Raw genomic sequence first — 54,293 nt, 5'->3', positions numbered from 1 at the left:
CTGCCCGAGGGCATCCCGCTCACCGAGGCCGCCCTGCTCGGCTGCGCGGTCCTCACCGGCTACGGCGCCGTCCACCACTCGGCCAAGGTGCGCGAGGGCGAGACGGTGGCCGTGTTCGGCGTCGGCGGCGTGGGCCTGGCCACGCTCCAGTCGGCCCGGATCGCGGGTGCCTCGCGCATCGTCGCGGTCGATGCCTCCCCGGCGAAGGAGGAGCTGGCGCGGCGGGCGGGCGCCACCGACTTCGTCGTCGCCTCGGAGACGACCGCCAAGGACGTCCGCAAGCTGACCGGCGGCAACGGGGTGGACGTGGCCGTGGAGTGCGTCGGCCGCGCGGTGACCATCCGTACCGCCTGGGAGTCCACCCGGCGCGGCGGCCGCACCACGGTCGTCGGCATCGGCGGCAAGGACCAGCAGGTCTCCTTCAACGCCCTGGAGATCTTCCACTGGGGCCGTACGCTCTCCGGCTGTGTCTACGGCAACAGCGACCCGGCGCGCGACCTGCCGGTGCTGGCCGAGCACGTCCGGGCCGGGCGCCTCGACCTGGGCGCGCTGGTGTCGGAGCGGATCGGGCTGGACGGGATCCCGGCCGCGTTCGACAACATGCTCGCGGGCAAGGGCGGCCGGGCCCTGGTGGTCTTCTAGCGGCTCCCGCCCGCGGTCTCCGGCTCAGGCTCCGCCGCCACCGTGACGCTCGCGCCCACCGGTTCCGTACGTTCCGTACGGCGCCGGGGGCGGGAGCGGGAGACCCCCACGCCCGCGAGGCACAGGGCGCCGCCGACCAGGGTGAGCCATGCCGGGACCTCGTCCAGGACCAGCCAGGACATCAGCACCACGAGGGCGGGCACCACATAGGTGGTCGCGCCCATCCGGCCCGCCGTCGTACGGGCCAGGGCGTACGCCCAGGTCGTGAAGGCCAGCGCGGTCGGGAAGACGCCCAGATAGACCATGTTCAGGGTGGCCGGGGCCGGTGCGTCGGCGGCGTCCGAGAGCAGCTGCCCGCTGAACGGGAGACAGGCCACCGCACCCACCAGGCAGCCGAAGAAGGTCACTTGGAGCGCGCTGCCGTGGGCCAGCGCGGGCTTCTGGGCCACGACACCGGCCGCGTACGTCACCGCCGCGAGCAGGCACAGCCCCACCCCGAGGACATTGGCGCCGCCGTCGCCGGACATCGACAGGCCGACGGCCACCGCGCCCGCGAACGAGACGCCCATGCCCGCCACCAGCCGGGGCGGCAGGCGCTCCCCGAGGAAACGGGCGCCGAGCAGCGCGATGAGGATCGGCCCGATGTTGACGACCATCGCGGCCGTCCCCGCGTCGACCTGCTGCTCGCCCCAGTTGAGCACCACCATGTAGAGGCCGAACCAGAGCAGTCCGGAGAGCGCTATGCCCCGCCAGGCCGCGCGCGGCGGCAGCCCTTCGCGCCGGACGGCCATGAGCACGCCGAGCACGGCGGTGCCCGCGAGCAGCCGGCCGAGGGCCAGCGCCCCGGGGGAGTAGGCGTCTCCGGCGCTGCGGATCGACACGAAGGCCGAGGCCCACAGCACCACGGAGACCGCGGCGGCGGCGAGGGCGAGTCCTTCGGAACCGCGCCGGATGTGCGAGGAGTTGGTCATGCGCCGACGGTACGGCCGAAACTGTTCGGCGCTCACCGAATTATCCGCCGCCCCAGCCGCCCGGGCCACCGCTCACCGCAGGCTCGCCTTCTCCATCCCGAGGAGCTCGGACAGCGCCTCCTCGCCCGCCGGGGTCACCCGGACCGCCCGCTCGGAGCCGATCCGTACGCACCACTCGGCCTCCAGCGCGTGCGCGCACAGCACGGCTCCGGCCACCCCGGCCAGATGGGGGCGGCGCTCGGTCCAGTCCAGGCACGAGCGCACCAGCGGGCGCTTGCCCTTGTGGTCGAGAGCGAGCCCCAACTCCCCGTACCAGCGCACCCCTTCGCGCGTCAGCGCGAACCCGGCTTCCTGGGTGAGCAGACCCCGCAGGGTCATCGCGTCGGTGACGGCGATGCCGAGGCGCCCGGCCAGATGGTCGTAGCAGGTGCGGCCGCGGGCCATCGCGCTGCCCGCGGACGCGGCCCGCAGGGTGCGCGGCCGGGCGGGCGCGGTGCGGGCCGCCAGCTCCTCGACGAGGTGGGCGACCCCGGCGTCGGCCAGGCGCACATACCGGTGCCGCCCCTGCCGCTCCTCGAAGAGCAGCCCGCCCGCCACCAGCTTGCCCAGGTGCTCACTGGCCGTGGAGGGGGCGACCTTCGCATACCGCGCGAGCTCCCCGGACGTCCAGGCCCGCCCGTCGAGCAGGGCCAGACAGAAGGCCGCCCGGGTCTCGTCGGCGAGCAGCGCGGCGAACGCGGCGAGTCCCGATCCCGCTGTGGTTGTCATACCTCCAGCATGCCGCCGTCATCGTTCGGCCGGGGCCGAACCGTGGGCGGCGGACCGGCGGGGGTGGCCGGGCAGGGCGTCGTACTGCGTCTGGAGCCCGTCCAGGAGCGCCCGCAGCCCGGTCTCGAAGGCGCCCTCGTCGATCTCCTCCTGGCGCTCGGCCAGCAGATGGGCCTGGCCGAGGTGGGGGTAGTCGGCCGGGTCGTACGCCGTCTCGTCGGCCACGAAGCCGCGGGCGAAGGAGCCCAGTGCCGAGCCCATCACGAAGTACCGCATCAGCGCGCCGATACGGGTGGCCTGCGCGGGCGGCCAGCCCGCCGCGACCATCCCGCCGAACACCGCGTCCGCGAGCCGCAGGCCCGCCGGGCGGCGGCCGGGGCCCTGGGCGAGCACCGGGACGATGTGGGGGTGGCGGGTGAGGACCGCGCGGTAGGCGACGGCCCAGTCGTGCAGCGCGGTGCGCCAGCCACGGCCGTCGGCCGCCTCGAACATCGACAGGTCGACCTGCGCGGAGGTCGCGTCCGCCACCGCCTCCAGGATCTCGTCCTTGGTGCGGAAGTGGTTGTAGAGGGAGGGGCCGCTCACCCCCAGTTCGGCGGCGAGGCGGCGGGTGGAGACGGCCGCGAGCCCCTCGGTGTCCACGAGCGCGCTCGCCGCCGCGACGATGCGGTCGTGGCTGAGGAGGGGCTTGCGCGGTCGGGCCATGCGGCACATAGTAGGCCTGCGCATGAAAAACTAGCAGTGGTAATTAAATGGCGGCCGAGCGGACTACCTGGGGTGCGAGCGAGATGAACCTGGAGCTGAGCGAGGAGCAGGCCGCGGTGCGGCGGCTCGCCGAGGACTTCGTCGCCCGCGAGGTCACCCCGTACGCCATCGCCTGGGACCGCGCCGAGAGCGTCGACCGGGGCATCGTGAAGAAGCTGGGCGCGCTCGGCTTCCTCGGGCTCACCATCCCCGAGGAGTACGGCGGTTCGGGCGGCGACCACCTCGCGTACTGCCTGGTCACCGAGGAGCTCGGGCGCGGCGACTCCTCGGTGCGCGGCATCGTCTCCGTCTCGCTGGGCCTGGTCGCCAAGACGGTCGCGCACTGGGGCAGCGAGGAGCAGAAGCGGACCTGGCTGCCCCGGCTCGCCTCCGGCGAGGCCCTCGGCTGCTTCGGGCTCACCGAGCCCGGCACCGGTTCGGACGCCGGGAACCTGGCGACCAGGGCGGTCCGGGACGGCGACGAGTACGTGGTCAACGGCTCCAAGATGTTCATCACCAACGGCACCTGGGCCGATGTGGTGCTGCTCTTCGCCCGCACCAACGACACCCCCGGGCACCGGGGCGTCTCCGCCTTCCTGGTGCCGGCCGACGCCCCCGGCCTCAGCCGCCGCCCCATCCACGGCAAGCTCGGCCTGCGCGGCCAGGCGACCGCGGAGGTGGTCCTCCAGGACGTGCGGCTGCCCGCGGACGCGCTGCTCGGGCCGGAGGGCAAGGGCTTCTCGATCGCCATGTCCGCGCTGGCCAAGGGGCGGATGTCGGTGGCGGCGGGCTGTGTGGGCATCGCGCGGGCGGCGCTGGACGCGGCGGTCGGGTACGCCGGGCAGCGCGAGCAGTTCGGCCGGTCCATCGCGCACTACCAGCTGGTCCAGGAGCTGATCAGCGACATCTCCGTGGACGTGGACGCGGCCCGGCTGCTGACCTGGCGGGTCGCCGATCTCATCGACCGGGGCGAGGAGTTCGCCACCGAGGCCTCCAAGGCCAAGCTCTTCGCCTCCGAGGCCGCCGTGCGCGCGGCCAACAACGCCCTCCAGGTGTACGGGGGTTACGGCTACATCGACGAGTACCCGGTCGGCAAGCTGCTGCGCGACGCGCGCGTGATGACGCTCTACGAGGGCACCAGCCAGATCCAGAAGCTGATCATCGGCCGGGCGGAGACCGGGGTCTCGGCGTTCTGAGTACGCCCTGAGTACGCGAGCGGATGTGGCACCGGCCACATCCGCTCCATGCTGTGCCCATGAGTGAGACACCGGTCAAGCAGCAGAACACGGCCGCGTACTACGGACAGGCCGTCGCGTCCTTCGCCGTCGCCATCGCGGCCACGGCCATCGGCATCACCAGGCTCCAGGCCGACGCCTGGGTGCGCGCCTTCCTGGGGATAGCCGTCCTCTACCTCGTCACCTCCGCCTTCACGCTCGCCAAGGTCGTCCGCGACCGCCAGGAGGCCGGGCAGATCGTCTCCCGGGTCGACCAGGCCCGCCTGGAGAAGCTGCTCGCCGAGCACGACCCGTTCCAGAAGCTGTAGCGCATCCTCTAAGCGCTTGCTCACCTTCGGGGTATGGTGTTCGTCCGAAGAAAGAAGGAGCAGGCGATGGGTGCGGCTGACGAGATGGCGGGCGGCGAGGACAGGCCCTGGGGCGAGGTCACGCCCGAGGCCGCCCGGAGGCTGCTCGTCGCCGCCGTGGAGGCCTTCGCCGAGCGCGGCTACCACGCCACGACGACCCGTGACATCGCGGGCCGCGCGGGCATGAGCCCGGCCGCGCTCTACATCCACTACAAGACCAAGGAAGAGCTGCTCCACCGGATCAGCCGCATCGGCCACGACAAGGCCCTGGAGATCCTGGAGACGGCGGCGGACGCCGGGGGCACCGCCGCCGACCGGCTCGCCGGCGCCGTGCGCTCCTTCGTACGGTGGCACGCCGGGCACCATATGACCGCCCGCGTGGTCCAGTACGAGCTCGACGCGCTCGGCGACGAGCACCGCACCGAGATCGTGGGGCTGCGCCGCCGCAGCGACGCCGCCGTGCGGCGCATCCTCAACGAGGGCGTGGCGGCGGGCGAGTTCGACGTACCGGACGTGCCCGGGACCACGCTCGCGGTGCTGTCGCTCTGCATCGACGTGGCGCGCTGGTTCAACACGGAGGGGCGGCGCACGCCCGACGAGGTCGGCGCGCTCTACGCCGACCTCGTGCTGCGGATGGTGGCGGCGCAGCCGAAGTAGCCGGCTCCGCCCAGAAGAACCTCAGAAGAAGTACCGCGACACCGACTCCGCCACGCACACCGGCTTCTCGCCGCCCTCGCGCTCGACCGTGACCTTCGCGGTCACCTGTACGCCGCCGCCGGCCTCGGTCACGTCGGTGAGGAGCGCCGTGGCCCGCAGCCGCGAGCCGACCGGCACCGGGGCGGGGAAACGGACCTTCTCGGTGCCGTAGTTGATCCCCATCTTCATCCCCTCGACGCGCAGCACCTGCGGTACGAGGGCGGGCAGCAGCGAGAGCGTCAGATAGCCGTGCGCGATGGTCGTCCCGAACGGCCCGGCCGCGGCCCGCGCCGGGTCGACGTGGATCCACTGGTGGTCGCCGGTGGCGTCGGCGAACAGGTCGATGCGGTGCTGGTCGATCTCCAGCCAGTCGCTGTACCCGAGCGGCTCGCCCACTCCGGCCTTCAGCTCGTCGGCGGAGGTGAAGATCCTCGGCTCTGCCATGCCCGGTTCCTGCCTCTCTCGCATGCTTCGACTGCCTTTGCGCCTCTACTGTCCAAGCGCTTGCTCAGCATGCTGGGGGCGCTGCCCGCTGTCAACGGTGATCGCACCCGAGCAGTAGGGTTCGGGGAGTGCCGCAGATTCCAGAGAAGGTCCATGAGCTCACGGTCGGCCAGCTGTCGGCCCGCAGCGGGGCCGCCGTGTCCGCCCTGCACTTCTACGAGTCCAAGGGTCTGATCAGCAGCCGCCGCACCTCGGGCAACCAGCGCCGCTACAGCCGTGATGTGCTGCGCCGGGTCGCCTTCGTGCGGGCCGCCCAGCGGGTGGGCATCCCCCTCGCGACGATCCGGGACGCCCTCGCCGAACTCCCCGAGGAGCGCACCCCGAACCGTGAGGACTGGGCGCGGCTCTCCGAGACCTGGCGCTCCGAACTCGACGAGCGCATCAAGCAGCTGAACCGGCTGCGCAACCATCTGACGGACTGCATCGGCTGCGGATGCCTGTCGCTGGAGACCTGTGTCCTGTCCAACCCGGACGACATCTCCGGCGACCACCTCACCGGTTCGCGGCTGCTGCCCGAGCGCAAGAAGAAGCGGGCCGTGCCCGACGCGGCCTCGTGCGAGACCTGTTAGCCCTACGGCGGCGCACACCGTCCGGACGGCGCGGGGGCGGCCCGAGGCGGCCCCCGGCCGCGTCCGCCCCCGCGCGTCTCATGCCACCGATGCCAGCTCTCGGCGCCGGACCAACTTGGCGCGCACCAGCGCCTCGGCGGTCAGCACCGGCTGCGGCACCAGGATTCCGCAGGCGGCGCAGACCGGGCCGCACCACGGGTCGTGGGCCAGGTCCCGCTGCCACACCAGCCGCTGCTCCTCGCACACCGGGCAGCCCGCGCCCGGCACCGTCCGCAGCGCCGCGATGATCCGGCCGAGCACCTCGGCCAGCGGCCGCTCCGGATGCACCGACGGGTCCTCGCACCAGGCCACCCCGAAACCGCCCCAGGTGCGCCGGTGCCAGTCGTCGAAGGAGCCGGGGATCCGCAGGCCGGCGTGCTTCTCACGCTTCCTGCGGGCCGCGAACTCCGCTTCGTATCCGAGCCAGACGGCCCGCGCCGCCTCAAGCTCGTCGAGCGCGGCCACCAGCCGCGCCGGATCGGGCGCCCGGTCCTCGGGCCCGATGCCATGCCCCGCACACAGATGGTCCCAGGTCGCCCGGTGTCCATAAGGGGCGAACCGCTCAAGGCACTTGCGCAGCGAATACCGGCGCAGTGCGAGATCGTTCCCTGGGTCGCGCACCTGTCTCGCAAGGCTGCGGAAACCAGCCATGGCCCTGCCACCTCCGTCGCTCAATACTTCGGCGAATGCTCGGCGTCGAGGAATGGACGTACGGCTACCCGATCCGGCTCCATCGAAAATCCGATGGGCCCCATCAGGCAGCGCTGACCGGAATCCGTCGCACGCCCCCCGGAGTGCTCCGAGCGCCCCACTCCATCGCCCTGTGGTGATTCGGGAAAGGTCACGCACGTTCGGGAAAGGTGACGTGTGTTCATCTTCCCTCCGGCGGTACCCCTCAGTAACCTCCGCCGCATCGGTCCTCACTAGGAGCACGCATGCGACGACCCACCGCACGGCTCAGAACCGCCACCGCCGCCACCTTGATCGCCCTCTCGGCGGCCCTGCTCGCCCCCCTCAGCCAGGCCGGCGCGGCCGAACCACCCAACAGCGACTACTGCCTCGGGCGGTGCGGCGACATCCTGCCGCCCGGTGAGAACGGCAACGCCACCCTCATCGAGATCCTCGGCAACAAGGCCTTCGGCACCCATCCCGCGCACAGTGACGACCAGCTCGGCAAGTACGACGCACTCGTCGCCGGCCAGTCCTCGCTCACCGACGACAAGCTCAACTCCTTCTTCAACGACGCCTCGTTCGGGGTGCCCAGCGGCCAGGTGGCCTCCACCAGCTCACCGCGCCCCGATGTCACCATCACCCGCGACAAGGCCACCGGAGTCCCGCACATCAAGGGCACCACCCGGTACGGAACCGAGTACGGCGCCGGATACGCGGCGGGCCAGGACCGGCTCTGGCTGATGGACCTGTTCCGGCACATCGGGCGCGGCGAGCTCACCTCGTTCGCGGGCGGCGCGCTCTCCAACCAGGGCCTGGAGCAGGAGTTCTGGCCGCAGGCCCCGTACACCGAGGCCGACCTCCAGGCGCAGGTCGACCGGATCCGCACCACCAACGGCCCGCGCGGCGAACAGGCCATGGCCGACGCGCAGGCGTATGTGGACGGCATCAACGCCTACGCCAAGCAGTCCAAGGACGGCCGGTACTTCCCCGGTGAGTACGTGCTCACCGGCAAGATCGACGCCATCACCAACATCGGGGAGATCCAGCCGTTCAAGCTCACCGACCTGATCGCGCTCGCCTCCGTCGTCGGCGGGCTCTTCGGCGGGGGCGGCGGCGGCGAGGTGCAGGCCGCGCTCTCGCTCCAGGCCGCCCAGGCCAAGTACGGCGTCGCCGAGGGCACCAAGGTGTGGGAGTCGTTCCGCGAGCGCAACGACCCCGAGGCCGCGCTCACCGTCCACGACGGCACCAGCTTCCCGTACGCCACCAAGCCCGCGAACGCGCAGGGCACCGCGATGCCCGACCCCGGCACGGTCGTCCCCGAGCAGCTCGTCTACGACCGCACCGGCTCGGCGCTCACCAAGGCGAAGGCCGATGTGCGCGTACCGGAGCGCCTCAAGCCGCTGAAGGGCATCTTCAACGACGGCGCCCTGCCGGGCTTCGACATCGGCAAGCCGCGCGGGATGTCCAACGCGCTCCTCGTCTCCGGCAGCCGCACCGCGAGCGGCAACCCGGTCGCCGTCTTCGGCCCGCAGACCGGCTACTTCGCGCCACAGCTGCTGATGCTCCAGGAGATCCAGGGCCCGGGCATCAGCGCCCGGGGCGCCTCCTTCGCCGGCGTCGGCATGTACGTCCAGCTCGGCCGGGGCCAGGACTACGCCTGGTCGGCCACCTCCGCCGGACAGGACATCACCGACACCTACACCGTCGAGCTCTGCCAGGACGCGGCCCACTACCTCTACCGGGGTGTGTGCACCCCGATGGAGAAGCTGGAGAAGACCAACGCCTGGAAGCCGACCACCGCCGACAACACGGCCGCCGGCTCCTACCGGATGCAGATCTGGCGCACCAACTACGGCATCGTCAGCGCCCGTGCCAAGGTCGGCGGCAAGCAGGTCGCGTACACCTCGCTGCGCTCGACCTACCGCCACGAGGCCGACTCGATCATCGGCTTCCAGATGTTCAACGACCCGACGTACGTGAAGGACGCGGCGACCTTCCAGCAGGCCGCCCAGCACGTCGACTACGCCTTCAACTGGTTCTACGCGGACTCCCGCACCGCCGCCTACTACAACAGCGGCAAGAACCCGGTCCGCAACCCCGCCGTCGACCCGTCGCTGCCGATCGCGGCCGACCGCGCCTACGAGTGGCAGGGCTACGACCCGGCGTACAACACCGCCGAGTACACCCCGCCCGCCCAGCACCCGCAGTCCGTCGGGCAGGACTACTACATCTCCTGGAACAACAAGCAGGCCAAGGACTACACCTCCGCCGGGTTCGGCAACGGCTCGGTGCACCGGGGCAACCTCCTCGACGACCGGGTCGAGGCACTGGTCGCCCAGGGCGGGGTGACCCGCGCCGCGCTCACCCGGGCCATGGCGCAGGCCGCCGTCACCGACCTGCGGGGCGAGGACGTGCTGCCCGAGCTCCTGAAGGTGATCCGCAGCGCTCCCGTCACCGATCCCCAACTGGCCGGCGCTGTACAGCAGCTGGAGTCGTGGAAGGCGGACGGGACCCAGCGCCGGGAGACCGCGCAGGGCTCGCACACCTACACCCACCCCGAGGCCGTGCGGCTGATGGACGCCTGGTGGCCGCTGATGGTCGAGGCGGAGTTCCGGCCGGGGCTCGGGGACGGGCTGTACTCGGCGCTCACCTCCAACCTGTCCACCGACGAGGCACCGTCGGCCGGGCACGGCCCGACCGGGGCGCACGCCGGGTCCGCCTTCCAGTACGGCTGGTGGAGCTATGCGGACAAGGATCTGCGGTCGGTGCTCGGCGAGCCCGTGCAGGGGGCGCTGGCCCGTAAGTACTGCGGCGACGGGAGCCTCTCCGCCTGCCGTGACGCCCTCCTCGCCACGCTGAAGCAGGCGGCGGCCAAGACGCCCGCGCAGGTGTATCCCGGTGACGCGGGGTGCTCCGCCGGGGATCAGTGGTGTGCCGACTCGATCGTCCAGCGGCCGCTGGGCGGGATCAGCCAGAACGCGGTCAACTGGCAGAACCGGCCCACGTATCAGCAGGTCGTGGAGTTCGCCTCGCACCGGTAGGGCTGTCGTTCGGCCGCGGGCCGTGTGCGGCCGGTCGCGCGCATCCCCGCGCCCCTCGCGGGAACGGGGCGCGGGGACGCGCGTCAGGTGCGGCCAATGCGGCCTGCCGCCAGAACCACCCTCGCAAGTTCCGGGTGGCAGATGTCGGAGTGGGCGCCCGAGGGCGGGCCGCCCGCTCGGACCACCGACTCGGCGTTGACGCTCACGCAGCCCGAGTCGGGCACCCCGTCCCGCAGCACCTCCGCCAGGGTGAGTTCGGTGCACGGGGACACCGACTGGATGCCGTCGTGGCCGATCGCCCACCAGCGCCGGTCGAGCTCCAGCAAGCCCTGGTAGTCGCCGGCCAGCTTGGACGCCAGCGGGTAGATCACCCCGAGGGCGGTGTCGAAGCGCGAGTAGCAGGAGACCACCGGGCCGTCCACCCGGCGCTGGAGCGCCGCGAGCGCGCCCGTACCGCCGAGCCCGGACGGCAGCCGCTCGGCGAACGCGTAGTGCGAGAAGGCCCCTTCGAGCAGGGTCACCGACTTGACGTTGCGCGCCCCCTCCGGCAGGCCCTTCAGCGCGAAGGCGACCAGCCGCCCGCCCTGGCTGTGCCCGACCAGATGGATCCGCATCGCGGGTCTGGTCCGGGCGAGCTCACCGAGCAGCGGTCCGAGCCCGAGCTGGCCGACCTTGCCGGACCGGCGCTTCATCTCGTAGTACGTGGTCTGGCGCAGCACCTCCTTGGCGCCGTCCCACAGGTGCTTGAGCGAGCGGCCGATCGAGAACGAGGGGCCGGGCGGGCCCGCCTCGACCCGCATACCGGTGTCGGACAGGGCGAGCGTGAACTCCCGGTACAGCCCGAGGGTGTCGTCGCTCAGGAGCACCGCGCCGCCCGCGCCGTCGTCCACGGTGTCGGCCGTGAAGCCAGACGATTCCGCGTCATCCGCCACCAACTCCCGGGTGAGAAGGCCGAACTGGCGGAATGCCTCCTCCGCGTCCGGCCGTTCGTCGAGCAGCCGGGCCAGCGCGTCGACGGTCACCTCGTGCCCGGGGAAGGCCCGTTTGAGGGCGTCCACGGTCGCTGGGTCCAGGCCCGCGCACGGCTCCGTGGCCAGGGCGGCGTGCGGGAAGTCGGGGATGTGCTCGTCGGCGAAGCGGATGGAGGGCCAGACGATGCCCGCGTACCCGAGGCGCACCCCCGATCCGGCCGCGCCCGCCTCGGCCAGCAGGCCGGGGAAGGGGGCGAAGAAGCGGCGGTACAGGGCCGTTGCGACCGAGCGGGTGTTGTTCCAGCCGTGCGAGAACATCACCAGATCGGTGACGTCCAGATCCGCGAGGGCCCTGCGCTCCGCGGGAGCGGCGTCGCCGTCCGCGTCGAAGGTGATCTCCCGATACGGCTCGACTCCGATGTCCGCCATGGCGTGGCCCTCCGGTCCGTTCGCTGACGATGGGGCGGGGCTGAGGCCTCACATCGTCCCGCCGGACCGGAGGGCTGACCATACGCAGGACATCGCAGAACGGGCACGATCGGGGGAGGTCAGAGCCGGTGCGCCGCCGTCACCCGGTGCAGGTGCACCAGTACGTCGAACGAGGGGCCGAGCCGCACCTGGTCGTCCTCCTGGGGCCAGGAGTTGCCGATGGACCGCGTCGGCCGGAAAACGCCCAGCCAGTCCTTCGCCGGCTTCGCCACCCGGCGCAGATCGAGGTAGTAGTCGCGCGGCGAGACCCGCTCCAGGACCTCCTCGTTGCTGCCCGGCCCGGGCGGCCCGACGGTGAACTCGCGGATCGGCTCGGCCGGATCGTTCAGATCGAGGGCGTTGAACGAGCCCTGCCCGAAGGTGAACCCGATGTTCATGTACGCGGCCCCGACCGCGTCCCGGATGTAGGCGCCCTGGAGCTTCGGGTACTCGGCGGTGAGCGTCGGGGCGTACGCCACATGGCCGTTGTGCGCGGAGAGCAGCATCCGGTGCCCGGTCTGGCGCTGCCACCACACGGTGTTCTCGGCCATCACCCGGTCCCGGTAGCGCCGGGACTCCTTGAGCTGGTCCGGGTCGAAGAAGTCGAACGACCACATGGCGCCGGTCTGCGCGAGGGTGCGCGCGTACTGGAGGACCCAGGCGTGCTCCGTCCGGTCCGGCCCCGGGCGCCGGCCCCGCAGCAGGTCGTAGGCCTGGCGCAGCTCGCCGGCCAGGCGCTTGCGCTCGGCGAGCGGGCGCTTGATCATGGCGTTCATGGTGTCGCCGACGCCCGCGGTGGGCCGGGAGTCCCGGTAGAGGGCGGTGAGCCGGGGCAGCAGCGCGGGGTAGTGCTTCGCGGTGTACGCGCTCACCTCGTCGAAGAGCCGCGGGCCCGCGTATCCCATGTCGTCGCCCATGAACTGGACCTTGCGGCTGTGGTGCAGGTTGTAGTCGCGCATCCAGCGGATCAGGTCCAGGTACTCCCGGGTCTCCCACATCGCGTACGAGCTCTGGAACTCCTCGCGCACGATCCGCTCGGGATCGCCCTCGCCGCGCAGCACATAGGCGTTGACGCGCATCCCCGAGGACCAGGCCGTCTCCAGGGCGAAGGTGGTGAAGCCCTTCTTCTCGACGAGGTACTGGAACACGCGTCGCTTGGCCGCGAAGAACTCGTGCGAGTTGTGCGTCGCCTCGCCGAGGCCCACGATGTCCGCCGAGCCGACCATTCGGCCCAGCGGCCGAAGATCGTCCAGGGGCTGCGCCGAGCGCGCCAACTGCCGCTCCGGGGTGGCGGGTTCGGCCGCCTTCGCGGTCGGGGCGGCCGCCGTGAACGCGCCGAGCGTCAGGCCGAGCAGGAGGAGCAGGGCCTGGCGCGGACGGTGGTGGGTGTCGTGGAACAGATGCATGGCACCAGCCTGTCGGCCGGGCCGGTGCCGGGCCCATCCCGCCAGCCACCGGCCGCCCCGGGGGTTTTCCCCCGGGCCCTCACCGGTACAGCAGATACCGCGCCCGCGTGGCCCGGAAGGCCGTGAGTCCGGCCTGCCAGGCGCCCACCACGTCGTCGGTGCCCGCGCCCGCGTCGATCAGGGTGCGGACGGTGGCCGACCCGGTGAGCTTGTCGATCCAGTGGTCCGGCCGCCAGGCGAAGCCGCTCCACACCTTCTTCGCCGTCACCAGGAGCGCGATCCCGGTGCGCACCGGGTCGTACGACTCGCGGTCGTGGACGTGGAGTTGGACGCCGCCGACGGTCTTCCCCTGGAACTTGGAGAAGGTGGGCGTGAAGTAGGCCTCGCGGAAGCGGACCCCCGGCAGATCGAGGGCGTTCACGGCGGCCGCCCAGCGCGCGTCGATCCCCTCGGCGCCGAGCAGTTCGAAGGGCCGGGTGGTGCCGCGCCCCTCGGACAGGTTGGTGCCCTCGAACACGCAGGTGCCCGCGTAGACGAGCGCCGTGTCGGGGGTCGGCATGTTGGGGCTCGGCGGGACCCAGGGCAGCCCGGTGGAGTCGAAGAAACCCTCGCGCCGCCAGCCCGTCATCCGTACGGTCTCCACCCGGACGCGCCCGCCCAGGAACTCGGCGTCGAAGAGTCCGGCCAGCTCGCCCACCGTCATCCCGTGCGCCTGCGCGATCGGCTCGCGCCCGACGAAGGTCGCGAACGCCTTGTCGAGCACCGGTCCGCTCGCCGCCCGGCCGGTCACCGGGTTCGGCCGGTCGAGCACCACGAACCGCTTCCCGGCGAGCGCGGCCGCCTCCATGCAGTCGTAGAGCGTCCAGATGTACGTGTAGAAGCGCGCGCCCACGTCCTGGATGTCGAAGACGACCGTGTCCACGCCCGACGCGGTGAACACGGCGGCGAGCGGCTGCCCGCTGACGCCGTACGTGTCGTATACCGGGAGCCCCGTCGCCGGGTCGTCGTAGCGCCCCTGTGAGCCGCCCGCCTGGGCCGTGCCCCGGAAGCCGTGCTCGGGGCCGAACACCGCGACCAGGTTCACGCGCGGGTCGGCGTGCATCACGTCCACGATGTGCCGGACGTCCGCCGTCACCCCGGTGGGGTTGGTGACCACGCCGACCCCGCGGCCCGCCAGGGCCCGGTAGCCGTCGGCGGCCAGCCGGTCGAAGCCGGTGCGCACGGCGACGGGGCGATGGCGGGCGGGGGCCGCGCCCACGACCGCCGCGCTCGCCGCCACGGTCCCCGTACCCGCCAGCAGGCCCCGTCTGGACAGGCTCATCGCTGTACCCCCTCGGCCCCGGCCGCGCACGGTGTCATGGCCACGCACGCTAGCGCGCGGGGGCGCGACGGGGAACGAGCCGCACGGGACGGTTGGCGACGGCCCCTTCCGTCCGTACATACCGACTGGTTAGTCTGCACCTCAGTCGGCATGCGGAGAGGCGGATTCTCGATGGGTTCGGTCCAGGACGTCCAGGGCGCGGCAGTGGTGGTCACCGGGGCGGGCGGCGGCATAGGCGCCGCGCTCGCGCGCAGATTCGCGGCGGAGGGCGCCCGCGTCGTCGTCAACGACCTCGACGAGGCCAAGGCCCGCAGGACCGCCGAGGAGATCGGCGCGATCGCCGTCCCCGGCGACGCCTCCGGCGTCGTCCCGCTCGCCCGCGAGGCGCTGGGCGGGACCATCGACGTCTACTGCGCCAACGCGGGCCTGGGCTCCGGCGGCTCCGAGGCCGCCCCGGAGGACGTCTGGGAGGCCGCCTGGGACGTCAATGTGATGGCCCACGTCCGCGCCGCCCGCGAGCTGCTGCCCGAGTGGCTGGAGCGCGGCGGCGGCCGGTTCGTGTCGACGGTGTCGGCCGCCGGGCTGCTCACCATGATCGGCGCGGCCCCGTACAGCGTCACCAAGCACGGCGCCCTCGCCTTCGCCGAGTGGCTCTCGCTCACCTACCGCCACCGGGGTGTGAAGGTCCACGCGATCTGCCCGCAGGGCGTGCGCACCGACATGCTGGCCGCCACCGGCTCGGCCGGGGACCTGGTGCTCGTGCCCACCGCCATCGAGCCCCCGGCCGTGGCCGACGCGCTCTTCGCGGCGATGGCCGAGGAGCGGTTCCTGGTGCTGCCGCACCCGGAGGTGGCCGGCTACTACGGCGCCCGGGCCGGTGATCCGGACCGCTGGCTCACCTCCATGAACCTCCTCCAGCAGAAGTGGGAGGCGGACGGATCATGAGTTCCCCGTACGCGGCGAAGCCCTGGCTCGGGCAGCTCACCGAGGCCCAGCGGGCACCGGTCAGCCCGCCCGCCAGTGTGGTGCACGCCTTCCGCGCCGCCGTGCTGCGCGCCCCCGACCGCACCGCGCTCGCCTACTTCGACGGGCGGCTCACCTACCGCGAGACCGACGCGCTCTCCGACTCCGTGGCCGGCCACCTCGCCGCCCGGGGCCTCCAGCCGGGCGACCGGGTCGCGATCATGCTCCAGAACACCCCGCACTTCGTGATCGCGCTGCTCGGCGCCTGGAAGGCGGGCGCGACCGTCGTCCCGCTCAACCCGATGTACAAGTCGGCCGAGGTCGGACACGTCCTGGGCGATGCCGAGGTCACCGCGCTCATCTGCTCCGACCGCGCCTGGGAGGCGTATCTGCGGGACACCGCCGCCGGCTCGCCCGTCCGGATCGCGCTCACCGCCTGCGAGCTGGACCTGCAGAGCCGCGACGACGCGCGCGTGCTCGCCTTCGAGCGGCTGCCCCGTCCCGCCGACACCGACGACCTGCTGGCCGTCGCCCGGCAGGGCCTGCCGGCCCCGGGCGGACGCGAACCCGCCCCCGACGCCACGGCGTTGATCAGCTACACCTCGGGGACCAGCGGCACCCCCAAGGGCGCCATGAACACCCACCGGGGCATCACCTACAACGCCGAGCGCCAGCGCACCGGCCACCCGATAGCCGAGGGCGCGGGCTACTTCGCGCTGGCCCCGCTCTTCCACATCACCGGCATGGTCTGCCAGCTCGCCGCGTGCGTCGCCAACGCGGGCACCCTGATCCTGGCCTACCGCTTCCACCCCGGCGTGGTCCTCGACGCCTTCGCCGAGCACCGCCCGGCCTACACCGTGGGCCCCTCCACCGCGTTCATGGCCCTCGCGGCGGCCCCCGGCGTCACCCGCGAGCACTTCGACTCCTTCCGGGTGATCTCCTCGGGCGGCGCGCCGGTGCCGCCCGCACTGGTGGAGAAGTTCCGGGACGCCTTCGGCCCGTATCTGCGCAACGGCTACGGGCTGACCGAGTGCACCGCGCCCTGCGCCTCGGTGCCGCCGGAGCGCGAGGCCCCGGTCGACCCGGTCTCGGGCACGCTCTCGGTCGGCCTGCCCGGCCCCGAGACGGTCGTACGGATCCTCGACGAGGAGGGCGAGGAGGTGGGCCTCGGGGAGCAGGGCGAGATCGTGGTGCGCGGCCCGCAGGTCGTGCCCGGCTACTGGCGCCGCCCCGAGGCCACCGCCGAGACCTTCCCGGACGGCGAACTGCGCACCGGCGACATCGGGTTCATGGACCGGGACGGCTGGCTCTACGTCGTCGACCGCAAGAAGGACATGATCAACGCGTCCGGCTTCAAGGTGTGGCCGCGCGAGGTCGAGGACGTGCTCTACGGCCACCCGGCGGTGCGCGAGGCGGCCGTCGTCGGCGTCCCCGACCCGTACCGGGGAGAGAACGTCAAGGCGTACGTGAGTCTGCGCCCCGGCGCCGAGGTCACCCCCGGCGAGCTCTCCGCGTACTGCGAGGAACGGCTGGCCGCGTACAAATATCCCCGGCAGGTCGAGGTACTAGCGGAGCTTCCCAAGACGGCGAGTGGGAAGATCCTCAGGCGGGAACTGCGTTCCCGCCACTAGAACGGCGTGAAAACGCGGGTGCGACCAACGAGAGAGAGGCGGCGACGGCATGGCCAGGACGACGGACGGGAGCGGTACCCCCGTCCCCCAGAGGCTGCTGGCCGCCGCCACCCGCCTCTTCGCCGAGAACGGGTACGACAGGACCTCGGTCCAGGAGATCGTGGAGGCGGCGGGCGTCACCAAGGGGGCGCTCTACCACTACTTCGGCTCCAAGGAGGACCTGCTCCAGGAGGTCTACGCGCGCGTGCTGCGCCTCCAGCAGGAGCGCCTCGACGCCTTCGCGGACGCGGACGCGCCCATCGAGCGGCGGCTGCGCGACGCGGCCGCCGACGTGGTGGTCACCACCATCGAGAACCTCGACGACGCGTCCATCTTCTTCCGCTCGATGCACCACCTCAGCCCCGAGAAGAACAAGCAGGTACGGGTCGAGCGGCGGCGCTACCACGAGCGGTTCCGGGCCCTGGTCGAGGAGGGCCAGACGGCCGGGGTCTTCTCCACGGCCACCCCGGCCGACCTGGTGGTGGACTACCACTTCGGGTCGGTCCACCACCTGTCCACCTGGTACCGGCCGGACGGGCCGCTCACCCCGCAGCAGGTCGCCGACCACCTCGCCGACCTGCTGCTGCGGGCGCTGCGCCCCTGACCGGGGCTACAGGTACTTCTTCAGCTCCCGGCGGGCCAGCGAGCGCTGGTGGACCTCGTCGGGACCGTCGGCGATGCGCAGGGTCCGCGCCGCCGCCCACAGTTCGGCGAGCGGGAAGTCCTGGCTCACCCCGCCCGCGCCGTGCGTCTGGACGGCCCTGTCGATGATGTCGAGGACCGTCCGGGGTGTGGCGATCTTGATGGCCTGGATCTCGGTGTGGGCGCCGCGGTTGCCCACGGTGTCCATCAGCCAGGCGGTCTTCAGGACGAGCAGCCGCAGCTGCTCCACCGCCACCCGCGCGTCAGCGATCCACTCCTGCACTACGCCCTGCTGGGCGATCGGCCTGCCGAACGCGGTCCTGGCCACCGCCCGGCGGCACATCAGCTCGATGGCCCGCTCGGCCATGCCGATCAGCCGCATGCAGTGGTGGATCCGGCCGGGCCCGAGGCGGGCCTGGGCGATGGCGAAGCCGCCGCCCTCCTCGCCCACCAGGTTCTCGGCGGGCACCCGGGCGCCGTGGAAGACGACCTCGGCGTGGCCGCCGTGCGAGTGGTCCTCGTAGCCGTACACCTGCATGGCGCGGCGGATCTCGACGCCCGGGGTGTCGCGCGGCACCAGCACCATCGACTGCTGGCGGCGGACGTCCTCGTTGTCCGGGTCGGTCTTGCCCATCACGATGAAGATCCTGCAGTCCGGGTTCATCGCCCCGGAGATGTACCACTTGCGGCCGGTGACCACGTACTCGTCGCCCTCCCGGGCGATCCGGGTCTCGATGTTGGTGGCGTCCGAGGAGGCCACCTCCGGCTCGGTCATCGCGAACGCGGACCGGATCTCCCCGGCGAGCAGCGGCTCCAGCCACCGCTTCTTCTGCTCGTCCGAGCCGAACTGGGCGAGCACCTCCATGTTCCCGGTGTCCGGCGCCGCGCAGTTGAGGGCGGTGGGCGCCAGGTGCGGGGAGCGGCCGGTGATCTCGGCGAGCGGTGCGTACTGGAGGTTGGTGAGCCCGGCGCCGTGTTCGGCGTCGGGCAGGAACAGGTTCCACAGCCCCTGGCTGCGGGCCTCGGCCTTGAGCTCCTCCACCACGGCGGGCGTGTCCCACGGGGACTTCAGCAGCAGGCGCTGCTCGTGTGCGGTGGTCTCGGCCGGGTAGACGTACTGCTCCATGAAGGTGAGCAGTTTGGCGCGCAGCTCTTGGGTGCGGGCGTCGAATGCGAAGTCCATGGCGGGAGTTCAGCCTTCCTGCGGTGACTGGAGGGTGGTGAGGCCGTGGCCGATGAAGACCGGCACCAGGTCCCCGATGCGGTCGAAGCCCGCGCCGACGGTCTGGCCCAGGGTGTAGCGGTAGTGGATGCCCTCCAGGATCACGGCGAGCTTGAACCAGGCGAACGCCGTGTACCAGGAGATGGCCGAGGTGTCCCGGCCCGAGCGGGCGGCGTACCGCTCGATCAGCTCGGCGGGGGTGGGGTGTCCGGCGGCCCCGGCAGTGGTGGAGACGGGGGAGTCCTTCACCGTGATCTCGGCGCTGTACATCACCAGCAGCCCGAGGTCGGTCAGCGGGTCGCCGAGGGTCGACATCTCCCAGTCGAGGACCGCCTTGATCTCGTCGTCGTCCCCGACGAGGACGTTGTCGAGCCGGTAGTCGCCGTGGATGACCGTGGGGGCGGGGGAGACGGGCAGCTCACGGCCGAGCGCCGCGTGCAGCTCGTCGATCCCGGCTAGCTCCCGGTTGCGGGAGGCGTCGAGCTGCTTGCCCCAGCGGCGCAGCTGGCGGTCGAGGAAGCCCTCCGGGCGCCCGAAGTCCCCGAGGCCGACCGCCTCGGGGTCCACCGCGTGCAGCTCGACCAGCGTGTCCACCAGGCCGAGGATCGCGGCCCGGGTGCGCTCCGGGCCCAGCGGAGCCAGCTGCTCCGCCGTGCGGTACGGGGTCCCGGCGACGTACTCCATGACGTAGAACGGCGCGCCAAGGACCGAGTCGTCCTCGCACAGGAGCAGCGGCTCCGGCACCGGGACCGATGTCGGGTGCAGGGCGCTGATCACCCGGTGCTCGCGCTTCATGTCGTGCGCGGTGGCCAGGACATGGCCGAGCGGAGGTCTGCGGACCACCCACTGGCCGCTGCCGTCGGTCACGATGTACGTCAGGTTCGACCGGCCGCCCTCGACGAGCCGGGCGCTGAGCGGTCCGTTCACCAGCCCCGGCCGCACGCGGTCGAGGTGGGCGCGCAGCCGCTCCGGGTCGAGGCCTGGCGGGACTGTGCTCATGGCGGGGTACCTCCGGGAACGGCGATCGTGTCACGGACACGCTACCGACCAGTCGGTATGTCGTCCAGACGTCGCCGCCTGTTCAGTACCCCGCTCCGGGCCTCAGTGGTCGTCCCAGTGGCCCTCGTGCTCGGCGTGCCGGTGACCGTCGTGGACGAAGTCCAGATGGTCGCCGTGCTCCACGGAGTGGTGCCCGCAGCCGACGCCGTGCTCGTGCGCGTGCCCGTCGTGGGCGACGTGCCCGGCCGGCTCGCACTCGTCCCAGTGCCCCGAGTGCTCGCGGTGCAGATGCCCGTCGTGGGCGTAGTCGGTGTGGTCCCCGTGCGGCACCGCCCGGTGCCCGCAGTCGGGCCCGTGCGCGTGCTCGTGCGTGGCGGGGTGCTCTTCGTGGCGGACGGTCATGGCGTTCACCTCTGGAGATCGCTTGCCTCCCACGCTAATGCGCGGACCCCGCCTCCGCTTGCGCCGGCGTGGTGGGGCCGGAGGAACAAGGGCGGCGAGGGAGTGACCGGCCCGGCCGCTCAGAGCAGCATGGCCAGCGCGAACAGCGCCAGCGCCGCCACGCACACCAGCGCCGCGACCGCCTCGCGCGCTCGCAGCACCTCGGGCCGGGCCGAGCGGGTCAGGGACTGGATACGGCGGTGGGCCACGGCCAGGAAGCCCAGCCAGACAAGCCCGCTCAGGGCCGCCGCGACCAGACCGACGGCCGTTCCGCCGCCGTGCAGGGCCTGCTTGGCCGCGAGGACCGCCGCCACCGTGCAGGACAGCGTCGTGCGGCGCCAGGCGAGCCGGGTCCGCTCGGGCTGGAGGCCGGGGTCCCGGTCGGGTACGCGCGTCACCCGGCCCAGCCGAAGACGACGACCACCACCATGACGACGGCGACCACCGCGACGGCCACGCTCAGCAGGGTGGGGAAGCGGGAGACGGGCAGGTCCTCGCCGCGCCGCATCGCCCGCTCGCACCGCACCCAGTGGTTCACCGCCCGCAGCGCGCACAGCACCCCGGCCCCCAGCAGCGCCAGGGCCAGCCCGACGCGTACGCCCCAGCGCAGGTCCGGCAGGAACTGGTCGACCGCGAAACCGCCGCCGACCAGGGCGAGCGACGTCCGGATCCAGGCCAGGAACGTACGCTCGTTGGCGAGTGAGAAACGGTAGTCCGGAGTCTCGCCCTCCTCGCCGATGCGCTCGGGCGCGAACCACAGCCGCAGGGTCTGCGCGATGCTGATCACCTTTGCACACTACCCGCAGGGGATCATCGGGCCCGGTGCGCGCGCAGCCGCCGGTACGCGTCGAGCCCGTCCGGCACCCACTCCCAGTCGTCGAGCCGCCGCTCCACCTCGGCCTCGGGCAGGAAGTCGTGCCAGGCGACCTCCTCCACCTGCGGCCGTACCGGCAGGGTGCAGCGCACCTCGTACACGGACGACCACCATGTCTGCCGCCCGTCCGCGCCGCCCTCGTAGAGGAACTTGAACAGCGGTACGGGCCGGGGCAGCCCGGACACCCCGAGCTCCTCCTCGGCCTCGCGCAGGGCGGCGTCGTCATAGCTCTCGCCCGCGCCGACCACACCGCCGACGAACATGTCGTACAGCGAGGGGAAGACCAGCTTGGTCGGGGTGCGCCGGTGCACGAAGACCCGGTCCTCGGCGTCCCGGGCCAGGACGAACACACAGCGGTGGCGCAGCCCCCGGGCGTACGCCTCACCGCGCGGCGCCCGGCCCACCACGTGGTCGCGCTCGTCGACGATGTCGAGGATCTCGTCAGAGGGAGAGGCGCTCATGAGGCTCATCCAACCACCGGGCCCGGGGTCAGTGGGGCTGGAGGTCGCGGATCGGCTCCTTGGGCCCCGCGCCCGAGGGCATCGCCGGATGCATCCCGAGCAGCACGATCCCGGTGACGATGGCGGCGAGTCCGCACGCCTCCCAGGCGAGCGCCCCCGCGTCGGTACGCAGCTGGTCGCCCAGGAAGCCGACGCCGCAGGCGATCCCGGCGAGCGGCTGGGCCGCGGTGAGGGCGGGCAGCGACATCCGCAGCGGGGCGGTCTCGAAGGCGCTCTGCACCAGGATCAGCCCGGTCACACCGAGCACCAGCACGCCGTACGGCTGCCAGCCCATCAGCATGTGGGTGAAGCCGTCCGCTCGGAACCGCTCGCCGCTGACCCGGGTGAGGGCGTCCTGGAGGCCGTAGAGGAACCCGGCGGCGGTGGCGAGGAGGGTGGGCCCGGCGCTGAGGCGGGACCGTTTGGCGTACACGGTGAGGACGAGCGCGATCCCGAGGACGATCCCGACGATCAGCCAGTGCCGCAGGGGGCCGGCGGAGTCGTTGCCGCCGCGCGGCTGGCCCGCCACCATGAAGGCGGTCACCCCGCCCGCGAGGAGGGTGAGCCCCGCCCAGCCCTGGCGGCCCAGCGACTGCCTGGTCTGCCAGCGGGACAGGGCCATGGCGAAGAAGAGGTTGGTGGCGAGGAGCGGCTCCACCTGGGAGACCTCGCCCTGGCTCAGCGCCAGCGCGCCGAGCACCATGCCCGCGACCATCAGCCCCATCCCGGCGAGCCAGCGGGGCACCCGTACGAGGTCCAGCAGCAGCCGCGGCGAGAGGAAGTCGCTCAGCGGGGCGTGCTGGGCGGCGTTCTGCTGGAGCACGAACCCGAAGCCCAAGCAGCAGGCCGCGCCCACGGCGAGAGCGAGGACGAGAACCGACACGGGGGGACACCTTCAAGTGCGGCCGGGGGTTGTGAACTTGCTCGACGATAGCGCCCCGGGCGCCGCGACGCCTCCCGAGTACCACCCGGGCCGGGGCCCCAGCCCGCCAAGCACTGCGAGGGCCGCCCCGCCGAGGCCGCCGCCCTCTTCCACCGCATCGGCCGGCACTTCACCCCCGCCCCCTGGTCGTACCCGGACCGGGACCCGTACCGCGCCTTCCAGGCCGCCCGCAGCGCCGCACTCGGCACCGCCTAGCCCGTCCCACCGCAGCACCTCACGGCACCACCCGCTCGGCACCCACCCCCGCGTCCCACCGAAAGGGCACCCCCGCCATGTCGACCGACACCGATGAGATCCGTACGTACAAGGGGCAGGAGAGAGCCCTGCGGGCCGACCGGCTCGGCACCCCGGGCCTGCTGCTCTCGGTGCTCGCCGCGAGCGCCCCGCTGATGGTCGTCGCCGGTGTCATGCCCACCACGTACGGCGTGATGGGCATCGTCGGCCAGCCCCTGCTCTTCCTCATCCTCGGCGCCGTCCTGGTCCTGTTCAGCTTCGGGTACGCCGAGATGAGCCGGCACGTCCACAACGCGGGCGCGTTCTACGCGTACATAGCCAGGGGCCTCGGCCCCACCGCCGGAGCGGGCGCCGCCTTCGTGGCGCTGGTCGCTTACAGCGCCCTCCAGGTCGGTATCTACGGCATGTTCGGCTTCGAGGTCTCCAGCCTCTGCGCCACCTACCTCGACACCGAGGTCGCCTGGTGGATCCCGGCGCTCGCGGCCGTCGCGCTGGTCGGCGTGCTCGCCTGGCTGAAGATCGACCTCAACGCCAAGGTGCTCGGCGTCCTGCTCGTCATCGAGGTCGCGCTGGTCGTCGTCTTCGACTTCGCCGCTGTCGCCGACCCCGCCAAGGAGGGCCTGTCGCTGCACGCGTTCAACCCCTCCACCCTCTCCGGCGCGGGCATCGGCACCGCCCTGTGCTTCTGCATCGCCGCCTTCACCGGCTTCGAGCAGGCCCCGGTGTACGCGGAGGAGACCAGCCGCCCGCATCTGGTCGTCTCGCGCGTGATGTTCCTGGCCGTCGGCTTCACCGCCGTGTTCTTCGCCCTCAGCTCCTGGGCGCTCACCGTCGCCACCGGCCCCGCCGACATCGTCGAGGCGTCGCAGAAGAACGGTCCCGGGCTGCTCTTCGGGCTCACCGAGGACCGGCTCGGCACCACCTTCACCGACGTCCTGCACGTCCTCTTCGTCACCGGTATGTTCGCCGCGCTGCTCAGCTTCCACAACGTCGTCGCCCGGTATGTCTTCGCCATGGGCCGCGAGGGCCTGCTGCCCGCCGCGTTCGGCCGTACCAACCACACCAGCGGCGCCCCCGGCAGCGGCTCGCTGCTCCAGACGGTGATCTCGCTCGTGGTGGTCGTCGCCTTCGCCGTCGCCGACGACAAGCCCACCGGCGACCCGACCGCCGCCGTGCTGCACCTGTTCACCTGGATGGGCAACGTGGGCGCGCTCGGCGTGATCGTGCTGATGGCCGCCGCCTGCTTCGCGGTCATCGCCTTCTTCGTCCGCCGGGGAGCGGCCGGGGCCCAGATGTGGCGGCTGCTCGCCTCCGGCATCGCCGGGGTCGCGCTCGTCGTCATCGCCGTCTACACGGTCAAGGACTTCGACGTCCTGGTCGGCGCGGGCCCGGACTCCTCGCTCAGCTGGCTGCTGCCCTCGATCATCGCCCTCGCGCTGGCGGCCGGAGTGGCGTACGGCCTGGTCGTCCGCGCGGTGCGGCCCGAGGCGCACGCCCGGATCGGCCAGGGCAACGAGGCCTTCCAACTGGAGAAGCTGGAGCGGGCGACGGGCGCCACGAGGGCGTAGGCCCGGATCTGACCAAACGATGACGGAGTGCCGGGGCCCCTGGTGTCCGGGGGCCGCCGGTGCTCGAATCGGGGGGTGAACCCTGAACCACCGCCCGCCGAGAGCGCCCCGGTCGGCCGCCGGATCGTGCTGGGCATGCTCGGCCTCGGCGTCGCCGGAGTCGCCGCCGCCCCGGTCCTCCAGCGCGGCCTGGAGTCGTTCCTCGGCGCCGCCGCCGGGAAGGACCCCACCGGCCTGACCGGCCTGCTGCCCAACGGCGGCGGCTTCCGCTACTACTCCGTCGCCGCCTCCGTACCGCACAAGGGCGCAGCCGACTACCGGCTCACCGTCGACGGCCTGGTCGACCGCCCGGCCACCTACACCCTGGACGCGCTGCGGGCGCTGCCGCAGACGCGGCTGGTGCGGGACGTGCAGTGCGTGACGGGGTGGCGGGTGCCCGGCACCCCGTTCGCGGGGGTACGGCTGTCCCGGCTCCTCGACGCCGCAGGGGTGCGCCCAGGAGCCGGGGCCGTCCGCTTCACCTGCTTCGACGGCACGTACACCGAGAGCCTCACGCTCGAACAGGCCCGCCGCGACGACGTGCTGGTCGCCCTGAGCATGCAGGACAAGCCGGTCTCCCACTCGCACGGCGGCCCGGTCCGCCTCTATGTGGCGCCGATGTACTTCTACAAGTCGGCGAAATGGCTCTCCGGGATCACCGTGACGAGCAAGGTGCGGCGGGGATTCTGGGAGGAGCGTGGCTATGACACGGATGCCTGGGTCGGCCGGTCCAACGGACGCGACGACCACCCCACGAGCTGAACCGGCCGTGCGCGTACGGAGGTTCACCCGGGCCGAGCGCTGGGTGCACCGCGTCAACGCCCTGGTGTTCGGGGTGTGCGTGCTGTCGGCCGCGGTGCTCTATCTGCCCCAGCTCGCCGAGGCCGTGGGCCGCCGCGAGCTGGTGGTGACGGTGCACGAGATCTCGGGGGTGCTGCTGCCCGTACCGGTTCTGGCGGGGCTGCTCTCGCGGGCCTTCCGCGCCGATCTGCGCCGGCTGAACCGGTTCGGGCCGCACGACCGGCGCTGGCTGCGCTCGGCGCTCACCCGGGACGAACGACCGCGTACGGCGGGCAAGTTCAACGCCGGGCAGAAGGTCTACGCGGGGTGGATCACCGGCGCCACGCTCGTGCTGCTCGGCACCGGACTGTTCATGTGGTTCACGCACCTGGCGCCGCTGCCGGTGCGGATCGGCTCGACCTTCGTCCACGACTGGCTGGCGCTGGCCGTCGGGATCGTGCTGAGCGGCCATGTGACCATGGCGCTCCTCGACCCGGAGGCACGCCGTGGCATGCGCACCGGGTCGGTGGGGCGCCACTGGGCCCGCAGGGAACACGGGCTGTGGCTGGACGAGGTGGAGAAGGAGCGTGCTCCGCTAGATCACCAGTGACAGCAGCAGCACGAAGCCCAGCGCCACCACCGAGATGATCGTCTCCATCACCGACCAGGTCTTGACGGTCTGGCCGACGTCCATCCCGAAGTACTCCTTCACCAGCCAGAACCCGGCGTCGTTGACATGGCTGAAGAAGAGCGAGCCCGCGCCGACGGCGAGGACCAGCAGGGCCGTGTGCCCGGTCGACATGTCGGCGGCCAGCGGGGCCACCAGACCGGCGGCGGAGATCGTCGCCACCGTGGCCGAGCCGGTCGCGAGCCGGATCGCGACCGCGATCAGCCAGGCGAGCAGCAGCGCGGGGATGGACCAGTCCTTGGAGATGTCCAGGATCATCTGTCCGACGCCCACGTCGATCAGCGTCTGCTTGAAGCCGCCGCCCGCGCCGACGATCATGAGGATGCCCGCGATCGGGGCGAGCGACTTCTCGACCGTCGTGGAGATCCGCTCCTTGCTGAACCCGGCCGCCCGGCCCAGCGTGAAGATGGCGACGAGGACGGCCGCGAGCAGCGCGATCAGCGGCGAGCCGATCACGTCGGTGACCCGCTGGAGGTGGTTCTCCGGATCGTCGACCACGATGTCGACCAGGGCCTTCACCAGCATCAGCACGACCGGCAGCAGCACCGTCGACACGGTCGCGCCAAAGCTCGGCCGGGTCTCCAGGTCCTCCGACGGGCGAGCCGGAATCATGCGGTCCGGCGCCGGGATGTCCACCCAGCGCGCCGCGTACCGGGAGAAGAGGGGACCGGCGATGATCACCGTGGGGACGGCCACCAGCACACCGAGGGCGAGCGTGACGCCCAGGTTGGCGCCGACCGCGTCGATGGCGACCAGCGGGCCCGGGTGCGGCGGGATCAGCCCGTGCATCACCGAGAGTCCGGCGAGCGCCGGGATGCCGATCCGCATCAGCGAGTAGTTGCCGCGCTTGGCGACGAGCAGCACCACCGGGATCAGCAGCACGATCCCGACCTCGAAGAAGAGCGGCAGGCCGATGATCGAGGCGATGACCACCATCGCCCACGGCATCGCGCGCCCGCCGGACCTGCCGGCCTTCTCCAGGATCGTGTCGACGATCTGGTCCGCGCCGCCCGAGTCGGCGAGCAGCTTGCCGAGGATGGCGCCGAGGGCGATGAGCACCCCGACTCCGGCGACGGTGTTGCCCAGGCCGGTGGTGAAGCTGGTGATCGCCTTGTCCAGGGGCGCCCCCGCGAAGGCGCCGAGGGCCAGCGAGCCGATGGTCAGGGCGAGGAACGCGTGGAGCTTGAACCTGGTGATGAGCAGGACGATGACGGCGATGCCGGCGAGTACGGCGATCCCCAACCGGGCGTTGCCCGCCGAGGTGATCGGCTCGGCCGCGCCCGCTGCCAGGATCTCGACGCTGAGACTGGTCACGGTGTGGTCCTTAGCTGGCGAGCCGGCGCAGCGCGGCGACGGCCCGGTCGGTGATTTCTTCGGGGGTTCCGGCGACGTCGACGGCCACTCCGGCCTCGTCCGCGTCGAGCGGCTGAAGGGTGGCGAACTGCGAGTCGAGCAGCGCGGTGGGCATGAAGTGGCCCCGGCGCTCGCTCATCCGCCGCTCGATGAGCTCCCGGTCGCCGGTGAGGTGCAGGAAGACGAGACCGGGGGCGGCCGCCCGCAGCCGGTCGCGGTAGGCCCGCTTGAGCGCGGAGCTGCTCACCACCCCGCCGAGTCCTGCCCGGCCGTGCGCCCACTGCCCGATCGCGTCGAGCCAGGGCCACCGGTCGCCGTCGTCCAGCGGGACGCCGGCCGACATCTTGGCGACGTTGGCCGCCGGGTGGAAGTCGTCGCCCTCGGCGTACGGAACGCCCAGTGCCCCGGCGACCAGGGGGCCGATCGTGGTCTTGCCGGTGCCGGCCACGCCCATCACCACGACGACGTGGGGGGTGCTCATAGCGGTGCCTCGCTGTCTTCGTCGACATCGATGTGTTCCGGGCGGGGGTCGTTTCCGGCCATCCGTCCGTCGCGCTACTGAAACCCAAAAGGTGCGACGTATTCAAGACCTCGTGATGAATAAGTAATACTTTTTAGCTGGCGGCCCCGCGCGCCCGTCCGGCCGGGACCCCACCGCCCCGTACCCTTACGGCCATGACCACACAGGCCCAGGGACTGCACGCACAGGTGCTCGACACCCTCGGCCGCGCGATCACCGCAGGCGAGTACCCGCCCGGCAGCGTGCTGCGCGGCGACGAGCTCGCCCAGCGCTTCGACGTCTCCCGCACCGTGATCCGCGAGGCGATCCGGGTCCTGGAGTCCATGCAGCTGGTCGAGTCCCGGCGCCGGGTCGGGGTGACGGTCCGGGCCACCGAGCAGTGGAACGTGTACGACCCCCAGGTCATCCGCTGGCGCCTCGCCGGGGCCGACCGGCCGCGCCAGCTGCGCTCGCTGACCGTGCTGCGCTCGGCCGTGGAGCCGGTCGCCGCCGGGCTCGCCGCCCACCACGCCACCCCCGAGCAGTGCGCCGCCCTCACCGAGCAGGCGCTCGGGATGGTCGCCACCTCGCGCGGGCGCCAGCTGGAGGGCTATCTCGTCCACGACGTCGCCTTCCACCGGATCGTCCTGAACGCGTCGGGCAACGAGATGTTCGCCCGGCTCGGCGATGTCGTCGCCGAGGTCCTGACCGGCCGGACCCACCACCAGGTGATGTTCGAGGACCCCGATCCGGCGGCCGTCACCCTGCACGTCCAGGTGGCCGAGGCGGTCCGGGAGCGGGACGCGGAACGGGCCGAGAGACTCACCCGCGAGATCGCCGTCGGTGCCCTCAAGGAATTGGACGTCCTCGCCCCGTAAAGCTCAGATTTACCTCAGATTCATCACAGATCTGCCCGTACGTGACATTGGCCACTGCCAAATGCCCCGTCGAGCCGCGACCATGTCCCGAATCAGCCACGCCGCGGTGACCCCACAGAACTCACCCCGCATCACCGGCCACAGCCGGGACGGCACCGGCACTGCCCGGTATCGCACGACCGCATGACCCCTCACGAAGGCGATACAGCTACATGAGTGACCGCACCATGCCTGCGGCCGAGACGACGGCGGCGACGCCGACGCAGGGCACCCCCCACATCGACGCCGGTGACGCCGGTTACAGCAAGGACCTCAAGTCCCGCCACATCAACATGATCGCCATCGGCGGCGCGATAGGCACCGGCCTGTTCCTCGGCGCCGGCGGCCGGATGGCGGGCGCGGGCCCCTCGCTCGCGATCGCCTACGCGGTCTGCGGCGTCTTCGCCTTCTTCGTCGTCAGAGCCCTCGGCGAGCTCGTGCTCTACCGGCCCTCCTCCGGCGCGTTCGTCTCCTACGCCCGTGAGTTCATGGGCGAGAAGGGCGCCTACACGGCGGGCTGGCTGTACTTCCTGAACTGGTCGACCACCGCGGTGGCCGACATCACGGCCGCCGCCACCTACGCCCACTTCTGGGCGATGTTCAGCGACATCCCGCAGTGGGTCCTCGCCCTGATCGCCCTGGCCGTGGTCCTCGCCGCCAACCTGATCTCGGTGAAGTACTTCGGCGAGATGGAGTTCTGGTTCGCGATCGTCAAGGTCGCGGCCCTGGTCGCCTTCATGCTGGTCGGCATCTACCTGGTCGCCACCCAGCACAGCGTGGACGGCAACACCCCGGGCCTGGCCAACATCACCGACCACGGCGGCATCTTCCCGATGGGCACGCTGCCGATGCTCCTGGTCGTCCAGGGCGTCGTCTTCGCGTACGCCTCGGTCGAGCTCTGCGGTGTCGCGGCGGGCGAGACCGAGAACCCGCAGAAGATCCTGCCCAAGGCGATCAACTCGATCATGTGGCGCGTCGGCATCTTCTACGTCGGCTCGGTCGTCCTGCTCGCGCTGATCCTCCCGTACACCGCGTACTCGGGCGACCAGAGCCCGTTCGTCACCGTCCTGGACAAGCTCGGTGTGCCGGGCGCGGCCGGAGTGATGAACCTGGTGGTCCTGACCGCCGCGCTCTCCAGCCTCAACTCGGGCCTGTACTCCACCGGCCGCATCCTGCGCTCGATGGCCGTGGCGGGCTCCGCGCCCAAGTTCACGGCCCGGATGAACAAGGGCCAGGTGCCCTACGGCGGTGTCCTGCTGACCGCCGCCTTCGGCGCCGCCGGTGTCGCCCTGAACAAGCTGATGCCCGACGACGCCTTCGAGATCGTGCTGAACTTCGCCTCGATCGGCATCCTCGGCACCTGGGCGATGATCATGATCTGCTCGCTGCTGTTCTGGCGCCGCGCCCAGGAGGGCAAGCTCACCCGTCCCTCCTATCAGCTGCCCTGGGCCCCGTACACCCAGATCGTGACGCTGGTCTTCCTCGCCACGGTCCTGTACCTGATGTGGTACGGCGGCGGCGTCGGCCGCACCACCGTCTACTGCCTGCCCGTCATCCTGGCCATGCTGGTCGGCGGCTGGTTCCTGGTCCGCAAGCGGGTCGGGGAGCTCGCGGCCAAGTAGCGGGCACGGAGCAGCGGTACGAGAAGGGCGGCACCCCGGGCGCGGGGTGCCGCCCTTCGGCGTGCGCCAGGTAACGTGCGGAGGTCGGGCCCGTACACATTTCCGCCCGTACGCGTCCGCGCGTACCGGCGGTGCCAGAAAGGAAGTCCACGCATGCCGCAGCAGGTCCGAGGGGTCATCGCACCGGGGAAGAACGAGCCCGTACGGGTGGAGACGATCGTGGTGCCGGACCCGGGGCCCGGCGAGGCCGTGGTGAAGGTCCAGGCGTGCGGGGTGTGCCACACCGACCTGCACTACAAGCAGGGCGGGATCAACGACGACTTCCCCTTCCTGCTCGGCCACGAGGCCGCCGGTGTGGTTGAGTCGGTCGGCGCGGGCGTCACCGACGTCGCCCCCGGCGACTTCGTGATCCTCAACTGGCGCGCGGTGTGCGGCCAGTGCCGCTCCTGTCTGCGCGGCCGCCCCCAGTACTGCTTCAACACCCACAACGCCAAGCAGAAGATGACCCTCACCGACGGCACCGAGCTGTCGCCCGCGCTCGGCATCGGCGCCTTCGCCGAGAAGACGCTGGTCGCGGCCGGACAGTGCACCAAGGTCGACCCGTCGGTCTCCCCGGCCGTGGCGGGGCTCCTCGGCTGCGGCGTCATGGCGGGCATCGGCGCCGCCCTCAACACCGGCAACGTGGGCCGTGGCGACTCGGTCGCCGTCATCGGCTGCGGCGGGGTCGGGGACGCGGCGATCGTGGGCGCCCGGCTCGCGGGCGCGGCGAAGATCGTCGCCGTGGACATCGACGACCGCAAGCTGGCCACCGCCAAGAACATGGGCGCCACCCACACGGTCAACTCCCGCACGCAGGACGCCGTCGAGGCGATCCGCTCCCTCACCGGCGGCTTCGGTGCCGACGTCGTCATCGAGGCGGTCGGCCGCCCCGAGACCTACCAGCAGGCGTTCTACGCCCGCGACCTGGCCGGAACGGTGGTCCTCGTCGGCGTGCCCACCCCGGACATGAAGCTGGAGCTGCCGCTCATCGACGTCTTCGGACGCGGCGGCGCGCTCAAGTCCTCCTGGTACGGCGACTGCCTGCCCTCCCGGGACTTCCCCGTACTGATCGACCTGCACCAGCAGGGCCGCATCGACCTGGCCGCCTTCGTCACCGAGACCATCGCGCTCGACGAGGTCGAGAAGGCCTTCGAGCGGATGCACGAGGGCGATGTGCTGCGCTCGGTGGTGGCGTTCTGATGGCCGCCCGTATCGAGCACCTGGTCACCTCGGGCACCTTCGCGCTCGACGGGGGCGTCTGGGACGTCGACAACAACGTCTGGATCGTGGGCGACGACGAGGAGGCGGTGGTCGTCGACGCCGCCCACGACGCCCAGGCGATCCTGGCCGCGCTCGGCGGCCGCACCCTGCGCGCGATCGTGTGCACCCACGCCCACAACGACCACATCGACGCCGCCCCCGAGCTCGCGGAGGCCACCGGGGCGCCGGTGCTGCTGCACCCCGACGACCTGCCGCTGTGGAAGCTCACCCACCCGGACCGCGCCCCCGACGGCGAACTGGCCGACGGCCAGACCCTGTCGGTCGCCGGCACCCGCCTGGAGGTCGTCCACACCCCGGGCCACGCCCCGGGCGCGGTGTGCCTGTACGCGCCCGAGCTGGGCACGGTGTTCACCGGCGACACCCTGTTCGCCGGGGGACCGGGCGCCACCGGCCGGTCCTTCTCGCACTTCCCGACCATCGTCGACTCGATCCGCGACCGGCTGCTGACGCTGCCGCCCGGGACGGTCGTACGGACGGGCCACGGTGACGCGACGACCATCGGCGCCGAGTCGCCCCACCTGGACGAGTGGATCAAGCGCGGCCACTGAGCCGGTAGACGCGGTCGGCCGTGGAGCCGAGGACCTGGGCCCGCTCGTGCGGGCTCAGGTCCCGCGTCAACTCCCGTACGGTGTCGAGGACTCCACCGTACGAGGAGGCCAGCAGGCACACCGGCCAGTCGGAGCCGTACATCAGCCGCGCGGGGCCGAACGCCTCCAGGACCGTGTCCGCGTACGGCCGCAGATCCTCGACGCTCCACCGCGCCCAGTCCGCCTCGGTGACCAGCCCCGACACCTTGCAGACGGTGTTGGGGAGCGCGGCCAGCGCGCGGACGGCCGACGCCCAGGGCTCTCTCGTGCCGGAGGCGACCGGGGGCTTGCCCAGGTGGTCCAGCACGAAGGTGAGCCCGGGGTGGCGCTCGGCGGCCCGTACACAGGCCGGGAGCTGATGGGGGAGGACCACCAGGTCGTACGCGAGGCCCGCGTCCGCGACCGCCGCGAGCCCCGCGCCCACGTCCGGCCGCAGCAGCCAGCGCGGGTCGCGCTCGGCCTGCACCTGGTGCCGGATCCCCACCAGTCGGCCGCCGCCGGGCAGTTCGGCCAGCCGGGCCAGTTCGCCGGCGACCCCGGGCGCGGTGAGATCGGTCCAGCCGACGACCCCGCGCACCAGCGGGTCGTCCTCGGCGAGCGCCAGGAACTCCGGGGTCTCCTCGGCCGCGGTGACGGTCTGCACCAGCACCGTGGCGGCCACCCCGGCGGCCCGGGCCCGCGCCCTCAGCTCGTCGGGCGTGAAGGAGCGCCGCAGCGGGGCGAGTCCGGGCCCAGCGGTCCACCGCTGGTCACGGACGGCCAGGTCCCACAGATGGTGGTGCGCGTCGACGACCCGCGCGCCCGCCTCCGGCCCGGCCGTCACAGCTCCCACACCACCGGCAGCCCGGCCTCCGCGCCCGGGCCGGAGTAGTCGTGGACGACCTCCAGCAGGCCGGCCATCCGGGTCTGCCAGGCGATGTTCACCGGCAGCTCCGCCAGCTCGGCCAGCAGCCGCGCGTAGTCGGCGCACTCGATCACATGGAACAGTTCGCTGCCGCTGCGCCAGATCGTCCACTCGGTCGCCCCGGCGGCCCGGATCGCCGCTGTCAGCTCCGCCGGGACCTCCCGGTGCGCGTCCTCGTACGCCTCGATCCCCTCGGCCCGGACCCTGGTGTGCAGTGCGACCCTCATACGCCCAGCTCCTCCCACAGCGCCTGCGGCACCGGCTGCCCGAACTGCTCGGCCGCGTCCCGGACCTCGGCCGCCGAGCGCGCGCCCACCAGCACGCTCGCCACCGCCGGGTGCCGCAGCGGGAAGGCGAGCGCGGCGGCCCGCAGCGGGACGCCGTGGCGCTCGCAGACCGCCTTGATCCGCAGTGCCCGATCGAGGAGGGCCGGGGGCGCGGCCGCGTAGTCGTAGGGGGCCCGAGGTACCCCCGGAACCCCGATTTCCCTTCCCCTGCCCCCTATTGGTCCGATGTCTAGCGGTCCGACTCCCACTCGGTCAGCCGCAGCCGAGTGGTGAACCGCCGCTCCCGACCGTCCACCGGATCGGTGAACTCCAGCACCTTCGCGAGCAGTTGCAGCGGACGGCTGAAGTCGTCCGGGCCGGGTTCCTCGATCACCACCGGATACACCGGGTCGTTGAGGATCGGCAGCCCGAGAGCGTTCATATGGACCCGCAGCTGATGGGTGCGCCCGGTGGCCGGAAGCAGCCGGTAGCGGCCGAGCCCGCCCCGGTGCCTTACGAGCTCGATCCGGCTCTCGGCGTTCGGCTCGCCCGCCTCCTCGCGCGCGGCGATCACCCCGCGCTCCTTGACGATCCGGCTGCGCACGGTCACCGGCAGCGCCGCATCCGCGTCGTACGGGGCGATCGCCTCGTACTCCTTGCGCACCCGCCGCTCGGCGAACAGGTTCTGGTACGCGCCCCGGTCCTCGGGCCGTACGACGAACAGGGCGAGACCGGCGGTCAGCCGGTCCAGGCGGTGCGCGGGCTGGAGCGCGGGCAGTTCGAGCTCGCGCCGCAGCCGGGCCACGGCGGTCTCGGTGATGTGCCGCCCCCGGGGCGTGGTGGCCAGGAAGTGCGGCTTGTCCGCGATCACGATCCGCTCGTCGCGGTGGACGATCCCGATCCCGAACGGCACGGGCACCTCGGGGGCGAAGTCGCGGTGGAACCAGACGTACATCCCCGGCCGGTACGCCAGCGCGTCGTCCACGGGTCCGTCGACGGTCAGGAACCTGCCGCCGCGCACCATCTCCTCGACCCGCGCTGCCCCGACGGCGCCCTCGAACCGCTCGACCAGATGCTCCCGGACCGTCCTCCAGGCCCCCTCCGGGTCGTCCGGCAGCCGCACCCGCACCGGGTCGATGCCGTCCCGCTGGGGGAGCGGGGCGGCCGGGATCCCTGACCTACGTCTCACCGCACGACCTACGTTTCACAAAACAAGAAAACCCCAGCTCAGCTGGGGTTTTCAAGTGGTGTCCGAGGGGGGACTTGAACCCCCACGCCCGATAAAGGGCACTAGCACCTCAAGCTAGCGCGTCTGCCATTCCGCCACCCGGACAAGGTGTCTGTCTCGCGGGCCGTGCCCGTTCCGACGTGGAAAACAATAGCAAACATCTGGGGGTGCTCGATCACCCCCGTGGCCTGCGTGAACGTCGTATGTCGACGGGAAGCCGCCCTTGGGCGCGCGGGGGGCGCGGGGGAGGATGAGGTGGACCCAACGAAGCGGCAGCGGCAGCGGGAGGAAGCAGCGTGAGCGACTCGAAGGCGGCACGGGGCGTGACCGGCGAGGACGAGGTCGTCGACCTCTGTCGCGATCTGATCAGGATCGACACCAGCAACTACGGGGACCACTCCGGTCCGGGCGAGCGGGCGGCGGCCGAGTACGTGGCCGAGAAGCTCGCGGAGGTGGGGCTCGAACCGAAGATCTTCGAATCGCACACCGGGCGGGCCTCCACAGTGGCCCGGATCCAGGGCGAGGACCCCTCGCGGCCCGCGCTGCTCATCCACGGCCACACCGACGTCGTCCCGGCCAACGCCGACGACTGGACGCACCACCCGTTCTCGGGCGAGATCGCCGACGGCTGCGTCTGGGGGCGCGGCGCGGTCGACATGAAGGACATGGACGCGATGACCCTCGCGGTCGTACGGGACCGGCTGCGCAGCGGCCGCAAGCCCCCGCGCGACATCGTGCTCGCCTTCCTCGCCGACGAGGAGGCGGGCGGCACCTACGGGGCCCGCTACCTCGTCGACAAGCACCCCGACCTCTTCGAGGGGGTGACGGAGGCGATCAGCGAGGTCGGCGGATTCTCGTTCACCGTCAACGAGAACCTGCGGCTCTACCTGGTGGAGACCGCCCAGAAGGGCATGCACTGGATGAAGCTGACCGTGGACGGCAGCGCCGGGCACGGTTCGATGATCCACAAGGACAACGCCATCACCGAGCTCTCCGAGGCGGTCGGGCGGCTCGGGCGGCACAAGTTCCCGGTGCGCGTCACCAAGACGCTGCGGCACTTCCTCGACGAGCTGGGTGACGCGCTCGGCACCGAGCTCGACCCGGAGAACATGGACGAGACGCTGGCCAAGCTCGGCGGCATCGCCAAGCTCATCGGCGCCTCGCTCCAGAACACCGCCAACCCGACCCAGCTGGGCGCCGGCTACAAGGTCAACGTGATCCCGGGGCAGGCGACCGCGCACGTCGACGGCCGTTTCCTGCCGGGGTACGAGGAGGAGTTCCTCGCGGACCTCGACCGGATCCTGGGGCCCCGGGTCCGGCGCGAGGACGTGCACGCCGACAAGGCGCTGGAGACCACCTTCGACGGGGCGCTCGTCGACGCCATGCAGACGGCCCTGGTGGCCGAGGACCCGATCGCGCGGGCCGTGCCGTACATGCTCTCGGCCGGCACCGACGCCAAGTCCTTCGCGGACCTCGGGATCCGCTGCTTCGGCTTCGCGCCGCTGAAGCTGCCGCCGGAGCTGGACTTCGCCGGGATGTTCCACGGTGTGGACGAGCGGGTGCCGCTGGACGGTCTGAAGTTCGGCGTACGGGTCCTCGACCGGTTCATCGACGCCTCCTGACCTGGGGAGGTGCGGGGGTGCCGGGCGAACCCGGCACCCCTGGCCTCGTGACGGCCACTTTGCTGAAACGACAAACCAACAATCGCCCAGGCGTGCGTAGTTGACTGAAAAGAGTGAATGCGTTCATAAGCTCGTAGCCCCATAACTTCCCCCTCGTTACAGGGTGTGCGGTCCGCGGCTGGGATCGCACCTTTGCCAACAAGGAGGAAGTAATGATCAAGAAGGTCGTCGCTGCTGCGGCTGTCACTGGTGGTCTGGTTCTCGCGGGTGCGGGCCTCGCCGTCGCCGACGCGGGTGCGCAGGGTGCCGCTGTGGGCTCCCCCGGTGTCGCCTCGGGCAACGTCATCCAGGTGCCCGTCCACGTCCCGGTGAACGTCTGTGGCAACACGATCTCGGTGATCGGGCTGCTGAACCCCGCCTTCGGCAACACCTGCGTCAACAAGTGACGTCGAGCCTGAACCCGTGAGGGTCTGAGCCCGGCGGCCCCGGAGTGCGCGCCATGTACTCCGGGGCCGCCAGGCACCCACTCCCGGGCGCAACGGTGTCCGGGAGCATCCGGTAGGTAGAAGGCAGGGAACAACCTATGCGACAGGTCACCAGAAAAGGCCTGATCACCATGGCCGCCGCCACCGGCGTGATCGCCATGGGCAGCGGCTACGCACACGCCGACTCCAAGGCGCACGGCGCCGCGACCGACTCCCCGGGCGTCCTGTCCGGCAACGCGGTCCAGGCGCCGGTGCACGTGCCGGTCAACGCGTGCGGCAACACCGTCAACGTCATCGGGCTGCTCAACCCGGCGATGGGCAACACCTGCGCCAACAAGGGCGGTTCGCACCACGGCGGCGGCGGTGCCACGGCCCACGGCCACGCGAGCGACTCGCCCGGCGTCGGCTCCGGCAACAGCGTCCAGGCGCCCATCGACGTCCCGGTCAACGCCTGCGGCAACGGCGTCACCGTGATCGGGGCCCTCAACCCGGTGTTCGGCAACGACTGCGCCAATGTGTCCGGCGACGCCCGGCACCAGCCCCCGCACCACCCCGGTCACCCGGGGAAGCCGGGGCACCCGGGCCACCCGGGAAAGCCGGGTCACCCCGGCAAGCCCGGTGAGCACTGCGGGACCGAGCACCCGGGCAAGCCCCACCACCCCGGCACGCCGCACCACCCGGGCAAGCCCGGGGACGCGGTCAAGCCGATCCACGGGACCAAGCCGGGCCAGCACCCGCACACCCCGGGCACCCCCGGCACCCCGGCCGGTCCGAACACCCCGGGCACCCAGACCGTGACGGCCCCCCAGGCCGCCGGCGCGCTGGCGCACACCGGGTCGAGCGCGGTGGGCATCGCCCTCCCGGCCGGCGCGGGCCTGCTGCTCGCCGGAACCACGCTCTACCGCCGGGCCCGCTCCGGCGCGTGAGCGGAGCCGCCCCCCGGCGGCAGGAACCAGACAGAACGGATCGGGCCCCGCAGTCGCGGGGCCCGATCCGTTTGTACCGCTCTGTCCGTCACCATGTGGCGCGCAGCTGGCGGATGATCCGCCTGCGCAGCCGCACCCTGCGGCTGCCGTCACGCAGCAGACTCAGTCGCTCCAACTCCCAGTGTCCGTACTCGGCGTGGTCGGTCAGCAGACGTGTGGCCTCCTTGCGAGTCACCCCGCGAGGTACGTACACGTCGACAAATTCGTATTCCGGCATCGCATCTATTGTGCGGGCAGAGCCCCGGTACGGATAGCGTCTGCACTATGTCTGATGCTGCGCAGCCCTCCGCTGCCGAGGTACGTGCCGCCGCCGACGCGGTCAAAGCCGCGCTGGACCGCCACCTGGAGGCGGTGGAACGCCGCACCGGGGACGACGATCCGGCCGTGTACGACGCGTTCAACGCCCTGGCGGCCGCTGCCGAGGCGTACGACGAGCGGCTCTATGACCGGTACGACGAGGTCACCCCCTTCGAGATCCCGGGCGCCGACGACTCCCTGCCGCCCTACACGGGCCCGGAGGAGCCGAACGCGCTGAGCGTCCTGATCCGCCGCGACTACGCGGTGGTGGAGCCCCAGCGGCTGCTCGCCCAGGCCCAGCGGATCGCGGACCTGGACCCGGAGGCCGAGGACTCGGCCGAGGACGACCGGGCCGCCGCCGTGGTCGGCAAGAGCGTGCACGCGGCGCTCGGCGTGCTCTTCGGGGAGTACGAACCGGACGAGATCGCCTCCCGGCACAAGGAGTTCGGCCTGGAGGAGGGCGACTCCACGCTGTGGGTGTCGGCGGCGGACGAGCTGCCGGAGCCGGGGGAGTGGCTCAGTACGCCCTTCGACCACGCGGATCCGCAGCGGGTGGTGTGCAGGTTCGACGTCAGCGCGGTCTTCGACGAGGACGAGCTGGAGGACGAGGACGACCTCTCGGGGACGCCGTGACCCCTCGGGCGCTCTGACGCCTTCGGCGTCCTGACCTCTTGGGTGCCTCGCCGCCTTCGGCGCCCGGCGCCTCGCACGACAGCCTCCGTGGCCCCTCCGGGCACGGAGGCTGTCGTGTGTCGGCCTGCGGCGGGCCCGGGGCTACTCCGCCTCGGGCGTCCGCAGCAGGGCCTGCAGAAGGGGCGTGAGCCGCGTCGTACGCGCCGGGGCGGGCACCTCGGCCACCGCGTGCGGGAGCGCCTGGTCCACGCCGTGGACCACGGACAGATGGCGCTCGGCGCGGCCGAACGCCGTGTAGACCCAGGACCGGCTGAGCCCCTGCGCCGCGTCCCCGGGCAGCACCACCACGACCGCCGGCCAGCGCGTTCCGGCCGCCTGGTGGGCGGTCAGGGCCCAGCCGTGCCGCAGCGCCGACTCCACCCGCTCCTTCGGTACGACGAGGGGCTCGCCGCCGCAGTCGAGGTGCAGCCCGTCCGGGCCCGCCGAGCCGACCACACCCACCGAAGTGCGCCCGGGCGCCTCCGCGTACGCCACGCGGTCGCCCGGGTCGAAGCCCGCGAACCGGCCGGGGCCCGGGTTGAGCCGCTGCTTCAGGGCCGCGTTGAGTGCCCGCGTACCCGCCGAGCCGCCGTGGCCGACCGTGATGACCTGGGTCTGCTCGGTGGGCACCCCGATCGCGCGCGGCACCGAGTCGGCGACCAGCTGGACGCAGCGGTGCACCGCCTCGCCCGCGTCCCGCACCGGGACGATCACGACCTCCTTGCCCGGTGCCTCGACCTGGCCGAGCTCACCGGCGCCGATCCCCGAGACCAGCTCGCCGATCGGGCCGGGGTCCGGGGTGCGCGACGCCACGTGCGGCACCGCCCGGGCCTCCAGCACATCGGCGAACACCCGGCCCGCGCCCGCCGAACCCAGCAGCTCCGGGTCCCCGCCGAGCACCAGACGGCAGCCGTCCGGCAGGGACTCGACGAGCATCGCCGCGCCCTCCACGTCCAGCTGCGGGGCGTCCTGCACGACCAGCACGTCCAGGGCGAGCGCCCCGTCCTCGTCGCGGCCCGGGCCCTCGGTCCCGGAGAGCAGCGCGGCCACGGTGAACGCCCGCCCGTCCCCCACCGCCGCGGCGAGCCGGCGCCGTCCGTCCCGGGTGTGGGCGGTCGCGGCCGCCCGCAGGCCGAGGCCGTGCGCGGCGGTGACCACGGCCGCCGACTCGGCGCGGGCCGCCTCGCCGCCGGAGTGGGTGACCAGGCCGCTGCCCGCCACCGCCCTGATCAGCTCGGCGGCCGACGGCGAGGGGGCGGCACCGGCGGCGCCCGCCCAGTCGCGACCGTCGTCCTTCACCGGGGCGTTGGCGAGCCGGGCCAGACCGTCGGCGAGGCTCTCCTCCGCAAGCGCGTACCGGTCGAGGCCGAGCAGCACCTCGACGGGGGCGGTCTCCTCCGCCCCGTCCTCCTCGGCGGCTTCCCCGGTGTCGGCCGGTTCGTCGTCCAGCGCGGCCTCGCCGTCCTGGAAGACCAGCACCACACCCTCGGTGATCGCCTGCCGTACGGCCTCGTCCGGGTCCGGCAGCGACCGCTCGGCCAGCGCCGCCTTCACCGCCGCGATCGGCAGTGCGGTGTGGCCCTGGACCGAGGCGCGCTCCAGGGTCCACGCGACCAGCGCGGCCGCCCGGCGCGGGTCGTCCGGGCCGCACTCGGCGCCGAGGAGCGCCCGGGCGAAACCGTCGGCCTGCTCGGGGCGGACCCCGGGCACGGCGAGCAGCTGCCAGGGGTCGGCGCGCAGCACGTCGGCCGCCTGCTCGCCCAGGGCGTCCGTGACCTGCGGGGCCAGCGAGTCCGGCGCGCCGCCGCCGCTCAGCACGGCCCGCACCGCGGCCAGCGCTTCCGGCCCGGCGGCCACGCGCGCGGGCCGCGGCACCTGTGTCCGTACGGGCGCGGGGTCGGACGGCACCGGTGCGGGGCGGCGCGGGGCCGGGGCGGAGTCGAAGAACGACGCCCCCGGCTTCTCGCCGCTCTCGACCGCCCGGACGGCCGCGAGCAGGTCGGCGGCCTGGCCGCTGAGCTTGGCCCCGGCCGCGACGGGCCCCTCCTTCTCGGCCTTGCGCGCCTCGATCCGCGCCCGCAACTCCCGCTGAGCGGCAAGCTCGGCCTGCGCCTCGGACACACCACCAACACCGTCCCCGGCGGCGCCCCCACCACTCTCGGCGGAGCCGTCTCCGGCCCCGGCGGCATCGCCTTCTGTCCCGGCGGAGCCGTCCCCGGTCCCGGCGACCCCGTCTTCGGCCCCGGCGGAACCGTCTCCGGTCGCATCGGCATCGCCTTCGGCCCCGGCGGAGCCGTCCCCGGTCCCGGTCCCGGCCCCGGCGGCGCCACCATCGCCCCCGGCGGCGGCCTCCTCGGCCGAGGTGTCGTCCGCCTCAGGTGCGGTGTCGTCCTCGGCGGTGCTGTCCGCGTCCGTCTCCCCGGCGGCCGGAGCCGAGTCCTCCGCAACCTCCCCCGCGCCCTCGGGCGTGTTCGTGGCGCCGGAAGCCGCGACGGATGCCTCAGCCACCTCGGCCACACCGTTCTCGGCGCCGAAGGCGTCTGCGGCCGGGGTTCCGGGGGCCGGCCCCGGGGGAAGCGCGGTCACAAGGTGCTCCAGTCCTGGTCGGGATAGCGGTGCACGGGCGCCGACACATCGTCCAGCGCCCGGCAGATCTCGTCTGGAAGACTAAGCGCCTCCACTGACAATGCCGCCGTGAGCTGCTGCGCGTTGCGCGCGCCGACGATCGGCGCGGCCACTCCGGGCCGGTCCCGGACCCAGGCGAGCGCGACGTGCAGCGGCGTCACCGCGAGGCCGTCCGCGGCTATCGCCACCGCGTCCACGATCCGGCTCGCCGCCTCGTCCAGATACGGCGCCACGAACGGCGCCAGCGCCTCCGAGGCCCCGCGTGAGTCCGCCGGGGTGCCGTTGCGGTACTTCCCCGTCAGCACCCCGCGCCCCAGCGGCGAGGACGGCAGCAGCCCCATCCCCAGGTCGAGCGCGGCCGGCAGCACCTCCCGCTCCACCCCGCGCTGGAGCAGCGAGTACTCCATCTGCGTACAGGCGAGGCGGGTGCGCACGCCCGGCGCGCCCAACTGCCAGGTCGCGGCCTTGGCGAGCTGCCAGCCGCAGAAGTTGGACACGCCCGCGTACCGCACGCGCCCGCTGCTCACCGCGATGTCCAGGGCCTGGAGCGTCTCGTCGAGCGGGGTCCGGGTGTCGAACGCGTGGACCTGCCAGATGTCCACGTAGTCCGTGCCGAGACGTTCCAGCGACTCGTCGAGCGCGGCGAGCAGATGGCCGCGCGAGGCGTCGAAGCGCCGGTCCGGGTCGGGCACGCTGCCCGCCTTGGTGGAGATGACCAGATCGCGGCGCGGCACCAGCCGCTCCACCAGCTGCCCGAGCAGGTATTCGGCGTCCCCGCCCCCGTACACGTCCGCCGTGTCGACCAGCGTGCCGCCGGCCTCCCAGAACGCCTTCAACAGATCGGCGGCGTCGTGCTCGTCGGTGTCCCGGCCCCAGGTGAGGGTGCCGAGCCCGATCCGGGATACGCGCAGGCCCGTACGGCCCAGGTGCCTCTGCTCCATGGGCGCTGAGATTACTGGCCACGGCCGCGACCGGTGAGGCCCTGTGGACAACTGGGGTCCCGGTGCCCTGCCGTGCCGCCCGCCCGCGCGCTAGAGTCCCCGGAACAGCGACGTTACTGATCAGTAAGGGGACCGCCATGCGGCTCGGGATCAACCTCGGCTACTGGGGCGCCGGAATGGACGGCGACAACCTCGCCGTCGCCCAGGAGGCCGACCGGCTCGGCTACGACGTCTGCTGGGCCGCCGAGGCCTACGGCTCGGACGCGCCCACCGTGCTGGCCTGGGTCGCCGCCCAGACCGAGCGCATCGACGTCGGCTCCGCGATCCTCCAGATCCCGGCCCGCCAGCCCGCGATGACGGCGATGACCGCCGCCACCCTGGACTCGCTCTCCGGCGGCCGCTTCCGCCTCGGCCTCGGCGTCTCGGGCCCGCAGGTCTCCGAGGGCTGGTACGGCGTGAAGTTCGACAAGCCGCTGGCCCGCACCCGTGAGTACGTCGAGATCGTCCGCCGGGCGATGACCCGCGAGCGGCTCTCGTACGAGGGCGAGCACTGGACCCTGCCGCTGCCCGACGGCCCCGGCAAGGCGCTCAAGCTGACCGTCCACCCCGAGCGCGAGCACATCCCGCTCTACATCGCCGCGATCGGCCCCAAGAACCTGGAGCAGACCGGTGAGATCGCCGACGGTGCGCTGCTGATCTTCCCCTCCGCCGACCACCTGGAGGACACCGCGATCCGCCACATCCGGGCGGGCCGCGAGAAGGCGGGCAAGACGCTGGAGGGCTTCGACATCTGCCCGACGCTGCCGCTCGCGCTCGGCGCGGACGGCGACGTCGGCGCGCTGGCCGACATGTTCCGCCCGTACACCGCGCTCTACGTGGGCGGCATGGGCAGCCGCAAGCAGAACTTCTACAACCAGCTCGCGCGGCGCATGGGGTACGAGAAGGAGGCCGCCGAGATCCAGGACAAGTACCTCTCCGGCGACAAGGCGGGCGCGGCCGCCGCCATCCCGCAGCAGCTCATCGACTCCACCACGCTGCTCGGCTCGGTGGAGCGCATCGCCGACCGGATGCGGGCCTACGCCGCCGCCGGGGTCACCACGCTCACCCTCGCCCCGGCCGGCTTCACGCTCGACGAGCGCGTCGCGGCCCTGCGCGCGGGCACCGAGGCGCTGGAGCACGCCGGTCTGGCGTAGCGGGGGGGGCGCGAGGGGAAGTCTGCGGCCGTGGTGGGGGAAGTCTGCGGCCGTGGTGGGGGCTCGGGGGGTCTTCCCCGCCACGGCCGTCACCCCCAACAACGCGCCGTGCGCCGGGTGGGTTACGGGCGGACACACCCCGGCGCGTTCCTTCGTTCGGCCCAGTCGGAAGGCACCCCTGTTGCCCCGTTCTGTCCTGAGCAATTGACTTGCTCTTTGCAGATGTGTGTACGGGAGTCATGCGGAGGTACGGCAATGCTTTCGGCCAAGAGCCTGTTCCAGGAGATCCTCGACCACGACGAGTCGTTCCGGCTCTTCTGCTCGATCGCGGCCAGCGGCGAGTCCCAGGGCGGCTGGGAGAACGGCCGTATCTCCGCTCTGGTCCCCCCGGAACAGCGCGACCTCGCCCCCAAGATCGCCCGGCACGGCGCCGACGAGGACAAGCACGGCCGGATCTTCCACGCGCTGCTCAAGAAGCGCGGCCTCACCCCGGTCCCGGTGCCGGCCGAGACCGACTACACGATGCTGCTGGAGCGCCACGGCATCGGGCTCGCCCATGAACGGCTGCGCGCGGAGCGGCCGCTCACCGAGCAGGACATCGTCACCTACCTCTCGCACAGCCGGGTCACCGAGCAGCGGGCCGCCGACCAGATGGTGATGCTGGTCCGGTACTTCGGGGACCACCCCGAGATCGGCCGGGCGATCCGGATGATCAGCAACGACGAGGACAACCACCTCGCCTACTGCCACGAGGAGTTGCTGCGCCTGGCGTACGCGGGGCACGGTCGCACCATCCAGCGGGTGCTGCGCGAGTGCGCGCTCGCCGAGATCCGCGTCTACCGGGACGTCAGCCTCGCCGTGATGGCGCACATGGGCCGAATCCTCGGCTGGCCGAAGGCCAAGTCCGCGGTGCTGGCGGCCGGGATCCACGGCGTGTACGCCTACGAACGGACCGCCGGCTGGCGGCGGATGGTCACCCTGTCGATGCCCGAGCACCGCGACGCGCTGGGCGGACCGGCGGCCCCGGCGCCCGAGTACGCGTAGACCGCCCTCTCAGAGCCAGCCGCGGCGCTTGAACGTGCGGTACAGCACCACTTCGAGCGCCGCCATCAGCACCAGGACCGCCGGATACGCCCAGATCCATCCCAGCTCCGGCATGTGCGTGAAGTTCATGCCGTAGATCCCCGCGACCATCGTCGGCACCGCGGCCATCGCCGCCCACGCGGAGATCTTCCGCATGTCGTCGTTCTGCCGCACGCCCATCTGCGCGAGATGGGCGGAGAGGATGTCCGAGAGCAGCCGGTCCAGGCCCTCCACGCCTTCGTTGGCGCGGATGAGGTGGTCGCTCACATCGCGGAAGAACGGCTGCGCCTTGTCGTGCACGAACGGCACCCCCGCCCCCGAGAGCCGCTGCATCGGCTCCGCCAGCGGGCCGCTCGCCCGGCGGAACTCCAGGACCTGCCGCTTGAAGGTGTAGATCCGGGACGCGACCGTGCCCCCGTTGCCCGGGGCGCGGCCCTTGCCCTCGCGGCCGACCGGTGCGAAGACCTCGGCCTCCAGCTCCTCCAGGTCCGTCTGGAGCTCGGCGGCCACCTCCGTGTAGTGGTCCACGACGGCGTCGCTCACCACGTACAGGACGGTCGTCGGGCCGTGCCTGAGCAGTTCGGGCTCGGCCTCCAGACGCATGCGCACATCGTGCAGCGGCGCGCCCTCGCCGTGCCGGACCGTCACCACGAACGAGTCGCCGATGAACAGCATCAGCTCGCCGGTGCTGACGGTGTCGCTCTCCGGCTCGTACGTCACCGGCTTGAGGACCACGAACAGCGAGTCGTCGTACACCTCCAGCTTGGGTCGCTGATGGGCCGTCAGCGCGTCCTCGACCGCCAGCGCGTGCAGCCCGAACTCGCTGCTGACCAGGTCGAACTCGTCCTCGGTCGGCTCGTACATGCCCAGCCACACAAAGGCGTCCCCGGCCGCCCGGGCCTCCGCCAGGGCGGCGGAGTAGTCCGGCGGGCCCTCGGTGCGGCGGCCGTCGCGGTAGATGGCGCAGTCGACGATCACGGCGCGCATTCTTCCGCGAACCCGTACCCGCCGCACCCGCTCGCGCCGCTCGGCCTACGCTGGCGGACATGGCCACGCTGATCCTCGTACGTCATGGACGCTCCACCGCCAACACCTCGGGCGTGCTGGCCGGGCGCACTCCCGGGGTGCTGCTGGACGAGCGCGGAGCCGCCCAGGCCGCCGCGCTGCCCGCCCGGCTCGCCGGACTGCCGCTCGCCGCCGTCGTCTCCAGCTGGCCGGGCGCACTCCCGGGGTGCTGCTGGACGAGCGCGGAGCCGCCCAGGCCGCCGCGCTGCCCGCCCGGCTCGCCGGACTGCCGCTCGCCGCCGTCGTCTCCAGCCCGCTGGAGCGCTGCCGCGAGACCCTGCGGCCGCTGCTCGACGCGCGGCCCGGGCTCGCGCTCCACACCGACGAGCGCATCAGCGAGTGCGACTACGGCGACTGGTCGGGCCGCAAGCTCGCCGAGCTCATGGAGGACCCGATGATGGAGGTGGTGCAGCAGCACCCCTCGGCCGCGGCCTTCCCCGGCGGCGAGTCGATGCCGGCCATGCAGCGGCGGGCCGTCGAGGCGGTACGCGAGTGGAACGCGCGCGTGGAGGCCGAGCACGGCCCGGACGCCGTGTTCGTGATGTGCTCGCACGGGGACATCATCAAGTCGGTCGTCGCCGACGCCCTCGGAATGCATCTGGACCTCTTTCAGCGGATCTCGGTGGAACCGTGTTCCCTGACCGCGATCCGCTACACCCGGCTGCGCCCGTTCCTGGTGCGCCTCGGTGAGACCGGAGACCTCGGTTCGCTGGCGCCGAAGGAGTCCAAGGAGGCCGGGCAGGAGTCGGCCGCGGCGAGCGAGGCGGTGGTCGGGGGTGGCGCGGGAGCACCGTGATCGCCGGGCGCAGTAGGGTGGACGGGCCGAAAACACCGAGCTCCGCCCCGGCGGGCCCGCACCCACCGCTCAATCCGACATAGGGAGACCAGGACGTGTCCCGTCAGGTGTTCTTCTACGACCCACCGGACCGCTTCGTGGCCGGTACGGTCGGGCTGCCCGGACGCCGTACGTTCTTCCTCCAGGCGTCCGAGGGCAGCCGTACCACCAGCGTCGCCCTGGAGAAGACCCAGGTCGCGGCCCTCGCCGAGCGGATCGACGAACTCCTCGACGAGGTCGTGCGGCGCACCGGCGGCAACGCGCCCGTCCCGGCGGTCGCCCCGGCCGACGTCACCGACACCGCGCCGCTCGACTCGCCGGTGGAGGAGGAGTTCCGGGTCGGCACCATGGCGCTCGCCTGGGACGGCGAGGAACAGCGCATGGTGATCGAGGCGCAGGCCCTGGTCGAGCTCGACGCCGACTCCGAGGAGGACCTCGCGGAGGCCGAGGAGCGGCTGCTCCAGGACGACGAGAACGGCCCGCCGATGCTGCGGGTGCGCCTCACCGGCGCCCAGGCCCGCGCCTTCGCCAAGCGCGCCCTGGACGTGGTCAACGCGGGCCGCCCGCCGTGCCCGCTGTGCAGCCTGCCGCTCGACCCGGAAGGACATGTATGCCCGCGCCAGAACGGATACCGACGGGGAGCCTGACGGCGGTGGAACTGCTGGCCAAGGGCGAGCTCACCGTGCGCGGCCGGATCCGCGAGGCCTCCAACGCGGTGCTCTACTGCTCCGTCTCGTACGAGGGCGAGAACGCGCACTGCGTCTACAAGCCGGTCGCCGGGGAGCGCCCCCTGTGGGACTTCCCGGACGGCACGCTCGCCCAGCGCGAGGTCGCCGCCTACGAGGTCGGCGCCGCACTGGGCTGGGACCTGGTGCCGCCGACCGTGCTGCGCGACGGGCCGTACGGCGAGGGCATGGTCCAGCTGTGGATCGAGCCGCTCGAAGGGGAGCCCGAGGAGGACGGCCTGCTCGGGCTCGTCGACGGCGAGGAGCCGGGCGAGGGCTGGAAGGCGGTCGGGCTCGCGGACGTGGGGGAGGGCCGTACGGCGCTCCTGGTGCACGCCGACGACGAGCGGCTGCGCCGGCTCGCCGTGCTCGACGCCGTGATCAACAACGGCGACCGCAAGGGCGGCCATCTGCTGCCCGCCGAGGGCGGCCGCCTCTACGGCATCGACCACGGGGTCACCTTCAACGTCGACGACAAGCTGCGCACGCTGCTGTGGGGGTGGGCGGGCGAACCGCTGACCGAGGAGGCGGTGGCGGCCCTGACCCGGCTCGCGGCCGCGCTGGCCGCCGGCGAGCCGCTGGCCACCCGACTGGCGGAGCTGATCACCGCCGCCGAGCTCGACGCGCTCCGGGAGCGGGTGGCGGGCCTGCTGGCGGACGGGGTGCACCGCAGCCCGTCGGGCGAGTGGCCGCCGATTCCCTGGCCACCGGTGTAGTCCCGGTGCCGGTGACGTAACGGGACAAGCGGGGTACATGCACGGTGGTCCGGGTCCGCGCAAGACCCCGTATTCGGCCAAGAGCGCACATCCGGTTCGAATATGGAGCGTGCATCCGGTTACGCTCATGACATGCATGCCTGGCCCGCTTCTGAGGTCCCCGCCCTGCCCGGCAAGGGCCGCGACCTCCGGATCCACGACACCGCGACCGGCGGTCTTGTCACCCTTGACCCCGGTCCCGTCGCCCGTATCTACGTCTGCGGCATCACCCCGTACGACGCGACCCATCTGGGTCACGCGGCGACCTACAACGCGTTCGACCTCGTTCAGCGCGTGTGGCTCGACACCAAGCGGCAGGTCCACTACGTCCAGAACGTCACCGACGTCGACGATCCGCTCCTGGAGCGGGCCATCCGCGACGGGCACGACTGGACCGAGCTCGCCGAGCGCGAGACCGCGCTGTTCCGCGAGGACATGACCGCCCTGCGGATGCTTCCCCCGAAGCACTACATCGGAGCCGTCGAGTCGATACCCGGCATCGTGCCGCTCGTCGAGCGGCTGCGGGACGCGGGCGCCGCCTATGAACTCGACGGCGACGTCTACTTCTCGGTGGAGAGCGACGCCCACTTCGGGCAGGTCTCCGGCCTGGACGCCGAGACGATGCGGCACCTGTCCGCCGAGCGCGGCGGCGACCCCGAGCGCCCCGGCAAGAAGAACCCGCTCGACCCGATGCTCTGGATGGCCGCCCGCGAGGGCGAGCCGAGCTGGGACGGCGCGAGCCTGGGCCGAGGCCGGCCGGGCTGGCACATCGAGTGCGTCGCCATCGCCCTGGAGCACCTCGGCATGGGCTTCGACGTGCAGGGCGGCGGCTCCGACCTCGCCTTCCCGCACCACGAGATGGGCGCCTCCCACGCCCAGGCGCTCACCGGCGAGTTCCCGATGGCCAAGGCGTACGTCCACGCCGGCATGGTCGCGCTCGACGGCGAGAAGATGTCGAAGTCCCGGGGCAACCTGGTCTTCGTCTCCAAGCTGCGCCGCGACGGCGTCGACCCGGCGGCGATCCGCCTCGCGCTGCTCTCGCACCACTACCGCGCCGACTGGGAGTGGACCGACCAGGTCCTCCAGGACGCCCTGGAGCGGCTGGGCCGCTGGCGCGCGGCCGTCTCCCGCCCCGACGGGCCGTCCGCGGACGCGCTGGTCGAGGAGATCCGCGACGCCCTCTCCCACGACCTGGACGCCCCGAAGGCGCTCCTCGCCGTGGACCGCTGGGCCGAGCTCCAGCGGACCGGGGGCGGTACGGACGAGGGCGCGCCCGGCGTGGTCTCACGCGCCGTCGACGCGCTGCTCGGCGTGGCCCTGTAGGAACCGCGCGCGAGAACTCCGCGCAAGGCGCCGGTCGGGCACTGCCCACCGGCGCCTTTCTTCTGCGGCGCTTTTGTTCCGCGTCGGGTTTCCTCCGCGCCGGGGGGCGGTCAGCCCGCCACGACGAGGCCGACGACCTCGCCGTCCGAGAACCAGACGCGAACGTCCGGGCGCCCCCCGGCGAAGGCGGCGTGCACCGCCCGTCGCAGCTCCGGCGCCGGATCGTTGAGGTCGCGCCACGCCCCCGCGACGAACAGCCGGAGCCTCGGCGGGAGTTCCGGGGGGTACGGCGTGAGCTCGTCCCAGTACCGCTCGGCCCGGCCGGTGCCGACCGGCGTGTGCCGGCCCGGGAGTACCTGGTCCGTCATGGCCGCTGCCGCTCCCCTCCGCAGGCGCTCCGCACCGGGTGCGCACAGGACCCCGGGCACCCCCGGCCGCTCACTCCCGCTCAGTCCTCCGACGACTCCGTGCCCTCGCCCGGATCCGCGGGATCCGCTGGATCCGCTGGATCCTCAGGGTGCTCGCGCGGCGGCCTCGGCGGCCGGGTGCGGCCGCTGCTGGTGTCGCGGAGGTACGACGTGGACTCGCCCCCGTCCGTGGCGTGTCCACCGGGCCCGGGGCCGCCGTCGCGGCGGCGCAGATACCGCTCGAACTCGCGGGCGATCGCCTCGCCGGACGCCTCGGGCAGGTCCGCGGTGTCCCGCGCCTCCTCCAGCGTCTGGACGTACTCGGCCACTTCGCTGTCCTCGGCCGCCAGTTGGTCCACCCCGAGCTGCCACGCCCGGGCGTCCTCGGCCAGTTCGCCCAGCGGGATGCGCAGGTCGATGAGGTCTTCCAGGCGGTTGAGGAGGGCGAGCGTGGCCTTGGGGTTCGGCGGCTGCGACACATAGTGCGGCACCGCCGCCCAGAGGCTGACCGCCGGGACGCCCGCGTGGGTGCACGCCTCCTGGAGGATGCCGACGATGCCGGTCGGGCCCTCGTACCGGGTCTCCTCCAGGTCCATCGTGCGGGCCAGGTCCGGGTCGGAGGTGACCCCGCTGACCGGCACCGGACGGGTGTGCGGGGTGTCGCCGAGCAGCGCGCCCAGGATCACCACCATCTCCACGCCCAGCTCGTGCGCGAAACCGAGGATCTCGTTGCAGAACGAGCGCCAGCGCATCGACGGTTCGATCCCGCGCACCAGGACCAGGTCGCGCGGCTTGTCGCCGCCGACGCGGACGACCGAGAGCCGGGTGGTGGGCCAGGTGATCCTGCGGACCCCGCCCTCCAGGAACACCGTCGGCCGGTTGACCTGGAAGTCGTAGTAGTCCTCCGCGTCGAGGGCGGCGAACACCTCGCCCTTCCACTCGCGCTCCAGGTGAGCGACGGCTGAGGAGGCGGAGTCGCCCGCGTCGTTCCAGCCCTCGAACGCGGCGATCATGACCGGGTCGACCAGCTCGGGAACTCCCTCCAGCTCGATCACCCAGTGCCTCCCTCCGAAGTTCTCTTGCGTACGCCCCAACCTTACGGCTTCAGCACTACCCCGCCGCAGCCCCCGTGCACGGCACGGTCCACGCCGGAGTGATCCCCGCATGAACGGGCAGCAGCCGGGGCACAGCGCGATCTCTCTCGTGATTCATCCGAGCTGTGCGCGGAAAAGTTCCGTCCCGACCCTGGACTGTGGCGCTCTTGCGGCGCTATACATCCCCATACATCGGATGACCCTGCGAGGTCGGATGAGAGGTCGGATGTTCGAGCAGAAGTTCGTCGCAAGAGTTCTTCAGACGGGACTCAGCCACAGGGGGCGTGCATGAGGCCGAGTGTCACCGGGTTCGACGTATACGACATCCGCTTCCCCACCTCGGAGCAGCTCGACGGCTCGGACGCGATGAACCCCGACCCGGACTACTCGGCCGCCTATGTGGTGCTGCGCACCGACGGCCCGGCCCGCACCGAGGGCCACGGCTTCGTGTTCACCATCGGCCGGGGCAACGAGGTGACCGCCGCCGCCATCGAGGCGCTGCGGCCGTACGTGGTGGGCCGCCCGGCGCCCAGGTACGCCGCCGACCTCGCCGCCCTCCACCACGACCTCACCCATGACTCGCAGTTGCGCTGGCTCGGCCCGGAGAAGGGCGTCATCCACATGGCGGCCGGGGCGGTCGTCAACGCCGCCTGGGACCTGGCCGCGACCTCCGCCGGGGTGCCCGTCTGGGAGTTCCTGGCCACGATGACGCCCGAGGAGCTGGTCTCCCTCGTCGACTTCCGCTACCTCACCGACGTACTGACCCGGCAGGAGGCGCTCGATCTGCTGCGCGCCGCCGAACCGGGCCGCGCCGAGCGGGCCCGGCTGCTGCGCGCCGAGGGCTACCCCGCCTACACCACCTCGCCCGGCTGGCTCGGCTACGACGACGCCAAGCTGGTCCGGCTCGCCAAGGAGGCGGTCGCGGACGGCTTCGCGCAGATCAAGCTGAAGGTCGGCGCCGACCTCGACGACGACGTACGGCGGCTGAGGCTCGCCCGCGCCGCGGTCGGGCCCGGCGTCCGTATCGCCGTCGACGCCAACCAGCGCTGGGACGTGCCGGACGCGCTGCGCTGGATGGCCGCGCTCGCTCCGTACGCCCCGCACTGGATCGAGGAGCCCACCAGCCCCGACGACGTCCTGGGGCATGCGGCCGTACGGGCCGGGCAGCCGGTGAAGGTCGCCACCGGGGAACACGTCGCCAACCGGGTCGTGTTCAAGCAGCTCCTCCAGGCCGGCGCGGTCGACTTCGTACAGATCGACGCGGCCCGGGTCTCCGGTGTCAACGAGAACCTGGCGATCCTGCTGCTCGCCGCCAAGTACGGCGTCCCCGTCTGCCCGCACGCGGGCGGCGTGGGCCTGTGCGAACTCGTCCAGCACCTGGCCATGTTCGACTACGTGGCCGTCTCCGGCACCCGCGAGGACCGGGTCATCGAGTACGTCGACCATCTCCACGAGCACTTCACCGACCCGGCCGTCATCGAGGCCGGACGCTACCGGGCCCCCCGCGCCCCGGGCTTCTCGGCCCGGATGCGCCCCGAGTCGATCGCCGCCTACCGCTACCCGGACGGACCCCGGTGGCGGGCCCGCCGCCCGGCCCAGGAGGTCATCTCATGAGCACCCCGCGGGAGTTCACCGCATCCGGCGCGGCCCCCCGGGACTTCGCCGGAATGGCCGCACTGGTCACCGGCGGCGCCTCCGGGATCGGCGCGGCCACCGCCGGGCTGCTCGTCGCCCGGGGCGCCCGCGTCGCCGTACTGGACCGGGACGTCGAGGGCGCCCCGCACGGCACCCTCGCCCTGGCGGCCGACGTCACCGACGACACGGGCGTACGGGAGGCGGTGGGCCGGGCCGCGCGGGAGTTCGGCGCCCTGCACACACTCGTCTCCAACGCCGGGATCGGCGCCACCGGCACCGTGGAGGACAACGACGACGCAGAGTGGCACCGCGTCCTGGACGTCAACGTCCTCGGCATGGTCCGCGTCGCCCGCCACGCGCTGCCGCATCTGCGCCTCGCGGCCCGGGAGCGGCCCGGCCACGTCTCGATCACCCACACCTGCTCGATCGCCGCCACCGCGGGGCTGCCCCAGCGCGCCCTGTACAGCGCCGCCAAGGGCGCGGTGCTCTCCCTCACCCTCGCCATGGCCGCCGACCACGTGGCCGAGGGGATCCGGGTGAACTGCGTCAACCCGGGCACGGCGGACACCCCGTGGGTGGCCCGGCTGCTCGCCGGAGCCGAGGACCCGGAGGCCGAGCGGGCGGCGCTGCGGGCCCGCCAGCCCCTGGGACGGCTGGTCACCGCCGACGAGGTGGCCGCCGCCATCGCGTATCTGGCGAGCCCGGCCGCCTCCTGCGTCACCGGCAGCGCCCTGGCCGTCGACGGCGGTATGCAGGGACTGCGCCCGCGCCCCACCCACTGAGCCGCGAACCGCGAAGGACACCACCATGAGAGTGCGTACGACAACTGCCGCCGCCTGCTGCGTACTTCTGGCGGCCGGGGCGCTGGCGGGCTGCAACCGCGACTCCGGCGGCGGCACCGGGGACAAGAAGGTCGGCATCGACCTGCCGCGCAGCGACAGCGACTTCTGGAACTCCTACCAGCAGTACATACAGAAGGGCACGAAGGCGGGCGAGGTCTCCGCGCTGCCCCTCACCAACTCCCAGAACGACATCGGCAAGCTCGTCGCCAACGTCACCGCCTTCATGGACCGGGGCGCCAAGGCCGTGATCATGGCCCCGCAGGACACCGGCGCGGTCGCCTCGACGCTGGAGACCCTGCACAGCAGGAAGATCCCGGTCGTCAGCGTCGACACCCGCCCCGACAAGGGCGACGTCTACATGGTCGTACGGGCCGACAACAAGGCGTACGGCGAGAAGGCCTGCGCGTTCCTCGGCAAGCAGCTCGACGGCAAGGGCAAGGTCGCCGAGTTCCAGGGCGATCTGTCCTCCATCAACGGCCGCGACCGCTCCCAGGCGTTCAAGGCCTGTATGGCCAAGGACTACCCCGGCATCCAGGTCTTCGAGCTGGCCACCGACTGGAAGGGCGACGTCGCCTCCGCCAAGCTCCAGTCGACCCTCGCCGCCCACCCCGACCTGAACGGCATCTACATGCAGGCGGGCGGCGTCTTCCTGCAGCCCACCCTCGCCCTCCTGGAGCAGAAGCACCTGATGAAGCCGCCGGGCGGCCCCGGCCACATCACCATCGTCTCCAACGACGGCATCCCCGAGGAGCTCGACGCCATCAAGGCCGGGAAGATCGACGCCACTGTCTCCCAGCCCGCCGACCTCTACGCCAAGTACGCGCTGTACTACGCGAAGGCGGCCCTGGACGGGAAGACCTTCAAGGCGGGCCCGACCGACCACGGCTCCACCATCGTCAAGATCCCCGGCGGCTACGAGGACCAGCTCCCGGCGCCCCTGGTGACCCGGGCCAACGCCGGTGACCCGGCGCTGTGGGCCAACCAGCTCCAGAAGAAGGGCTGACCGTGAGCGCCGAGCCCGCCCTGGACGCCCGGGGGATCGTCAAGCGCTTCGG

The 54,293-nt window shown here is 72.4% G+C and carries 55 protein-coding genes, 1 tRNA gene and 3 pseudogenes (2 of these 59 cut by a window edge); 31 read left to right on the top strand and 28 right to left on the bottom strand.

Annotation, left to right across the window (positions count from 1 at the left end; translation table 11 throughout):
* Positions 1-642, top strand: the 3' portion of a protein-coding gene (locus A8W25_RS04855; protein WP_067156228.1) for a Zn-dependent alcohol dehydrogenase. Its footprint begins 441 nt before the window's first position; only the last 642 of its 1,083 coding nucleotides appear in the window; its start codon lies beyond the left edge, outside the window; it ends in the stop codon at positions 640-642.
* Here A8W25_RS04855 and A8W25_RS04850 read toward each other — a convergent pair.
* The 3 genes from A8W25_RS04850 to A8W25_RS04840 all read right to left on the bottom strand — a co-directional run bounded on the left by A8W25_RS04850 (position 639) and on the right by A8W25_RS04840 (position 3,086).
* Positions 639-1,613 carry a DMT family transporter gene (locus tag A8W25_RS04850; RefSeq protein WP_067156225.1) on the bottom strand — a complete coding sequence of 325 codons (975 nt, stop codon included), beginning with the start codon at positions 1,611-1,613 and terminating at the stop codon, positions 639-641. The genes A8W25_RS04855 and A8W25_RS04850 overlap by 4 nt on opposite strands.
* Positions 1,614-1,685: 72 nt before the next feature.
* Positions 1,686-2,381, bottom strand: a complete 696-nt coding sequence (locus A8W25_RS04845; RefSeq protein WP_067156222.1) for an ArsR/SmtB family transcription factor — start codon at positions 2,379-2,381, stop codon at positions 1,686-1,688.
* 18 nt (positions 2,382-2,399) lie between these two features.
* Entirely contained in the window at positions 2,400-3,086 is a 687-nt protein-coding gene (locus tag A8W25_RS04840; RefSeq protein WP_067156220.1) for a TetR/AcrR family transcriptional regulator, read from the bottom strand.
* 83 nt (positions 3,087-3,169) lie between these two features.
* Between A8W25_RS04840 and A8W25_RS04835 the strand changes: the two genes are divergently transcribed.
* The 3 genes from A8W25_RS04835 (at position 3,170) to A8W25_RS04825 (ending at position 5,364) form a co-directional block, all read left to right on the top strand.
* Positions 3,170-4,321: an acyl-CoA dehydrogenase family protein gene (locus A8W25_RS04835; protein WP_067156711.1), complete on the top strand. Its 1,152-nt coding sequence runs from the start codon at positions 3,170-3,172 to the stop codon at positions 4,319-4,321.
* Positions 4,322-4,380: 59 nt separating this feature from the next.
* Positions 4,381-4,668, top strand: coding sequence for a YiaA/YiaB family inner membrane protein (locus A8W25_RS04830; RefSeq protein ID WP_067156217.1), 288 nt, complete (start codon positions 4,381-4,383; stop codon positions 4,666-4,668).
* A 66-nt stretch (positions 4,669-4,734) separates the two neighbouring features.
* Positions 4,735-5,364, top strand: a complete 630-nt coding sequence (locus A8W25_RS04825) for a TetR/AcrR family transcriptional regulator (protein ID WP_067156214.1) — start codon at positions 4,735-4,737, stop codon at positions 5,362-5,364.
* A gap of 21 nt (positions 5,365-5,385) precedes the next feature.
* On the opposite strand, the gene A8W25_RS04820 is transcribed toward A8W25_RS04825, so the two are convergent.
* Complete coding sequence (locus tag A8W25_RS04820) at positions 5,386-5,847, bottom strand: MaoC family dehydratase (RefSeq protein ID WP_067156211.1); 462 nt, start codon at positions 5,845-5,847, stop codon at positions 5,386-5,388.
* A 128-nt stretch (positions 5,848-5,975) separates the two neighbouring features.
* On the opposite strand from A8W25_RS04820, the gene soxR reads away from it, so the two are divergent.
* Positions 5,976-6,476 (top strand): redox-sensitive transcriptional activator SoxR, encoded by a 501-nt coding sequence (gene soxR, locus A8W25_RS04815; protein ID WP_067156208.1) that lies wholly within the window; start codon positions 5,976-5,978, stop codon positions 6,474-6,476.
* Between the two features lie 78 nt (positions 6,477-6,554).
* Here the strand turns inward: soxR and A8W25_RS04810 are convergent, their stop codons facing one another.
* A complete protein-coding gene (locus A8W25_RS04810) occupies positions 6,555-7,166 on the bottom strand; it encodes a hypothetical protein (RefSeq protein WP_067156205.1) in 612 nt (203 codons plus the stop codon).
* A gap of 284 nt (positions 7,167-7,450) precedes the next feature.
* Here A8W25_RS04810 and A8W25_RS04805 point away from each other — a divergent pair, with 284 nt between their 5' ends.
* Positions 7,451-10,228 (top strand): penicillin acylase family protein, encoded by a 2,778-nt coding sequence (locus A8W25_RS04805; RefSeq protein WP_067156202.1) that lies wholly within the window; start codon positions 7,451-7,453, stop codon positions 10,226-10,228.
* 83 nt (positions 10,229-10,311) lie between these two features.
* Here A8W25_RS04805 and A8W25_RS04800 read toward each other — a convergent pair whose 3' ends face one another.
* The 3 genes from A8W25_RS04800 to A8W25_RS04790 all read right to left on the bottom strand — a co-directional run bounded on the left by A8W25_RS04800 (position 10,312) and on the right by A8W25_RS04790 (position 14,394).
* Complete coding sequence (locus A8W25_RS04800; protein ID WP_067156200.1) at positions 10,312-11,628, bottom strand: alpha/beta hydrolase; 1,317 nt, start codon at positions 11,626-11,628, stop codon at positions 10,312-10,314.
* 119 nt (positions 11,629-11,747) lie between these two features.
* Positions 11,748-13,073, bottom strand: coding sequence for an erythromycin esterase family protein (locus tag A8W25_RS04795; protein WP_067156197.1), 1,326 nt, complete (start codon positions 13,071-13,073; stop codon positions 11,748-11,750).
* A gap of 79 nt (positions 13,074-13,152) precedes the next feature.
* Positions 13,153-14,394, bottom strand: coding sequence for an exo-beta-N-acetylmuramidase NamZ domain-containing protein (locus A8W25_RS04790; protein ID WP_067156194.1), 1,242 nt, complete (start codon positions 14,392-14,394; stop codon positions 13,153-13,155).
* Between the two features lie 171 nt (positions 14,395-14,565).
* On the opposite strand from A8W25_RS04790, the gene A8W25_RS04785 reads away from it, so the two are divergent.
* The 3 genes from A8W25_RS04785 to A8W25_RS04775 are packed head-to-tail and all read left to right on the top strand — an operon-like array spanning position 14,566 to position 17,631.
* Positions 14,566-15,339: an SDR family oxidoreductase gene (locus tag A8W25_RS04785; RefSeq protein WP_067156191.1), complete on the top strand. Its 774-nt coding sequence runs from the start codon at positions 14,566-14,568 to the stop codon at positions 15,337-15,339.
* A complete protein-coding gene (locus tag A8W25_RS04780; RefSeq protein WP_067156188.1) occupies positions 15,336-16,988 on the top strand; it encodes a class I adenylate-forming enzyme family protein in 1,653 nt (550 codons plus the stop codon). The genes A8W25_RS04785 and A8W25_RS04780 overlap by 4 nt, the downstream gene beginning before the upstream one ends.
* 49 nt (positions 16,989-17,037) lie before the next feature.
* On the top strand, positions 17,038-17,631 hold the full coding sequence (locus tag A8W25_RS04775; RefSeq protein ID WP_067156185.1) for a TetR/AcrR family transcriptional regulator: 594 nt from the start codon (positions 17,038-17,040) through the stop codon (positions 17,629-17,631).
* Between the two features lie 6 nt (positions 17,632-17,637).
* Here A8W25_RS04775 and A8W25_RS04770 read toward each other — a convergent pair whose 3' ends face one another.
* From A8W25_RS04770 to A8W25_RS04740, 7 genes are all read right to left on the bottom strand, one after another.
* Positions 17,638-18,852 carry an acyl-CoA dehydrogenase family protein gene (locus A8W25_RS04770; protein ID WP_067156183.1) on the bottom strand — a complete coding sequence of 405 codons (1,215 nt, stop codon included), beginning with the start codon at positions 18,850-18,852 and terminating at the stop codon, positions 17,638-17,640.
* 9 nt (positions 18,853-18,861) lie between these two features.
* Positions 18,862-19,890, bottom strand: a complete 1,029-nt coding sequence (locus A8W25_RS04765; RefSeq protein ID WP_067156180.1) for a phosphotransferase family protein — start codon at positions 19,888-19,890, stop codon at positions 18,862-18,864.
* Between the two features lie 102 nt (positions 19,891-19,992).
* Positions 19,993-20,292, bottom strand: coding sequence for a hypothetical protein (locus A8W25_RS04760; protein ID WP_067156177.1), 300 nt, complete (start codon positions 20,290-20,292; stop codon positions 19,993-19,995).
* Positions 20,293-20,411: 119 nt separating this feature from the next.
* Entirely contained in the window at positions 20,412-20,729 is a 318-nt protein-coding gene (locus A8W25_RS04755; protein ID WP_067156174.1) for a DUF202 domain-containing protein, read from the bottom strand.
* Complete coding sequence (locus tag A8W25_RS04750) at positions 20,726-21,118, bottom strand: YidH family protein (protein ID WP_067156171.1); 393 nt, start codon at positions 21,116-21,118, stop codon at positions 20,726-20,728. Before A8W25_RS04750 ends, A8W25_RS04755 begins: the two co-directional genes overlap by 4 nt.
* Before the next feature lie 23 nt (positions 21,119-21,141).
* On the bottom strand, positions 21,142-21,666 hold the full coding sequence (locus A8W25_RS04745; RefSeq protein WP_067156169.1) for an NUDIX hydrolase: 525 nt from the start codon (positions 21,664-21,666) through the stop codon (positions 21,142-21,144).
* 28 nt (positions 21,667-21,694) lie between these two features.
* Positions 21,695-22,588 (bottom strand): DMT family transporter, encoded by an 894-nt coding sequence (locus A8W25_RS04740; protein ID WP_067156166.1) that lies wholly within the window; start codon positions 22,586-22,588, stop codon positions 21,695-21,697.
* A gap of 332 nt (positions 22,589-22,920) precedes the next feature.
* Here A8W25_RS04740 and A8W25_RS04735 point away from each other — a divergent pair, with 332 nt between their 5' ends.
* From A8W25_RS04735 to A8W25_RS04725, 3 genes are all read left to right on the top strand, one after another.
* Entirely contained in the window at positions 22,921-24,450 is a 1,530-nt protein-coding gene (locus A8W25_RS04735; protein ID WP_067156163.1) for an APC family permease, read from the top strand.
* A gap of 75 nt (positions 24,451-24,525) precedes the next feature.
* The gene (locus tag A8W25_RS04730) at positions 24,526-25,251 is read left to right on the top strand and encodes a molybdopterin-dependent oxidoreductase (protein ID WP_067156160.1); all 726 of its coding nucleotides are present in this window, start codon (positions 24,526-24,528) and stop codon (positions 25,249-25,251) included.
* Positions 25,193-25,879 (top strand): cytochrome b/b6 domain-containing protein, encoded by a 687-nt coding sequence (locus tag A8W25_RS04725; RefSeq protein WP_067156157.1) that lies wholly within the window; start codon positions 25,193-25,195, stop codon positions 25,877-25,879. Before A8W25_RS04730 ends, A8W25_RS04725 begins: the two co-directional genes overlap by 59 nt.
* Here A8W25_RS04725 and A8W25_RS04720 read toward each other — a convergent pair.
* Together A8W25_RS04720 and A8W25_RS04715 are read right to left on the bottom strand one after the other, a co-directional pair.
* On the bottom strand, positions 25,865-27,271 hold the full coding sequence (locus A8W25_RS04720; RefSeq protein WP_067156154.1) for a gluconate:H+ symporter: 1,407 nt from the start codon (positions 27,269-27,271) through the stop codon (positions 25,865-25,867). The two genes, A8W25_RS04725 and A8W25_RS04720, sit on opposite strands and share 15 nt — an antisense overlap.
* 10 nt (positions 27,272-27,281) lie before the next feature.
* On the bottom strand, positions 27,282-27,791 hold the full coding sequence (locus tag A8W25_RS04715; protein ID WP_067156151.1) for a gluconokinase: 510 nt from the start codon (positions 27,789-27,791) through the stop codon (positions 27,282-27,284).
* 194 nt (positions 27,792-27,985) lie between these two features.
* Between A8W25_RS04715 and A8W25_RS04710 the strand changes: the two genes are divergently transcribed.
* From A8W25_RS04710 to A8W25_RS04695, 4 genes are all read left to right on the top strand, one after another.
* Positions 27,986-28,687 (top strand): FadR/GntR family transcriptional regulator, encoded by a 702-nt coding sequence (locus A8W25_RS04710; RefSeq protein ID WP_067156148.1) that lies wholly within the window; start codon positions 27,986-27,988, stop codon positions 28,685-28,687.
* Positions 28,688-28,899: 212 nt separating this feature from the next.
* Positions 28,900-30,348, top strand: a complete 1,449-nt coding sequence (locus A8W25_RS04705; protein WP_067156145.1) for an amino acid permease — start codon at positions 28,900-28,902, stop codon at positions 30,346-30,348.
* Between the two features lie 153 nt (positions 30,349-30,501).
* The gene (locus A8W25_RS04700) at positions 30,502-31,587 is read left to right on the top strand and encodes an S-(hydroxymethyl)mycothiol dehydrogenase (protein ID WP_067156141.1); all 1,086 of its coding nucleotides are present in this window, start codon (positions 30,502-30,504) and stop codon (positions 31,585-31,587) included.
* Positions 31,587-32,216, top strand: a complete 630-nt coding sequence (locus tag A8W25_RS04695) for an MBL fold metallo-hydrolase (RefSeq protein ID WP_067156138.1) — start codon at positions 31,587-31,589, stop codon at positions 32,214-32,216. Before A8W25_RS04700 ends, A8W25_RS04695 begins: the two co-directional genes overlap by 1 nt.
* On the opposite strand, the gene A8W25_RS04690 is transcribed toward A8W25_RS04695, so the two are convergent.
* The 5 genes and pseudogenes from A8W25_RS04690 to A8W25_RS04670 all read right to left on the bottom strand — a co-directional run bounded on the left by A8W25_RS04690 (position 32,200) and on the right by A8W25_RS04670 (position 34,758).
* Positions 32,200-33,078: an amidohydrolase family protein gene (locus A8W25_RS04690; protein ID WP_067156135.1), complete on the bottom strand. Its 879-nt coding sequence runs from the start codon at positions 33,076-33,078 to the stop codon at positions 32,200-32,202. The two genes, A8W25_RS04695 and A8W25_RS04690, sit on opposite strands and share 17 nt — an antisense overlap.
* The gene (locus tag A8W25_RS04685) at positions 33,075-33,386 is read right to left on the bottom strand and encodes an L-rhamnose mutarotase (RefSeq protein ID WP_067156132.1); all 312 of its coding nucleotides are present in this window, start codon (positions 33,384-33,386) and stop codon (positions 33,075-33,077) included. Before A8W25_RS04685 ends, A8W25_RS04690 begins: the two co-directional genes overlap by 4 nt.
* Positions 33,383-33,655: pseudogene (locus A8W25_RS04680) on the bottom strand (aldo/keto reductase); the annotation flags it as partial. The gene A8W25_RS04685 and the pseudogene A8W25_RS04680, both read right to left, overlap by 4 nt.
* Before the next feature lie 20 nt (positions 33,656-33,675).
* The gene (locus tag A8W25_RS04675) at positions 33,676-34,614 is read right to left on the bottom strand and encodes a pseudouridine synthase (RefSeq protein WP_067156126.1); all 939 of its coding nucleotides are present in this window, start codon (positions 34,612-34,614) and stop codon (positions 33,676-33,678) included.
* Positions 34,615-34,670: 56 nt separating this feature from the next.
* Positions 34,671-34,758: transfer RNA gene (locus A8W25_RS04670), tRNA-Leu, on the bottom strand.
* A 191-nt stretch (positions 34,759-34,949) separates the two neighbouring features.
* On the opposite strand from A8W25_RS04670, the gene A8W25_RS04665 reads away from it, so the two are divergent.
* The 3 genes from A8W25_RS04665 (at position 34,950) to A8W25_RS35535 (ending at position 37,686) form a co-directional block, all read left to right on the top strand.
* Positions 34,950-36,275 carry a M20/M25/M40 family metallo-hydrolase gene (locus A8W25_RS04665; RefSeq protein ID WP_067156123.1) on the top strand — a complete coding sequence of 442 codons (1,326 nt, stop codon included), beginning with the start codon at positions 34,950-34,952 and terminating at the stop codon, positions 36,273-36,275.
* 212 nt (positions 36,276-36,487) lie between these two features.
* A complete protein-coding gene (gene chpH / locus A8W25_RS04660) occupies positions 36,488-36,721 on the top strand; it encodes a chaplin ChpH (RefSeq protein ID WP_067156120.1) in 234 nt (77 codons plus the stop codon).
* Positions 36,722-36,858: 137 nt separating this feature from the next.
* Positions 36,859-37,686 (top strand): chaplin, encoded by an 828-nt coding sequence (locus tag A8W25_RS35535; RefSeq protein WP_067156117.1) that lies wholly within the window; start codon positions 36,859-36,861, stop codon positions 37,684-37,686.
* A gap of 88 nt (positions 37,687-37,774) precedes the next feature.
* Here A8W25_RS35535 and A8W25_RS04650 read toward each other — a convergent pair whose 3' ends face one another.
* A complete protein-coding gene (locus A8W25_RS04650; protein WP_067156114.1) occupies positions 37,775-37,963 on the bottom strand; it encodes a DUF5703 family protein in 189 nt (62 codons plus the stop codon).
* Between the two features lie 47 nt (positions 37,964-38,010).
* On the opposite strand from A8W25_RS04650, the gene A8W25_RS04645 reads away from it, so the two are divergent.
* On the top strand, positions 38,011-38,676 hold the full coding sequence (locus A8W25_RS04645) for a hypothetical protein (RefSeq protein ID WP_067156110.1): 666 nt from the start codon (positions 38,011-38,013) through the stop codon (positions 38,674-38,676).
* A 141-nt stretch (positions 38,677-38,817) separates the two neighbouring features.
* Here A8W25_RS04645 and A8W25_RS04640 read toward each other — a convergent pair whose 3' ends face one another.
* Entirely contained in the window at positions 38,818-41,223 is a 2,406-nt protein-coding gene (locus A8W25_RS04640; protein ID WP_234386174.1) for an ATP-dependent DNA helicase, read from the bottom strand.
* Between the two features lie 74 nt (positions 41,224-41,297).
* Complete coding sequence (locus A8W25_RS04635) at positions 41,298-42,281, bottom strand: aldo/keto reductase (RefSeq protein ID WP_067156104.1); 984 nt, start codon at positions 42,279-42,281, stop codon at positions 41,298-41,300.
* A 137-nt stretch (positions 42,282-42,418) separates the two neighbouring features.
* On the opposite strand from A8W25_RS04635, the gene A8W25_RS04630 reads away from it, so the two are divergent.
* Positions 42,419-43,474, top strand: coding sequence for an LLM class F420-dependent oxidoreductase (locus A8W25_RS04630; protein ID WP_067156101.1), 1,056 nt, complete (start codon positions 42,419-42,421; stop codon positions 43,472-43,474).
* A 255-nt stretch (positions 43,475-43,729) separates the two neighbouring features.
* Positions 43,730-44,518, top strand: coding sequence for a ferritin-like domain-containing protein (locus A8W25_RS04625; protein WP_067156099.1), 789 nt, complete (start codon positions 43,730-43,732; stop codon positions 44,516-44,518).
* Positions 44,519-44,527: 9 nt separating this feature from the next.
* Here A8W25_RS04625 and A8W25_RS04620 read toward each other — a convergent pair whose 3' ends face one another.
* Positions 44,528-45,544 (bottom strand): magnesium and cobalt transport protein CorA, encoded by a 1,017-nt coding sequence (locus A8W25_RS04620; protein WP_067156096.1) that lies wholly within the window; start codon positions 45,542-45,544, stop codon positions 44,528-44,530.
* A 59-nt stretch (positions 45,545-45,603) separates the two neighbouring features.
* Between A8W25_RS04620 and A8W25_RS33800 the strand changes: the two are divergent.
* The 5 genes and pseudogenes from A8W25_RS33800 to mshC form a co-directional block, all read left to right on the top strand.
* Positions 45,604-45,708, top strand: a pseudogene (locus A8W25_RS33800) (phosphoglycerate mutase); the annotation flags it as partial.
* An 86-nt stretch (positions 45,709-45,794) separates the two neighbouring features.
* Positions 45,795-46,418, top strand: a pseudogene (locus A8W25_RS04615) (MSMEG_4193 family putative phosphomutase); the annotation flags it as partial.
* 95 nt (positions 46,419-46,513) lie between these two features.
* Complete coding sequence (locus A8W25_RS04610; RefSeq protein ID WP_067156093.1) at positions 46,514-47,104, top strand: DUF3090 domain-containing protein; 591 nt, start codon at positions 46,514-46,516, stop codon at positions 47,102-47,104.
* Positions 47,068-47,898, top strand: coding sequence for an SCO1664 family protein (locus A8W25_RS04605; RefSeq protein WP_067156091.1), 831 nt, complete (start codon positions 47,068-47,070; stop codon positions 47,896-47,898). The genes A8W25_RS04610 and A8W25_RS04605 overlap by 37 nt, the downstream gene beginning before the upstream one ends.
* 132 nt (positions 47,899-48,030) lie before the next feature.
* Entirely contained in the window at positions 48,031-49,260 is a 1,230-nt protein-coding gene (gene mshC, locus A8W25_RS04600) for a cysteine--1-D-myo-inosityl 2-amino-2-deoxy-alpha-D-glucopyranoside ligase (protein ID WP_067156088.1), read from the top strand.
* Between the two features lie 110 nt (positions 49,261-49,370).
* Here mshC and A8W25_RS04595 read toward each other — a convergent pair whose 3' ends face one another.
* Together A8W25_RS04595 and A8W25_RS04590 are read right to left on the bottom strand one after the other, a co-directional pair.
* Positions 49,371-49,628 carry a hypothetical protein gene (locus A8W25_RS04595; RefSeq protein ID WP_067156086.1) on the bottom strand — a complete coding sequence of 86 codons (258 nt, stop codon included), beginning with the start codon at positions 49,626-49,628 and terminating at the stop codon, positions 49,371-49,373.
* Positions 49,629-49,708: 80 nt separating this feature from the next.
* The gene (locus A8W25_RS04590) at positions 49,709-50,722 is read right to left on the bottom strand and encodes a PAC2 family protein (protein WP_067156083.1); all 1,014 of its coding nucleotides are present in this window, start codon (positions 50,720-50,722) and stop codon (positions 49,709-49,711) included.
* Between the two features lie 327 nt (positions 50,723-51,049).
* Here A8W25_RS04590 and A8W25_RS04585 point away from each other — a divergent pair, with 327 nt between their 5' ends.
* The 4 genes in view from A8W25_RS04585 to A8W25_RS04570 are tightly spaced (at most 25 nt apart) and all read left to right on the top strand, a layout consistent with a single transcriptional unit that may run on beyond the window.
* Positions 51,050-52,375 carry an enolase C-terminal domain-like protein gene (locus A8W25_RS04585; protein WP_067156080.1) on the top strand — a complete coding sequence of 442 codons (1,326 nt, stop codon included), beginning with the start codon at positions 51,050-51,052 and terminating at the stop codon, positions 52,373-52,375.
* The gene (locus tag A8W25_RS04580) at positions 52,372-53,178 is read left to right on the top strand and encodes an SDR family NAD(P)-dependent oxidoreductase (RefSeq protein WP_067156078.1); all 807 of its coding nucleotides are present in this window, start codon (positions 52,372-52,374) and stop codon (positions 53,176-53,178) included. The genes A8W25_RS04585 and A8W25_RS04580 overlap by 4 nt, the downstream gene beginning before the upstream one ends.
* A 25-nt stretch (positions 53,179-53,203) precedes the next feature.
* Positions 53,204-54,241 carry a sugar ABC transporter substrate-binding protein gene (locus tag A8W25_RS04575; RefSeq protein ID WP_067156075.1) on the top strand — a complete coding sequence of 346 codons (1,038 nt, stop codon included), beginning with the start codon at positions 53,204-53,206 and terminating at the stop codon, positions 54,239-54,241.
* Positions 54,242-54,243: 2 nt separating this feature from the next.
* On the top strand, positions 54,244-54,293 hold the start of the coding sequence (locus A8W25_RS04570; RefSeq protein ID WP_067156072.1) for a sugar ABC transporter ATP-binding protein. Its footprint extends 1,453 nt past the window's final position; only the first 50 of its 1,503 coding nucleotides appear in the window; its start codon is at positions 54,244-54,246; the stop codon falls past the right edge of the window.

Source organism: Streptomyces sp. ERV7 (genome assembly GCF_001653515.1).
Taxonomy (GTDB): Bacteria; Actinomycetota; Actinomycetes; order Streptomycetales; family Streptomycetaceae; genus Streptomyces.
This window is presented reverse-complemented; position numbering and strand designations above follow the sequence as displayed.

Excerpts from the sequence above, each read along its gene's own strand:
- A8W25_RS04850 (WP_067156225.1), bottom strand. The coding sequence starts at position 1,613 with ATGACCAACTCCTCGCACATCCGGCGCGGTTCCGAAGGACTCGCCCTC.
- A8W25_RS04845 (WP_067156222.1), bottom strand. The coding sequence starts at position 2,381 with ATGACAACCACAGCGGGATCGGGACTCGCCGCGTTCGCCGCGCTGCTC.
- A8W25_RS04840 (WP_067156220.1), bottom strand. The coding sequence starts at position 3,086 with ATGGCCCGACCGCGCAAGCCCCTCCTCAGCCACGACCGCATCGTCGCG.
- A8W25_RS04835 (WP_067156711.1), top strand. The coding sequence starts at position 3,170 with ATGAACCTGGAGCTGAGCGAGGAGCAGGCCGCGGTGCGGCGGCTCGCC.
- A8W25_RS04830 (WP_067156217.1), top strand. The coding sequence starts at position 4,381 with ATGAGTGAGACACCGGTCAAGCAGCAGAACACGGCCGCGTACTACGGA.
- A8W25_RS04825 (WP_067156214.1), top strand. The coding sequence starts at position 4,735 with ATGGGTGCGGCTGACGAGATGGCGGGCGGCGAGGACAGGCCCTGGGGC.
- A8W25_RS04820 (WP_067156211.1), bottom strand. The coding sequence starts at position 5,847 with ATGGCAGAGCCGAGGATCTTCACCTCCGCCGACGAGCTGAAGGCCGGA.
- A8W25_RS04810 (WP_067156205.1), bottom strand. The coding sequence starts at position 7,166 with ATGGCTGGTTTCCGCAGCCTTGCGAGACAGGTGCGCGACCCAGGGAAC.
- A8W25_RS04805 (WP_067156202.1), top strand. The coding sequence starts at position 7,451 with ATGCGACGACCCACCGCACGGCTCAGAACCGCCACCGCCGCCACCTTG.
- A8W25_RS04800 (WP_067156200.1), bottom strand. The coding sequence starts at position 11,628 with ATGGCGGACATCGGAGTCGAGCCGTATCGGGAGATCACCTTCGACGCG.
- A8W25_RS04795 (WP_067156197.1), bottom strand. The coding sequence starts at position 13,073 with ATGCATCTGTTCCACGACACCCACCACCGTCCGCGCCAGGCCCTGCTC.
- A8W25_RS04790 (WP_067156194.1), bottom strand. The coding sequence starts at position 14,394 with ATGAGCCTGTCCAGACGGGGCCTGCTGGCGGGTACGGGGACCGTGGCG.
- A8W25_RS04785 (WP_067156191.1), top strand. The coding sequence starts at position 14,566 with ATGGGTTCGGTCCAGGACGTCCAGGGCGCGGCAGTGGTGGTCACCGGG.
- A8W25_RS04780 (WP_067156188.1), top strand. The coding sequence starts at position 15,336 with ATGAGTTCCCCGTACGCGGCGAAGCCCTGGCTCGGGCAGCTCACCGAG.
- A8W25_RS04775 (WP_067156185.1), top strand. The coding sequence starts at position 17,038 with ATGGCCAGGACGACGGACGGGAGCGGTACCCCCGTCCCCCAGAGGCTG.
- A8W25_RS04770 (WP_067156183.1), bottom strand. The coding sequence starts at position 18,852 with ATGGACTTCGCATTCGACGCCCGCACCCAAGAGCTGCGCGCCAAACTG.
- A8W25_RS04765 (WP_067156180.1), bottom strand. The coding sequence starts at position 19,890 with ATGAGCACAGTCCCGCCAGGCCTCGACCCGGAGCGGCTGCGCGCCCAC.
- A8W25_RS04760 (WP_067156177.1), bottom strand. The coding sequence starts at position 20,292 with ATGACCGTCCGCCACGAAGAGCACCCCGCCACGCACGAGCACGCGCAC.
- A8W25_RS04745 (WP_067156169.1), bottom strand. The coding sequence starts at position 21,666 with ATGAGCGCCTCTCCCTCTGACGAGATCCTCGACATCGTCGACGAGCGC.
- A8W25_RS04735 (WP_067156163.1), top strand. The coding sequence starts at position 22,921 with ATGTCGACCGACACCGATGAGATCCGTACGTACAAGGGGCAGGAGAGA.
- A8W25_RS04725 (WP_067156157.1), top strand. The coding sequence starts at position 25,193 with ATGACACGGATGCCTGGGTCGGCCGGTCCAACGGACGCGACGACCACC.
- A8W25_RS04715 (WP_067156151.1), bottom strand. The coding sequence starts at position 27,791 with ATGAGCACCCCCCACGTCGTCGTGGTGATGGGCGTGGCCGGCACCGGC.
- A8W25_RS04710 (WP_067156148.1), top strand. The coding sequence starts at position 27,986 with ATGACCACACAGGCCCAGGGACTGCACGCACAGGTGCTCGACACCCTC.
- A8W25_RS04705 (WP_067156145.1), top strand. The coding sequence starts at position 28,900 with ATGAGTGACCGCACCATGCCTGCGGCCGAGACGACGGCGGCGACGCCG.
- A8W25_RS04700 (WP_067156141.1), top strand. The coding sequence starts at position 30,502 with ATGCCGCAGCAGGTCCGAGGGGTCATCGCACCGGGGAAGAACGAGCCC.
- A8W25_RS04695 (WP_067156138.1), top strand. The coding sequence starts at position 31,587 with ATGGCCGCCCGTATCGAGCACCTGGTCACCTCGGGCACCTTCGCGCTC.
- A8W25_RS04685 (WP_067156132.1), bottom strand. The coding sequence starts at position 33,386 with ATGAGGGTCGCACTGCACACCAGGGTCCGGGCCGAGGGGATCGAGGCG.
- chpH (WP_067156120.1), top strand. The coding sequence starts at position 36,488 with ATGATCAAGAAGGTCGTCGCTGCTGCGGCTGTCACTGGTGGTCTGGTT.
- A8W25_RS35535 (WP_067156117.1), top strand. The coding sequence starts at position 36,859 with ATGCGACAGGTCACCAGAAAAGGCCTGATCACCATGGCCGCCGCCACC.
- A8W25_RS04650 (WP_067156114.1), bottom strand. The coding sequence starts at position 37,963 with ATGCCGGAATACGAATTTGTCGACGTGTACGTACCTCGCGGGGTGACT.
- A8W25_RS04645 (WP_067156110.1), top strand. The coding sequence starts at position 38,011 with ATGTCTGATGCTGCGCAGCCCTCCGCTGCCGAGGTACGTGCCGCCGCC.
- A8W25_RS04635 (WP_067156104.1), bottom strand. The coding sequence starts at position 42,281 with ATGGAGCAGAGGCACCTGGGCCGTACGGGCCTGCGCGTATCCCGGATC.
- A8W25_RS04630 (WP_067156101.1), top strand. The coding sequence starts at position 42,419 with ATGCGGCTCGGGATCAACCTCGGCTACTGGGGCGCCGGAATGGACGGC.
- A8W25_RS04625 (WP_067156099.1), top strand. The coding sequence starts at position 43,730 with ATGCTTTCGGCCAAGAGCCTGTTCCAGGAGATCCTCGACCACGACGAG.
- A8W25_RS04620 (WP_067156096.1), bottom strand. The coding sequence starts at position 45,544 with ATGCGCGCCGTGATCGTCGACTGCGCCATCTACCGCGACGGCCGCCGC.
- A8W25_RS04605 (WP_067156091.1), top strand. The coding sequence starts at position 47,068 with ATGCCCGCGCCAGAACGGATACCGACGGGGAGCCTGACGGCGGTGGAA.
- mshC (WP_067156088.1), top strand. The coding sequence starts at position 48,031 with ATGCATGCCTGGCCCGCTTCTGAGGTCCCCGCCCTGCCCGGCAAGGGC.
- A8W25_RS04595 (WP_067156086.1), bottom strand. The coding sequence starts at position 49,628 with ATGACGGACCAGGTACTCCCGGGCCGGCACACGCCGGTCGGCACCGGC.
- A8W25_RS04585 (WP_067156080.1), top strand. The coding sequence starts at position 51,050 with ATGAGGCCGAGTGTCACCGGGTTCGACGTATACGACATCCGCTTCCCC.
- A8W25_RS04580 (WP_067156078.1), top strand. The coding sequence starts at position 52,372 with ATGAGCACCCCGCGGGAGTTCACCGCATCCGGCGCGGCCCCCCGGGAC.
- A8W25_RS04575 (WP_067156075.1), top strand. The coding sequence starts at position 53,204 with ATGAGAGTGCGTACGACAACTGCCGCCGCCTGCTGCGTACTTCTGGCG.